Source organism: Dehalococcoidia bacterium, assembly GCA_025060295.1.
GTDB lineage: Bacteria > Chloroflexota > Dehalococcoidia > Lucifugimonadales > HRBIN23 > HRBIN23.
This window is the reverse complement of sequence record JANXCH010000009.1, coordinates 54664-96428: the sequence shown is the minus strand read 5'-3', so window position 1 is coordinate 96428 and position 41765 is coordinate 54664. Positions and strand designations below refer to the sequence as shown.

The following is a 41765-nucleotide window of genomic DNA, read 5'->3' as shown; positions in this document are numbered from 1 at the left end:
TTACCACCCAAGGGTTGCTGCGTGATGAGTGAGTATGGGCCGGTGGCTCGAGCATGAATCTTGTCGTCCACCAGGTGATGCAGTTTCATCATGTACAGGTAGCCTACCGTTACTTCCTGATCGAAAGGCTCCCCCGTGCGTCCGTCGTAAAGGCGCACTTTTCCGTGGGCAGGCAGCCCCGCTTGCTGCAGGCACTGACGGATCTCCTCCTCGCGCGCCCCGTCAAACACAGGACTGATGGCACGGAAGCCCAGCCGGGCCGCCGCCCAGCCCAGGTGGGTTTCGAGAATCTGTCCGACATTCATTCGCGAGGGCACTCCCAACGGATTGAGAATGATGTCCACAGGCGTACCGTCTTCCAGGAACGGCATGTCCTGCACTGGCAGGATTTTGGCGATTACGCCCTTGTTGCCGTGGCGACCGGCCATCTTGTCGCCTACGGAGATTCGCCGCTTGGTGGCAATCCACACCTTGACCATCTGCTGTACGCCCTGAGGCAGTTCTTCGCCGCGCTTGAGATAGTTGATTTTCGCTTCGCGTTCTTCGAGCAGTTGGCGGATACGCTCCATGGCTTGATGATAGGCTTCCTCCACCTGCCTCTTGCGCTCGGGACTGCGAAGCGGCTCCAGCAGAGATTCGAGAAACGATTGCTGAGGGTCTTCCGTTGCCAGGCGAACCGCCACTTCCAATTGCGTCTTTTCGTCCCTCTCACGTCCCAGGATTCTGTCGCCTGGACCGCGAATGTCCTTCTTTTCCAGGATGCGTTGCAGGTTTTCCACAAACTGGCGGTATTGCTGACAGATGGCTTTATGAGCCTGCTGTTCAATCTCCTTCTCCTGGGCATCGAGAGCCTTGCGTTCCTCTTCGCTCAGGCTGGCCCGTCGGCTGTATCGCTCGGCGTGGATGACGATCCCTTCGATACCCGGCGGAACTTCCAGGCTGACGTTGCGAACGTCTTCACCAGCGCGACCGAAAATCGCATGAAGCAACTTCTCTTCCGGGGTCAGCTCAGCGCGCGACTTGGGCGCAATCTTGCCGACGAGAATGTCCCCGGGACGCACATAGGTACCTACGCGGACTACGCCATGCTCATCCAGGTTGGCTAACTTCCGAGGCGATTCATTCGGAATGTCGCGGGTAAACTCTTCCTTGCCGAGCTTGGTTTCGCGAATCTCCGTTTCGTGCTCGGTAATGTGGATGGAGGTATAGATGTCTTCATGCACAAGCCGCTCGCTGATGATGATCGCGTCCTCGAAGTTGTAACCTTCCCAGGACATGAAAGCGACCAGGACATTTCGGCCCAAGGCTAATTCACCCTGACAACAGGCGGGGCCATCGGCCAGAACCTGCCCTGCCTGGACTCGCTGTCCTAAGGTCACGATGGGCTTTTGATTTAAGCAGGTTTTTTCATTCAGGCCGCGGAATTTTCTGAGGACGTACTCTTTAGCTCCAGGTTGATTGCGGGCCAACTGCAGCAAAGTCCCCGGTCCGCGGGTGCTCTGAATGAGTTCCCCACTGAGGGCATGATCGGCCGTTACAATGCGTTCCCCGTCCACATACACGACATAGCCGTCTTTTTCGGCCCGCACCACCATGCCGGAATATTTCGGCACCTCAGTTTCCAGACCCGTGGCGACCAGTGGAGGTTCGGTTTCCAACAGGGGCACGGCTTGGCGTTGCATGTTGGCGCCCATGAGGGCGCGGTTGGCGTCGTCGTGCTCCAGGAACGGGATGAGGGCCGCCGAGACGGAGAACACCTGCATGGGCGACACATCCATGTAGTCCACGCGGTCGATGGACTCCATAGTAACCTCGGCCCGCTTGCGGACCTCCACCCGTTCGGGCAGGAGTTGCCCTTTGCTGTCCACCGGCACATTGGGCTGGGCGATAATGGCCTCCCGCTCCTTATCGGCGGTGAGGTAGACGATGTCCTCGGGGCGGGTGGTCACGAAGGGGCGCACGGCGATGGTCTGGGCGGGCAGAGCAGCCAGCCGCTTGAACAGGGCAGGGGTAATCTTCTGGCCAGGGGAAGCCAGCACCCGCCCCTGCCCATCCCGCACCTCTTGGCGTAGGATGCGCCCCACAAGGTCAGGGTCTGTGTTGGGCAGCTCCCGGTGCACCTTGCGGTAAGGCGTCTCCAGGAAGCCGTAGGGGTTGATACGGGCGTAGGTGGCCAAAGAGACTAACAGGCCCACGTTGGGCCCTTCGGGAGTTTCAATCGGGCAGATGCGTCCATAGTGGGAGTGGTGCACATCCCGCACCTCAAAGCCCGCCCGCTCCCGGGAGAGCCCCCCGGGCCCCAGGGCAGACAGACGACGCTTGTGGGTGAGCTCGGCCAAGGGGTTGGTCTGATCCATGAACTGGGCCAGTTGGGAACCGCCGAAGAACTCCCGGATGACGGCTTGGACGGGGCGGTAGTTGACAAAGGCCTGGGGGCTAGCCCCCTCCTTCTCCTCTTGGGAACTCATGCGCTCCTTGACGGCTCTCTCCAGGCGCAGGAACCCCAAACGCAGCGCGTTCTGCACCGCCTCCCCCACCGTGCGCACCCGGCGATTGGCCAGGTCGTCAATGTCGTCCTCCGGATAGGCGCCGTTGTTCACCTGAATCAGACATCGCACCGCTGCCACAATGTCGTCCCGGGTGAGAGTGCGATGCTTCCCTTCGGGCAGCAGAGGCTTGGGCAGAATGCGATTAAGTTTATAGCGCCCCGCCATACCCAGGTCGTAACGCCGCGGATTGAAAAAGAGGGCCTCCAGCACAGCGTTGGCGTTGGCCAAACTCAGGGGCTCCCCAGGCCGCACCCGGCTGTAGAACACCAAACGGGCGGCCGCTAGGCGGCGTGCCTGCTCCTCTTGGTAGGGGCGCACGGGTTGGCCGTTGGCGTCCTTCTCCGGCCAGGTCTTCTCCCACATAGCCCGGAGGTCGCGCCGAAACTCCTCCCTCTTGCGCTCGTATTCGGCCCTCTTGCGCTCGTATTCCCTCTGTTTCTCGGGGGAGCGGGAGTCCGGGCGCGGAGGCTCCTGGGGTTCCACATCCCGCAGCACCGAGTCCGTGGACAGGGGGTCTTTCTCTAAAGTAGAGGCGATGTAGCGGTGGTCCGGGGCGGTGTCCACATCGGCGAACAGGGCCATAATCTCCTCATCGTCCACGAACCCGATTGCCCGCAGGAGGGTAGTAACCGGCACCTTCCGCTTGCGGTCAATACGGGCGATAAGCAGGTCTTTGGAGGTGGTCTCAAACTCCAGCCACGCCCCCCGGGTGGGGATGATCTTCCCCACACCCAGGCGGCGGCCCGTGGTGGGGTCTGGCTCCAGGTTGAAGTAGGCCCCGGGGGAGCGGACCAGTTGGGTCACCACCACCCGCTCGGCCCCGTTGATAATGAAGGTGCCCCGGGGGGTCATAATGGGGATTTCACCGAACTTAAGGGTCTGCTCCAGTTCCACATCCGTTTGGCGGTGCACCAGGCGGGCCCGAATGGTCAGGGGGGCCTGGTAGGTGTGCCCCTCCTCCCGGCATTGGGCCTCCGTGTAGGTCGGTTCCCCGATGGCGTAGTCGTCAAAATAGAGGGCGTAACGGGTGCCCGTGAAGTCCTCTATAGGGCTGAACTCCTCCAGCACCTCACGGATGCCCTCCCGCAGGAACCATTGGTACGACTCCCGCTGGATAGCCAGCAGATCCGGCACCTCCAGGGGCGGTTGCAGGCGGGCAAATGAGCGAACAGGAAGACCCCGACGGGCAAGAGCCATGCTCACACTCCTCGTCCGGCGCGCAACTCACCTAGGCAGGGCGGACTCTGACGGTGATGGTGAGGCCACGATAAGGGGTTACAGCAAGAGGCATGGTAGCAGAAAATAAGAATATAACCCTTCTGCAAGGATTGTCAAGTGTATCCTGTATCGTTTTGAGCCGATTATTTTCCGTATAACGGCTGACAACGCGTTTTCACCCGCGTCAAACAGAAGTTTTGTCGCTAGAATTAGCCTCTCTACACCCAATAGTGGTCATCAAATTCCTTGTGGTAACTATTGCAACACCCCTTTCTCTCGCAAGGCGTCCACCTCCTCCACCGTGAGCCCCAGCACCTCCCGCAGCACCAGCAGGGTGTCCTGCCCCAGGAGGGGGGCAGGACGCACAGGACGGCCCGGGGTAGCTGAAAGAAGCATCTCGGGGGCATCCACCCGATGCTTGCCTATCTCGGGATGTTCCAGCTCGGGATAGGCACCCCGGTGGGCCATTTGGGGGTCGTGGAGCAGGCCCCGCGCCGAGTGGCACACCCCTGCCGGCACCCCAGCCTCCTGCAAGCGCTGGACCAGCACCTGGCTGGGATATTGCCGTGTCCACTGGGCCAGATGGGCCTCCAGCATATCCTCCCGGGCCTTGCGCCCGAGCACAGTGTCCAACCACGGGTCGTCTGCCCACGCAGGGCACCCCATCACCTGGCGCAAGGCACGCCAGTGGGCATCCGTTTCCACGGCGATGGCTACCCACTCCCCGTCGGCGCAGGGAAAGCATCCGTGGGGCACACACCCCGTATCCCGGTTGCCTTGGCGCTGGGCCTGCCGTCCGCTCTCTAGGGCGTCCAGTATCAGGGGTGCCAACAGGTGCAGGGAAGCCAGGAACTGGGAGAGGGGGATATACACCCCCCGCCCCGTACGCTCCCGATAATCCAAAGCGGCAATAAGCGCGGTGGCCGCCTGCCGGGGGACGATGAAATCGGTATAGGTGGCCGAGGGGCCGGGAGGCACCGGGGTGCTGTCGGGCCAGCCCGCCAGGTTGGTGATGCCCACCAGGGCCGTGATGAGGGGGCCGAAACCGGGCAGGCTCTCCAACGGATTACCCCGCCCGAAGGTGGACATGGAGAGCATAACCAGATCCGGCCGCTCCCTGGAGAGCACATCGTACCCCAGCCCCCAGCGCTCCAACACGCCCGCGGTAAAGTTGTCCACCACCGCATCGGCCCATTCCAGGATGAGCCGGCGCGCCAAGCCCACCCCCTCGGCCGTGCGCATGTTCAGGGTCAGGCTCCGCTTACCAGCGTTCACCAGGGCGAAAGCCCCGGAGCGGTTGGGGCCGGGCGTGTTGCCGGCAAAGGGGGCGGAGTTGCGCCAAGGGTCGGGATAGACGCTGGTCTCTATGCGCAGGACAGTGGCTCCGAAGTCGGCGAAATAGCGGGTCGTGGCTGGCCCCGCCGCCACCCAGGTGAAGTCCACGATGCGCACCCCTGCCAGGGGCAGGTGGGGATTGGGGTTGCGCATCGGATCAGGGCGGATGCGATGACGCATGGACGCTGTGCTCCTTCGGGGTATGAGGGGCGATGGCGCCCTTCAGCCTAACGCTCCAACCCGCCGTAAAACAATCGCTTCGGCCGGGGTATACCCCAGCATATCCACCAGCACCTCCCGCTGATGCTCCCCCAGGGCGGGGGCGCGGCGGGGATTGCCCCCCTCCAGAGGCACAAACGGCCCCACCGTTGCCCGCACCGCCCCGTCGGGTGCCACCTCCTTGCGGAAGAAGTCGGGAGCGATGCGCAGGGCCACCTGGGCCGCCTCACCAGGGGTGGAGACGGGGGCCATCAGGAGACGCCGGCGCTGGGCCTGCTCCCAAATCTCGGCTTTGGTTTTGGGCGCCAGGAAGCGCCCCAGCACCTCCGCCACAACCGGTATCATGGCGGCCCGACTGAAGCCAAAGTCCACCTCCCCCATGTCCTTCAGGGGGCCAGGGTCGAAGCCCTCCTCCTCCATCCAGGCCAGCAGGCCCTGCATATGTTTGGCGCCCACACCACCCCCCACCATAAGCACGCACACCCACCCATCCCGACATGGCCACAGGGATGGACGCAAGGGGCCACCGCCGGGGCGCCCCCAGTGGCCGTGGCGTTCCAGCACCTCTCCCAGCAAGTCCACGAAAGGGATCAGGCGGTCCATGGTGCGGGCGACGGCGTGCTGGGCCGAGAGGTCTACCTGCTGGCCCTGCCCGGTACGTGTGCGGTGGAAGAGGGCCAGCATCGTCCCCAGGGCCCCGCTGATGCCCGCCAGCACCCACGCCTGGGGAAAGGAGATGCGCACCGGGGGGCGGTCGGCGTCCCCCGTTACATAGGCCAACCCCCCCATCGCCTGGATAGTCAAATCGGTGGCCTTCCAGTGGGCATACGGGCCCGTTTGACCGAACGGGGTGATGGAGGTGTGCACCAGAGTGGGATTGGCTCGGCGCAGGGTCTCGTGATCCAAACCCCAGCGGGCCAGCGTTCCAGGAGGAAAGGTCTCCAGCAGGGCATCACTCACGGCCAGAAGGCGCAGGAACACCTCCCGCCCGTCGGGATGGGTCAGGTCTAGGGTGATGCTCTTCTTGCCCCCCGCATAGGCCTCCCAGAACAGGCTACAAGTTATGTCATCTTTCCAAAAGGGGGGCAGACGGCGGGCGGGATTGCCCCCCGGCGGCTCCACGGCGATGACCTGGGCACCCATATCGGCCAACATCCGCCCCGCCAGCATCCCCCACTGGTCTGTCAAGTCCAGAATGCGATAGCCGGTGAGGAGCATAGGCGTTAAGCAGGACGCAACAGACAGATAAGGGAGGCCATATCCGCCTCCATCTCCACAGTGGACACCCTGTCCAGAAGGCGGTCCGCATGCTCCCGAGGGAGCACCGTGCACGCCAGGTCCAGGAACTTCCCCACCAGGTGGGGCCAGGGAAGGGGGTTTTCCGGCTCGCCCCGCGGGTAGCGTATGCTGGTCTCCCACCGCTGGCCGGCGTATCCCTCCAGGGTTACCCGCGCCCCCATCCCCTCCACAGTGGCGTCGGCCTCGGCACAGACGCGCTCCATCAGGGCCTGCACCTGGGGGTCGTGCAGGCGCTGGTAACTGCCCCAGGTCAAGCCCTTCTGCAGCAGGGCGACCGCGGCGGCGAAGTAGACGCTAAACTGACCCTCCACACTGGTGTGGGGGCGACGCTTTTGCTCGGGCGGGACTGCCACCAGGGCATGCCCTACCGGGGGCAGGACTACGCGGATGCGCCTCACCTCGGCGGGGTCAATCTCGTAACGCCGAGCCAAGTCCACAATGGCGTCAATGACAGCGTGATTGTAGCGGCACGAGGGATAGGGTTTCACGGCGGTGTGTAAAACCTGCCAGTCCCCGTCCCCCAGGCTGGCGCGGGTCATGTCCACCGTCCCGTCGCCGTAGGCGCGGAGGTAGCCATAGGTGCCTTCCAGGGGCTGGCGTGCCCCCCGAACCCCGCTCTGGGCCAGGGTGAGGGCATACAGGGCGTTGTGGGCGGCCAGCCCCACATGCACCCGCTTGTTCCACCCCCCAGTGGCGATGAACTGCAGGGAGCCGCTGGCCATACTCCCTGCCAAGCCTAGGGCGTCCAAGGTCGCCTCTGGGGACAGGCCCAACAGGTGCGCCCCCGCCGCCACGGCACCGAAAACCCCCGTGGTGGCTGTGGGATGGAAGCCCCGCCGATGCACCGCCTCCCCGTGGGCTATCCCGATGCGGCAGGTAACCTCATACCCCGCCAGGGCCGCTTCCAGGAACACCTTCCCCGAGGTGTGGTGCACCTCGGCCAAAGCGAGCAGGGTGGCAAAGATGGGCGCCCCGGGATGGATGATGGATTCCCGATGGGTGTCGTCAAAGTCCAAGCTATGGGCGAAGGTGGCATTGAGGAAGGCCGCCACAGGAGGCGGATACCGGCGGTTCTCCCCCACCACGGTGCAGGTTCCCCGCGCCCCTTTGGCCAAGGCCTGCCCAGCCCGCCGAACGGCAGGCGTGGAGTCGGCCAATCCCCTACCCCCTAGAGCCACACCCAAAAAATCCAGAAAGAGGTGCTTGACGCGCTCCTGGGCCTGGGGAGGCACCTTCTCCCAGCGCACCGCAAGGGCACGGTCTACCAACCGCTCCGTCAGGGATGGGGCAACGGCCATAGTGCCTCTCCTTCCCGCCGGCCAATGCACATGGGGAAGCCATCCCTGGTAGTATAGCATGACAGAAAGCGCCCTTTGGGGGCAGGCGGGGTGATGGCGATTATTCCGGAGTTAGAGCCGCGCCCGAGAGCTCCCCACGGGAGGGAGATGCCTATGCTCAACGCCTTGCCCACGCCCGAACGGGTTCTGGTGGTATTCGCCCACCCGGATGACGCCGAGTTCGGGTGCGCCGGCACGGTGGCTCGGTGGGCACGGGAGGGGGCCCACATCGTCTATGTGCTGGCCACCAGCGGCGACAGTGGCACCAGTGACCGCTCCCTCACCCCCGAGCGCCTGGCCGCCATCCGCGAGGCAGAGCAGATAGAAGCGGCACGGATGCTGGGAGTAAGGGAGGTGGTGTTCCTCCGCTACCCCGACGGGGGCCTGGAGGATACGAAGGAGTTTCGGGGCAAGGTGGTACGGGAAATCCGCCGCGTCAAGCCCGATGTGGTGCTTACCTCCGAGCCGTTCCCCCGCCTCCGCTTCTCCCACCGGGATCACCGCATTGCCGGCCTCGTGGCCATGGACGCCTGCTACCCCTACTGTCGCGACCACCTCTACTACCCCGAGCACCTGCTGGAGGGCCTGGATACCCATAAGGTAGGGGCCGTGCTGTTCTGGGGGCCGGACCAGCCCGATGTGTTTAGCGACATCACTGACACCTTAGAGACCAAACTGCGAGCCCTCGCCTGCCACAAGAGCCAGTTCAGCGACTTCAACGCCGTGGCAGAACGGGTGAAGGAGTGGGCGCGCCTGAACGGGCAACGCGTGGAGGTGCCCTATGCCGAGGCCTTCCGCAAAATTGAGTTCGCCCGCTAGGGGGACTGTTGTGAGACCACCCCTGGGGGAGGCGCCGTGAGTGATGCCCTCCTCCTCTCCCTGCGAGTGACGGCCCTCGCCTCCCTGATCATCTTCGTGGTGGGATTGGGACTAGCCCTGGTGTTGGCGCGCCTGCGGTTTCCTGGGCGCACACTAGTAGAACTTGTGGTAACCCTCCCTCTGGTGCTGCCCCCGACAGTAGTGGGCTACTACCTCCTCATCGCTTTAGGGAGGGGGAGCCCCCTCAAGGAGTGGCTGGGGGTAGACATCGTCTTCACTTGGTGGGCGGCGGCGGTAGCCTCGGCGGTCATGGGCCTCCCCCTCATGGTGCAGGCGTCCCGTGCCGCCATCGCCAGTGTGGACCCCGCCCTGGAGCAGGTCGCCCGCACCCTGGGCTCCCGGGAGTGGGAGGTGCTGTGGCGTATCACCCTGCCCTTGGCACGGCGGGGCATCTTGGCAGGCATCCTTTTAGGCTCGGCACGGGCCTTGGGAGACTTCGGGGCGACCCTAATGGTGGCCGGGAGCATCCCAGGGCGCACCCAAACCCTCCCCTTAGCCGTCTACGACGCCGTCCAGAACAGCGACTACGCTCTGGCCAATCAGATGGTGCTCCTCCTCACGGGGATATCCTTGCTGGGGCTGTGGGTGGTGCGGAGGATGGAGGCCCAGCGCCCCACCCCCGGCCGCCGGTAGGGTGCACGGCATGGACGCTCGGTTGCTGGTGGACATAGAAAAGCGCCTGGGGGACTTTGTCTTACAGGTCACCCTGCAGGTGGGGCAGGAGGTGCTGGTGCTGTTCGGCCCCTCAGGCGCCGGCAAGACCCAGACCCTCCACACCATTGCGGGGCTCACGCGCCCCGATGCGGGGGAGATTGTCCTGAATGGGCGCACCCTCTTCCGCCGCGGGCGGCCTGGCCCCGCTATCTGGGTGCCCCCACGCCTGCGGCGCATCGGCTATGTGTTCCAAGACTATGCCCTGTTCCCCCACATGACGGCGCTGGAGAATGTGGCTTATCCTCTGCGGGGGGGTGAGGGGCGCTTGCAGGCTCTGGCCCTCCTGAAGCACATGCATCTGGAGCACCTTGCGGACCGCTACCCCTGGGAGTTGTCCGGGGGACAGCAACAGCGGGTGGCCCTGGCGCGAGCGCTGGCAGTGCAGCCCCAGGTATTGCTCTTGGACGAGCCTTTCTCGGCCCTTGACCTCCCCGTGCGGGAGCGCCTGCGTGGGGAACTCGTCGCTTTGCAAAAAACCCTGGGGTTGGTGGTGGTGTTGGTGACCCACGACCTAGAGGACGCTTTCGCTGTGGGGCATCGCCTGGCCGTTATGCACCAGGGGCGGGTGGTGCAGGTCGGCCCGGTGCAGGAGGTCTTTCACACCCCTGTGGACGCCGCGGTGGCGCGCCTCTTGGGTATCGGCAACCTGTTTACGGCGCAGGTGGTCGCCTCCACGCCGGAGGGATTGTCCCTGGACTGGGATGGTTTGCTGTTAGAGGCCTTGCCCCAACCCCTTCCCCCGGGACAGACTGTAACGGGGTACATTCGTCCCCACCAGGTGAAGGTTCTCTACCCCGACCGTCCCCTAACGGAGGCGGTGCGCCACAACATGGTTACGGGGCGCATCGTAGAGCATCGCCCCGGCCCCCAAGTGCACACCCTGCGCGTGGCATTGGAGAATGGGGCAGTGGTGGAGGCCCGCTTCCCCCCGTACAGTTACCTCCCCCTGGACCTGACCCCGGGGCGGACGGTGTTGCTTTCCATCCGGCGGGAGGCCATCGTGGTCCTGCAACGCACCCGGGAGCACCAGAGCCTCTCATATCCTACTTGATGAAGGAGCTTGCTATGGAGCGGATAGGCATCACCCCGCGACAGGAGGACAGCGACCTGGTCACCTCTTTGGACCTGATTCGGGAGGCGGAGGCGTTGGGCTACCATTCGGTGTGGCTGGGGGAGTCCTGGGGACGGGAGGTGTTCACCTCCCTCGCCTATTTCGCTTTGGGGACCCAACGCATTCAGTTGGGGGCGGGAATCGTGAATGTGTACAGCCGTACGCCCGCCCTCATCGGCATGGCCGCCGCCACTTTGGACGAAGTGTCGGGGGGGCGGTTTATCTTGGGGCTGGGTGTCAGCGGGCAGATTGTCATTGAGCAGTGGCACGGTGTCCCCTTCCACCATCCTCTGGAGCGCACACGGGAATATGTCGAAATTCTCCGCTTGATCTGGAGCGGGCAACGGGTGAACTATCAAGGGCGCGTGTTCCGCCTGCAGAACTTCCGCCTGGCCTTTACCCCTCGGCGTGCCCACCTGCCCATCTTCATCGCCGCTATGGGGCCCCAGAACCTCCGCCTGACCGGCGAACTGGCGGATGGGTGCATCCCCTTCCTGCCGTCCCGCTCCCGCTTTCGGGAGGTCTACCTGAAGCCCCTGGAGGAGGGGGCCGCCGCCCGGGGGCGCTCCCTCTCTCACATTGAGATCGCCCCTTACATCATCACCGCAGTCTCCGCCGATGGGGCCAGCGCACGCGCCCTGGCTCGCGCCCATGTGGCCTACTACATTGGAGGGATGGGGGTCTACTACAACACCCTGGTGCGGCGCTACGGGTATGTGGAGGAGGCAGAGGCCATCCGCCAGGCGTGGCAGCACAGGGACCGAGAGCGCGCTGCCCGCCTGGTGAGCGACACCATGTTGGACGACCTGGCCCTTGCGGGCACGCCCGCCCAGTGCCGGGAGGGGCTAGAGGCCTACCGGGGGGCGGGTGTGACCCTCCCCATCCTGGCTTTTGCCCACGGCTCCAGCCGGGAGATGGTGCGTGAGGCGTTGCGCACCTTCGCCCCCAAAGGCTAAAGGGCAAAGGCCAACTGGCGGGGTGCCGATGCCCCGGGCTGTGGGCGCTCTGCCAGTCCGTAGCGCTGTTTGAGGCCCTCCACCCGGGCCAACACGGCCGACTGAAACCGCCAGGGGACATAGGCCCCTGTGTAGAGGCGCTGGTAGATAGGGCGCAGGTGGGGGAACTCCCCCCCTAGCCACTGGAGGAAATGCTCCCGCACGCCACTCTGGAGACGCAGAAGGGACGCCCCCACGAAAGACGCCCCGTGCTCCTTGGCCGCCCGCACCACCTGGGCCAACTGGAAGGGGCCATCGGTAAGACCCGGGACGATGGGGGCGATGAGCACACCCGCCCGCACCCCCGCTTGGGCCAGGCGCTCCACCGCCCACAGGCGCTTCTGCGGAGGGGGGGTGCCCGGCTCCATCCGCCGCCAGATGGCGGTGTCCAGGGTGGGCACGCTGATGCACACGCTACACCCCGCCCGACGGGACAGGTCGGCCAGCACATCGGTGTCCCGCACTACCATGGTGCCCTTGGTCACCAGGCTCATAGGGTTAGCCACCTGGCAGAGCACCTCCAGGCAGGAGCGGGTGAGACGATACTTCCCCTCTATGGGCTGGTAGGGGTCGGTGGCGGTGCCGATGACCACCTCCTCCTTGCGCCAGGTGGGGCTCCACACCTCCCAGCGGAGCACCTGGGGGATGTTGACCTTGACGAAGACGATGCCCGAGAAGTCCTCCCCTGCCGAGAGGTCCAGGAAGGCGTGGTACCGGCGGGCAAAGCAGTAGTGGCAAGAGTGGACGCACCCGCGGTAGGGGTTGAGCGACCAGCGGAAGCCCATGCCTTCCACCCGGTTGAGGGCGGTGCGGCAACGGATTTCCTGGTAGCGGGCGCGGGCGTTCACGGTGTGCCCCCCTCCGTGTCAGGGAAGGGGGAAACCTCAACGGGGCGGGGGATGCCCAAAAGGTGGTGAGGCACCAGCCAGGAGCCAGCAGGACCGAAGTGCACCCACGCCCCTCGGGGGGTCAGGCGTTGGACACGCCCCCACACCCCTCGGCTAGGGCCACCCGGCACACGGCCGATGTAGACCACCTCTTGCCCTTGCCGAAGGGTGCTGGGGCGGGCCACCTCTACGGGGGGGAGGGGCATGACGCCCGGTAGGCCCAGTTGTCTGCCTGTGCGTCGAGGCGTGTCCTGCATGGGTACCCCCCCTGTAGGCCCTCCGGGGGTGTCTCCCCTCAAGCACCCCCAGAGGGAGAACATCAGTTCTATTTCCTATCTGGCCAAAGGATAGAACAGGTGTTCCACTTTTGTCAAGAGGGGGTGGACGGTACGGTGAAGCCGTCGGGGAGGCTATGGTGTCTGGGGTCCCTTACGGGGGTATCCCCCACCTACTACTGCCTGTGGCAGGGACAAGCCCCGACGCATGGGAGCCGAGGCGAGGGGAGGGCAATAGAAGCCGCGGGAGCCCGCCGGGGTCCCGCGCCACCTCCAGGCAACAGGGGCGGGGCTAGGAGGGCTCCCGTCCCAGCCGTTGCAGCTCCTCGGCCACCTCGCGCAGCTCCGCCTCCACCTCTTGGAGTTCCTCCTGCAGGCTTTGGCGGTAGTCCTGGAGGTCGCGCTGATACTCCTCCAGCCAGCGGCGGTAGTCCTCCCGTCGGTAGGGACGGAAGGGGGGACCGAACCATCGCCGTGCACCAAAGTAGAGGCCGAACCCGAAAGGCCCCAGGGGGAACCCAAAGGCAAACCGTCGGAACCGGTAGCGCATCTGTCCTCTCCTACTTACGCCTCCCCACCACATAGTCGGCCAAGGCCAGCAGACACTCCTTGCTGTCGCTGGGGGGCAGGGGAGCGAGGGCCTCCTCCGCCTGGCGCAAGAACCCCCGCGCCACTTGCATCGCCTCCTGGAGCACCCCACTGGTGCGGAGCATCTCCAGGGCGCGGGTCAGGTTGGCCTCGGTGTCCTCCCCCCGCAACAGGGAGAGGATGGGATTGCCCTGGGGGAACCGCTCCAGCAACAGAAGCGCGGGAAGGGTCAATACCCCCTCCCGCAGGTCGTTGCCCACCGGCTTGCCCACCTCCTCCCCCACCCCGTCCACATCCAGGATGTCGTCCACGATCTGGAAGGCCATGCCCAGGGCATACCCATACCTGCGCATAGCCTCCACCCACGCCTCGGGCGCACCACACAGAATCGCCCCCGACTCGGCTGCCGTGCGGAACAGGGAGGCAGTCTTCCGATAGATGCGCCGATAATACTGATCCCGAGTCTGGGTAGGAATGCCTCGGGACAGGTGCTCCTCCAACTCCCCGCTGGCCAAGTCCATGATCGTTTCGGCGAAGCGCTGCACCACCCCCAGGTGCCCTGTTTGACAGACCAGCACCGCCGAGGCGGCGAACAGGTAATCCCCCACCAGCACCGCCACCTGGGGGCCGAACAGTTTGGAGAGGGTCGCCCGCCCCCGGCGGAGGGCGGCGTTGTCCACCGTGTCGTCGTGCACCAGGGTGGCGATGTGTAGCAGCTCCACGGCCGTCGCCATGAGGATGATCTTGTCCGGGTTCTGGGAGGTGAGCCGCCCCGCCAGGAGGGTAATGGTGGGGCGCACTCGCTTGCCCGGCACCTCTAAAGGATGGGCGAACAGGGGGGTCAGGCGGGGATCGTCCACCTCCTGGGCCAGCCGGCGCAGCCGCTCCTGCACCTCTTCCAGGTCTTTCACTACGGGCTCATAGAAACGGAGGGTCATGCGCCTCCTATCCTGCGGGTCCGCGGCGCTGGGCTAGGAGGCGTTGCACCTCCTCCTCGGCGACGCGATCGTCCAGTTTGGCAAACAAGGGTTCAGGTGTGCCCAAGGGGTGGCCGGGCACCGGCTCCTGCACCCGCCAGCCGGCGTCCTCCACCCGCCCGCTCCACCCCAGCATGTGGTGCAAGCGCTGGGACGAGAAGGGCAGGAAGGGGGCCATGCAGGTCTTAAGTGCCGACACCACCAGCAAGGCCGTCCACAGCACGGCGGACGCCCTCTGGGGGTCCTCCCGCACCAGACGCCAGGGGGCGGTCTGGTCTAAGTAGCGGTTGGCCTCCTGGGCCAGGGCCATAGCGTGCCCTAGCGCCTCCCGAAAGCGGCACAGCCCCAACGCCTCCCCCACCTTACCCAGGGTCGCCCGGGCCAAGTCCTGCAAGGCTGTATCCTCGTGGGTGCAGGAGGTGGGTTGGGGCACCCGCCCTGCACAATGGCGCACCGTCAGGCTCACCACACGGTGCACCAGGTTGCCGTAGGTAGCCACAAGTTCGTCGTTGGTGCGCCGCACGAACTCCCGCCAGGTGAAGTCGGCGTCCGCGGTTTCGGGCATAATGGCCGTCAAACAGTAGCGCAGGGCATCGGGGGCATAGCGCTCCAGCGCGTCGGGCACCCACACAGCCCAGTTCTGGGAGGTGGAGAACTTCTGGCGCTCCAGGTTCAGGAACTCGTTGGCCGGCACATCGTAGGGGAGGTTGTAGGCGCCCCCTTTCTCGGGTGTCCAATCGCCATAGGCCATCAACATGGCCGGCCAGATGACGGTGTGGAAGGGGATGTTGTCCTTGCCGATGAAGTAGTAGTGGCGACAGGCGGGGTTCTGCCAGAACTCCCGCCACACCTCTGCCTCCCCCCGCCGCAGTGCCCACTCCTTGGCTGCCGACAGGTAGCCGATCACCGCCTCAAACCACACATAGATGCGCTTGGTGCGGAAGTCGGGGTCGTCCACAGGTACAGGCACCCCCCATTCCAGGTCGCGGGTGATGGCGCGGTCCTGGAGCCCCCCCTCCAGGAAGCGCAGAGTGAAGTTATAGACATTGGGACGCCACACGCTCTCTTTGGTGCGCACCCAATCCAACAGGCGCCCCTGGAAGTCCGACAGGCGCAGGAAGTAGTGGCGTGTCTCCCGTATCTGGGGCGTCTGCCCGCACAGGCGACAGCGCATCCCGATGAGGTCTTGGGGATTAAGAGGTTTGCCACACCGCTCGCACTGGTCGCCCCGCGCCCGCTCATAGCGGCAGAAGGGGCAGGTGCCCTCCACATAACGGTCGGGCAGAAAGCGTCGGTCGGTAGGACAGTAGGGCTGATGTTGGGTGCTTGGGTAGATTACCCCCTTGTGCAGCAAGGTGCGGAACAGGTCGTGCACCACCTGCCGGTGGTTGTCGGTGCCTGTGGTGGTGTAGAGGTCAAAGGAGATGCCCAACCGCTCCCAATCCCGTAGAAACTGGGCGTGATACTTGTCCACCACCTGCTGGGGGGTGAGACCCTCCTGCTCGGCGCGCAGGGTGATGGGCGTCCCGTGCTGATCGGAGCCAGAGACCATCAGCACCCGGTTGCCCCGCAGGCGCTGGTAGCGGGCAAAGATATCAGCAGGAAGGTAACATCCCGCAATGTGCCCCAGGTGCAGGGGTCCGTTGGCATAGGGCCACGCCACCCCAATGAAAATCGTTTCAACCATCCATCCGTCCCTGGCAGGTTTCATGTCTATCCTAGCATATGGCCCGCCCGCCATTGCCCCTCTCACCACGAGGGGAGTAGGATTCCTTACAAGAAAGGAGCACCGCGCTTCTATGCTCGCTGTGGAGGTCCGCGGCCTGACGCGCACCTATGGCCCCTACCTGGCTTTGCACCAGGTGAACCTGGCTGTGGAGTGGGGGCAGACGTTGGTCGTGCTGGGCCCCAACGGCTCGGGCAAGACGACATTAGTGAAGGTGCTGGCCGGCCTGGCCCGCCCAACGGAGGGCTGGGCACAGGTGGCAGGCTTTCCCCTGCACACCCACCCCCTGGAGGTGCAAAGGCGCGTGGGAGTCCTGACCCACAACCCCTTCCTGTATGCGGATCTGACGGTGTGGGAGAACCTGCTGTTCTATGCACGCATGTTTGGTCTGCAGCGGCCTTCGGCGCGTATTGAGACCCTGGCCGACCGCCTCGGGCTGACGGAGCGCCTGCACCAACGGGTGCGCACCCTCTCCCACGGTCTGCAAAAGCGGGCGGGGTTAGCCCGTGCCCTGCTCCACCAGCCCCCTGTGCTCCTGCTGGACGAGCCCGAGGCGGGGTTGGACGCCCCATCGGTAGCCACTCTGGAGCAGGTGATACGGGAGCACTGTGAGCATGGGGGGGCAGTGGTCTTAACCACCCATCAGGTGGCGTGGGGTCTGGCGTTGGGGCACCAGGCAGTGGCCTTGCATCGGGGGCGGGTGGCCCTAGCCGAACCCCACTCCCGCGCCAACGCCGCTACATTCCAGGACGCCTACCGTCGCCTTATGGGAGTGCAAGGGGGCTAGCGTGGAGGCGCTCGGCCGCGCGCTGTGGGGCCTGGTGTGGAAAGACCTCCTGATCGAGGTGCGCAGTCGGGAACTGGTGCTCCCCCTGCTGGTTTTCGTCATTGCCCTGGTGGTAATGTTCACCTTCTCCTTTGAGCCCCGCCCGGCGCTGGTGCCTCTTGTGGCCCCCGGTGTGCTGTGGGCGGCCATCACATTCCTGGGCACCTTGGGCTTTGTGCGCTTATTCTCGGTGGAGCGGGAGCAGGGGGGACTGGAGGGCCTCCTCACCTGCCCCGTTCCCCGTTCCCTGCTGTACACCGGCAAAGTCCTGGCCAGTGTGCTCTTCTTGGTGGGGGTAGAGGCGCTGGTGCTCCCCGTGTTCTCCGCCCTGTTCAACCTGCCCTTTGTGCTCCCGCTTCTGTGGGCGGCCACCTTCCTTTGCACCATAGGGTTTAGTGCTGTGGGAGTGGTGTTTTCGGCCATGGTGGCCCACACGCGGGCGCGGGAGGTGTTGCTCCCGGTCCTTTTCTTCCCCATTGTTCTGCCGGTCATCATTGCAGGGATAGCCATTACCAGTGCTATCATAACAGGGGAGGGCGAGGGCGTCGGACGATGGCTGGGGTTGGTGGTGGCCTTTGACATCGTCTATCTGATCGTAGGCGGGGCACTGTTTGACTTCGTGCTGGGGGAGTAGCCCCCCAGAGGAGGAACCTATGGCCGGTGCAGCCACTCCTGCGTTGCGCCCGGGTGTGGGGTGGGGCACGAGGGCCCTGATAGGGGTGTCGGGGGTGGCCTTTATCGGGAGCCTTGCTTTGGTATTTTTGTGGGCCCCCACCGACGCCACGATGGGGGTCGTCCAGCGCATCTTCTACATCCATGTGCCCTTGGCGTGGACGGCCTTCTTGGCGTTCGGGGTTGTCTGTGTGGCCAGCATCGCCTACCTGTGGCGGGGCAATCCCCGTTGGGATCACCTGGCCTATGCCAGCGCCGAAATCGGCGTGGTGCTGGGGGCTTTGATGCTGGCGTCGGGCTCCCTATGGGCCAAACCCGTATGGGGCGTGTGGTGGACATGGTCGCCCCGTCTGACCACTTCCCTCATCCTGTGGCTCATCTACGTGGGCTACCTGCTCCTGCGGGCGTATGCCCCTACGGGCACGCAAGGGGCACGCTTCGCTGCCGTGCTGGGCATCTTGGGCTTCCTGAACGTCCCTCTCATCTACTTCTCCGTGGAGTTGTGGCGGGATGTGCACCCCGAGCTGGTGGTTGGCCCCGCCGCGGAGGAGGGCGCCGTGGAACGCCCGATGTTCCTGACCCTCATGGCCTCCATGCTCGCCTTCACCCTGTTGTATATCTCCACATTGGTCTACCGTTACCGCCTGCGCCTCCTGGAGGAGGCGGTCGAGAAGGTGCGCCATGCCGTTGCGTCCTAGAATGCCCATGAGCATTGTCGGGGGGCTTGTCCCTATTGGGTGGCTCAAGGTTTTTTCCCCACCACAGCAAGCCCCTGGGCAATCGGCCTTGCCCTATCTTTTCGTGGCTTTCGCCCTGGTGTGGATAGTCTTTTTCGGATACCTCCTCTATCTTGCCCGTCGGCAGGCCGACCTGAGCCGTGATGTGGAGCAGATACGCCGCTCCACCACCCCCAAAGACAAAGAGTGAAGGGCGTCCCCAAATCCCCAGTGCGCCGTGAGTGAGGCCCTGCGCTCCCTCCCCAGCGTGGATCGCCTCATGGGCCACCCCTTTGTGCAGGCCCTGGTGGCGCAGTACCAGCGGGAGGCGGTTGTGGGGCTGGTGCGTCTTGTGGTGGAGGAGGCCCGCAAAGGCATCGGCCAGGGTCAGCCCCCACCCCCGCTAGACACTCTGGCGGAGCGGGTAGCTTCCCTAGCAGAGCAGCGCTGGCGTGTCGGCCCCCGCCCTGTGATCAACGCCACGGGCGTCATCCTGCACACCAATCTCGGGCGGGCCCCCCTCTCCCCCGAGGCGATTCAGGCCATGCACGATGTCGCCCGGGGGTACAGCGATCTGGAGATGGATATCGAGGAAGGGGAGCGGGGCAGTCGCCAGGAGCATGTGCGCCACCTCTTATGCACTTTGACGGGTGCCGAGGATGCCCTGGTGGTGAACAACAACGCCAGCGCCGTGCTCCTGGGGCTGGCGGCTGTGGCACCGGGGAAGGAGGTCATCGTCTCCCGTAGTGAGGCGGTGGAGATCGGCGGGGGCTTCCGCATCCCCGCGGTGCTCCGCCAGTCCGGGGCCACGCTCGTTGAAGTGGGCACCACCAATCGCACCTACCTGTCCGACTATGAGAGCGCCCTGACGCCCGCCACGGCTGCCCTTTTGCGGGTGCATCGCTCCAACTTTCGCCTGCTGGGGTTTGTGCACGAACCCTCCCTGGAGGAGTTGGTGGCCCTGGGGCAGGCCCGGGGCATCCCCGTGTTACACGACCTGGGGAGCGGATGCCTGCTCCCTACCGAGGCCTTCGGCCTGGCCCACGAACCAATGCCCCAAGAGAGTATTCGCGCCGGGGCAGACCTGGTGTTCTTCTCGGGGGATAAACTGCTGGGGGGCCCTCAGGCAGGCTTAGTGGTGGGGAAAAAGCAGTGGGTGCGCCTCCTGGCACGCCACCCCCTGGCGCGGGCGGTGCGCATAGACAAGGTCAGCCTGGCCGGCCTATCGGCAACACTGCTGCACTACCTCAAAGGGGAGGCAGTGCAGCGCATCCCCATCTGGCAGATGGTGGCGCGCCCCTTGCAGAGCCTGGAAGAGCAGGCGCATGCCTGGCAAAAGGCCTTCGGCGCCGCTGCCCAGGTGTGCCGGGGGGAATCCACTTTGGGGGGCGGAAGCCTCCCTGGGGAGACCCTGCCCACATGGCTGGTGGCTCTATCGGCCGAGGCCATCCCAGGGGGGGCACAGGAACTGGCCCGACGCTTGCGCCACCAGCGCCCCCCCGTCATCGCCCGCATCCAGAACGAGCGGGTCGTGCTCGACCCCCGCACCGTGCTCCCCGATGAGGAGGAGGCTCTGGTGCGGGCGGTGCGCACCGTTTTAGGCCTCTATGAGCGGAGGTGAAGGGTTTATGGCCGACTTCCTGCTGGTGCACGAGGCTGGACACGGCCAGTGGGAGTGGGAAAAGGTGTGGGGTTACTTGGAGGACGCCCGCCGCCGACGGGAGGCGGTGCGCCATCCCCTTTTTACGGCGTGGCGCGTGGCCCTCCCCGACTTGCCCGGCCACGGGAGCCGTGTATGTGCCGACCCCTCCCAGAGCCTCACCGCCCAGGGGTATGCCCAAGCGTTAGCCGACGCCGCCGTTCGTGAAGGACTGCGTAAGCCCATCGTGGTCGCCCACGGTTTGACTGCCGGCCTTACCCTTTTAGCGGTGCCCCTCCTCAAAGAACCCCCCAGCCGTCTGGTGCTGGTAGCGGGGGTGGTGCCCCCGGCGGGCCAGGCCCCCCTGCAGGCCCTCCCCCCTGCCGTGCGTCTGGCCTTGCGGGGCCAACGCCTTCTGCCCGCTCCCAAGGGCTACCTGCGCCTCCATCGGGAGTTTGTGCGGCGCGTGTTAGCATCCGATATGGACTATCCAACGATGGGGGCGTTTCTCCTGAAGCGTCTGACGCCTTTCCCCCTTGCCCCCTTTGCCCACCCCCTCCCCGCCGAGGCGTTGAAGGTTCCCTGCCCCGTCTCCTACATCCTTCTGACGCGCGACCGCTTTTATCCCCCACCCCTGCAACGGGCCAGTGCCCAGCGGCTCCAGGCGGAGGTGGTGGAGATGGATGCCGGCCATGCGGCGCCGCTCACACAGGCAGAGGCCCTGGCAAACATCCTCCTGCGCTGGGCCTAGCCATAGAAGTGGACGCGCCGCACCAAAACGAACCGCTCCACCTCCCGAGGGGGCACCCCCACCGCCCGCAACACACTGCGCACGAACCCCAGGCTGGCCTCAAAACTGGGGTGTATCACTTCGCTGGCCCCCGCCTCGCGGAGGGTCTCCACCACCTCCTCGGCGGTGCCGCTGGCGCGGGCGATAATTTCCACCCCCTGGCGCATCCCCCGCACCGCCCGCACCACCCGCTCCACACTCCGCGGCTCGGGGAAGGTAATGGCCACGGCTGCGGCGTGGGCGAGGCCCGCCTGCTCCAGCACAGCCGGATCGGCCGCATCCCCCACAATGCAGGGCACCCCCTGCTTCTGCAGAGGACGCAACCGCTCCCTATCAAGATCAATCACTACATAGGGAAACCCCCTGCGCTCCAAGGCTTGAGCGGTCTCCTCGCCCACTTGCCCATAGCCACATATGATGGTGTGCCCCACAAGCCCCTTGGCGAAGGCATTCGTCTGCCCCAAGGCCCGCCGCGGCTCCCGGAATATGCCCCCTACCCACGGCAGACGCCGCAGGCTTCGGGTCAACCCATCCCCAGCCCACACCAGCGCGGGGTTGACCATAATGGACAGCACCGCCCCCGCCAGCACAAGGGAGTAGACGTCGCTGGTCAGGAACCCCACGGCCAGCCCCGTTTGGGCCAACAGGAAGGCCTCCTCCCCGATCTGCGCCAGCAGCAAAGCCATCAGCACCACCGTGCGCCCCCGGAAGCCAAAAACCACCCCTACCGCTAGGATGATAAGGGTCTTCACCACCACCACCAGCCCCACCACCAACCCCACACCCCCCAAATGGCTCCGCACAAAGGGGATGTCCAACAACATCCCCACCGACAGGAAGAAGAAGGTAACAAAGATATCGGAGACGGGCGAGACCTCCTTGAGCACGCGTCGGCTCACCTCGGTCTCGGACAATAAGAGGCCGGCCACAAAAGCCCCCAGGGCCATGGAAACCCCCAGCATGTTGGTGACATAGGCCATACCCAGGGCCAAAGCCACGGCCGCCAGGAGGAGCAACTCCCGCCCCCAGCGGGCCACCCGGCGAAACAAAGCAGGCACCACCTGCGCTCCCAAGCCATACACCACCAGCACGAAAGCCACCGCCTTCCCCATCGCCAGCACCACGGGGAGCCCTCCCCCTCCCTGCCCTGCCCCCACCGCCGACACCACCACCAACGCCAAGGGAATGGGCAGGTCTTGCACAATGCTGAAGGGCAGGGCCAAACGCCCGTGGAGGGTGTCCATTTCCCCCCTCTGGGAGAGGAGTTTGATGACCATCGTGGTGCTGGAGAGGGACAAAATGAGCCCCAAGTACACCGCCTGGGCCCAGGGCATCCCCATGAGCCCCGCCACCACAATTAGGGGAACAGTCAACGCCAACTGCAGAAGGGGCCCCAACAAGGCGAAATGGCTCATCCGTCGCAGGTGGGACAGGGACAGTTCCGACCCCGCTTGGAACATAAGGAAGGCCACACCCAACTGGGCCAGGAGGGCAATGTGGAAGGGGTCTTTTATGAGGCCAGTGCCATAGGGGCCGACAGCCACGCCCGCCAGGATGTAGCCCAACACGGGGGGCTGGCCCAGACGCTGCGCAATCCCCCCAAAAAGGAACGCCGCCGCCACCGCCACCACAATTTCTACGATCGAGGGGAGGCTCGTCATCGCACCTCCCACACCAGGGCAGCCCCAAGCCCGCCGAACAGGATTGGCATGTATGTTACACTAAAGATGCACGCCCTTCCAGCAGCATGGTGGAGCGGTTGCGCTGTCTTTCCTGCGGCCACATCTTCCCCCGTTTCCCCACGGATCGGGGCGAGCGTGCTTGCCCCGCCTGCGGGAGCACTCGCCTGGAGGCCAACCCCTGGCTGTTGGGCACCCCAGACCTCACTCTGACCGCCGACGACCATTGGGCCGTCGCCTTACAAGTGTGAGGGGAGGGGTGTGGCGCACGGTTGTAGACCGTGCAGGAGGGGAGAGCGGTGGCAGACCTTTTCGCCTCGGCCCACCAACGTATCCAAGAGCGGGAAGCCCCCTTGGCAGCGCGCATGCGCCCCCGCACATGGGATGAGTTCGTCGGCCAAGAGCACCTCCTCGGCCCGGGGCGTCTTCTCCGCCGCCTGATAGAACAGGATGCTGTCCCCTCCATGCTCCTCTGGGGGCCGCCCGGCTCGGGCAAAACCACCCTGGCCCACCTCATCGCCCGCCTGACCAAGTCCCACTTCGAGGCCCTCTCGGCGGTGTCGGCAGGGGTGGCGGACCTGCGCCGCATTGTGGAGCAGGCCCAAGAGCGGCGCAAACTCTACAGCCAGCGCACTATCCTATTCATCGACGAAATACACCGCTTCAACAAGGCCCAGCAGGACGCCATCCTCCCCTACGTGGAGAACGGCACCATTACCCTCATCGGGGCAACCACCGAGAACCCCTCCTTTGAGGTCATCGCCCCCCTCCTTTCCCGCTGTCGTGTGTTCACCCTCCAGCCCCTCACCGACCACCAGGTGCGCCTTATCGTCCAACGGGCTTTGGACGACACCGAAAGGGGTTTAGGGGCGCTGCAGGTGTCCATAGACGATGAGGCATGGGACCTCCTGTTGACCACAGCCAGTGGCGATGCCCGCGTGGCGCTGAACGCCGTCGAACTGGCCGCCACCACCGCCTCTGCGGGCCCCGATGGCCGGCGGCGCATCACCCTCGCCCTTATGGAAGAGGCCCTGCAACGGCGCGCCCTCCAGTATGACCGGGCGGGCGATCAGCACTATGACACTATCTCCGCCTTCATCAAGGCGGTGCGGGGCTCGGACCCCGACGGAGCCATCTACTGGTTGGCGCGCATGCTGGAGGCTGGGGAGGACCCCCTGTTCATCGCCCGCAGGCTCATCATCCTAGCGGCCGAGGACATCGGCCTGGCCGACCCCCACGCCCTCTGCATCGCCGTGGCCTGCCAGCAAGCGGTGCACTTCGTGGGCCTCCCCGAAGGGGCCATTCCCCTGGCCGAGACCACCATCTACCTCGCCACGGCCCCCAAGTCCAACTCCGCCTACAAAGCCCTCCAGAAGGCGCGGAAGGATGTTTTGCGCACGCGCCAGGACCCTGTGCCCCTGCATCTGCGCAACCCTGTTACCCCTATGATGAAAGGGTTGGGCTATGGCCAGGGGTACCGCTATGCCCACGAGTACCCGGGGCACTTCGTGGTGCAGGACTACCTCCCCCCATCAGTGCAGGGGCGGAGATACTATGAACCTACGGAGCAGGGGGCCGAGCGGGAAGCAGCGGAGCGCTTGCGCCGCTGGTGGGGGGACCATAAGGGCAAGGCGCAAGGCTAGCGGTGGGGGGCACTTTCACCTCTCCCACTTGGGCACCTGGGGCACCAGGCGCAGGGCATTAGCCACCACCACCAGACCGCCCACTGCCACCGCCCACGACGCTCCCACGACCGAGGCGATGGCCCCAGTCAGCACACCCCCGACGGGGCTTAACCCCCAGGTGGATACCAACAGGCCCGCCGTTCGCCCCCGCAGAGTGCTCGGGGCGTGGGTGAGCAACAGGGTCTGCAACGCCGCATCGTACACCACGCTCCACGCCCCCGCCAGCGCCAACATCACCACCGCAACGCCAAACCAGGGCGTGAGGGCAAAACCAGTCAGGAAGCCCCCGAAGCCCACCGTGCCTAGGGTTACCAAAACCCCCTTCCGCGGGTAGTTGCCCAAGACCGCCAGCACCCCGTTTCCGGCCACCGAGCCGACCCCAAAGGAAGCGGTTAGCACCCCCAACGCCTCCGGCCCCATCTGGAACACCTCCCGAGTCAGCACAGGGAGCATGTAGATATACGAATAGCCCAAAGCTTCGTTGAGCATGCTCAAGGACAGCAATGCGCGCACATTGCCGTCTCCCCACACTGTTCTGAGGCTTTGGCCCAAGACCCGCCATCCCAGGCTTCCCGCCTGTTGCCGCGCGACGGCCCGCACCCCCACCAGAAGGCTTACACCCACGGTGTAACTGCCCGCAATGGCCAGAAACACGCTGGCCGGTCCCCCCTGGGCCAGCAGGACACCACCCCCCGCAGGCACCACCACACGCAAGAGGCTTGCCCCCAGGTTCACCAAGGCCACGGCGTTCAACATCCCCGACGACCCCACCAGGTCGTAGATAAGGGCGGTGCGCGCCGAGGCGCTTATTGCGGATGCCATCCCCAAAAGCACCGCCGCCAGTGCCACATGGACGACCTGTAAGGCGTCCCGCCACGACAGCACGGCTAACCCCAGCGCCAAAAGGGCCATCCCCCCTTGCACTGTTAGCATCAGGGTGCGTCGTCCCCAGCGGTCGGCCAGCATGCCCCCTATTAGCCCCCCTCCTAGCATTCCCACACCCCGTAGGCCAGCCACCGCCCCCACCCACACGGCCGACCCAGTGAGGTCCAATACCAGCCAGCCGAGCACCATCACCTCCAACACCCAGGACGCCACGGCACAGAGCATATTGCCCCACACCCATCGGTAGCCTGGGATGCGGAAGGTCTGCAGGGGCGCACGAACCGTCGCCACAACTGTCATAGGTAAGCACCAACCCTCACCAGCCCGACGAAGCCCTGACGCCTCGGCCCGTGGAATACTCCAATCCCCCACACGCCGTGCGGGTCTACGCCCGCACGCGCACAAAACTTTCGGCCACCTCCTCCACCAGGCGCACCGCGCGGGCAATGTCCTCTGCTGTGATGCCGTAATGGGTTACCATACGCACCTGATCCCCGCCCATATAGGACGCCAACACCCCTTTCTGGGCCAAGCGCGACAGGAACTCTTGGACCGGCCCCCCCGTCCAACGGAAGATGACGATATTGGTCTGCACCCGCTCGGGGTCCAGGCGAATGCCCGGGATACCCGCCAACCCCTTGCCCAAGCTTCGGGCGTTCTCGTGGTCCTCTGCTAGGCGGTCCACCATCTTCTCCAGAGCGACGATACCCGCCGCCGCCAGAATCCCCACCTGGCGCATGCCTCCCCCCACTGCCTTGCGCCAACGGCGGGCCTCCTTGATAAACTCCTTGCTTCCACACAAAAGGGAGCCCACGGGACACGCCAACCCCTTGGACAGACAGAAACAGACCGAGTCCACATCCCGCGCCAGAGCGGCAGGGGGCACCTTCAGATACACCGCAGCGTTGAACAGGCGCGCCCCGTCCAGGTGCACGGGGATATCCCGGCGATGGGCCACATCGGCCACGGCTTGCGTATCCTCGGGGGAGAGCACCGCCCCGCCACAGCGGTTATGCGTGTTCTCCAGGCACACCAACCCCGTGCGGGGGAAATGGATGTTTTCGGCGCGGATAGCCCGCTCCACATCGCCGGGGTTCAGACGCCCCCGCTCGTCGTTGGGGACAGGATGGTAGGCCACACCCCCCAAAGCCGAGGCTCCGCCCACCTCGTTCAGAAACATGTGGGACTGGTCGCCCACAATGATCTCATCCCCTCGGCGGCACCAGGTCAGCACCGCCAGCAGGTTGCTCATGGTCCCGCTGGCTGTAAAAAGGGCCGCTTCCTTGCCCAGGCGCTCGGCGGCCATAGCCTCCAAGCGGTTAACGGTGGGGTCTTCCCCCCACACATCGTCCCCCACCTCCGCTGCGGCCATAGCCTGGCGCATCTCGGGCGTGGGCAAAGTTACCGTATCACTGCGCAGGTCAATAGGTTGCACCGCACGCACCTCCTTCACTCCTGTATGCTACTACAGACGGCGCACCGCCCCTACCTTCCTTGACGCCCTTCGGCGAAAGGTGTTAGCATCCCCCTTGGGGGCTGGAAAAGCCCCGGCGTAGGCGACCATGCGCTGGCAGGAGGAACTGGCATCAGCGAGGAAGATTGGCCCCAGTGCTGTGAGCATAGGGGTCTTTGACGGGGTGCACCTTGGACATCAGCATCTGCTGTCCACCCTGTGCGCCGAAGCCCGGAGCCGAGGCCTGCACAGCGTGGTGGTAACCTTTCGGAATCATCCCCGCCTTTTTCTGAACCCTCATCACCCCTTCCCCCTGCTCACCACCGCCGACGAGCGGGTAGCCCTTCTGGAGCACCAAGGCGTTGAAGCCGTCCTCCCCCTTACCTTCGATGCCCATTTAGCGCGGGTCTCGGCTGAAGAGTTCTTGCGCGCCCTAGTGGAGCAGGTGAGGATGCGTCTGTTGGTGGCAGGCCCGGACTTCGCCTTGGGCTACCATCGTCAGGGCACTCTGCCTGTGGTGCAGGCTTTGGGCCAGCGGCTGGACTTTAGCGTGGTGGTGGTGTCCCCCTATCTGCTGCACGGGCGCGTGGTGAGCAGTTCGGCTATCCGCCAGGCCATCCTGGAGGGACAGGTAGCGGAGGCGGGGCGCATGCTGGGCCGTCCTTTCGCCCTCGTGGGCATTGTGCGTCCCGGCGCCGGGCGCGGGCGTCGCCTGGGCTTCCCCACTGCCAACCTGGCGGTGGATTCTTCCATGGCCATCCCTGCCAATGGTATCTACGCCACATGGGCCGTGTGGGGGGGCAGGCGCTGGCCGTCAGCCACCTCCATCGGCGTCCGCCCCACCTTCGGCGGGGGTGAGCGCACGATTGAGACCTACATCCTAGACTTCCAGGGCGACCTCTATGGCCAACGCCTGCGCCTGGAGTTTGTCCATCGCCTGCGGGACGAGCAGGCCTTCCCCACTGTCCAGGCCTTAGTGGAGCAAATGACCCGCGACATCGCCACCGTGCGTGCCCTGCTGAGCACCCCCTCTCCGGTGTAGCACCATGCTGGACGCACAGACCTTGCACCGCATCACCAAACGGGCCGTCGCCGAGATCATTGATGAGAAGGAGTTTATCGCCCTCCTGCAGGAGGGGAAACCCCTGCGTTTGAAGATGGGGTTTGACCCCTCCCGCCCCGACATCCACCTGGGGCATGTGGTGGGCTTGCGCAAACTGCGCCAACTGCAAGACCTGGGGCACCAGGTCATCCTCATCGTGGGGGACTGGACAGCCCAGATCGGCGACCCCAGCGGTCAATCGGCCACCCGCCCCATGCTCACCCACGAAGAGGTGGTGCGCAACGCCGAATCCTACATGCGTCAGTTCTTTAAGGTGGTAGACAGGGCCCGCACCCAGGCGGTGTGGCAAAGCGAGTGGTTTGGCAAGTTCACCCTCGCCGATGTGATTCGCCTTACCAGCAAGTTCACCGTGGCACAACTTTTGCACCGGGATGACTTTTGGAAGCGCTGGGAGGCGGAGCGCCCCATCGCCCTCACCGAACTGCTTTACCCCCTCCTGCAGGCCTACGACTCGGTGGCCATCCGCGCCGATGTGGAGTTCGGGGGCACAGATCAGAAGTTCAACCTGCTGGTGGGGCGACAACTCCAGGGCATGGTGGGCCAGCGCCCTCAGCAGTGTTTCCTGGTGCCCCTCCTGGTGGGCACCGACGGCGTTCAGAAGATGAGCAAAAGCCTCAACAATTACATCGGGGTGGAGGAGCCTCCCCGGGAACAGTTTGGCAAGATTATGTCTTTGCCCGATGCCCTCATTATCCCCTATTTCGAGCTGCTCACGGATGTGCCCGACCAGGAGATCACCGAGATGCGCCACGCCCTGGAGCGCCAAGAGGTCAACCCCATGCTCCTCAAGAAGCGCCTTGGGCGAGAGATCGTAACCCAGTTCTGGGGCCCCGACGCCGCTCGGGAGGCCCAGACCTGGTTTGAAACGGTTTTTCAACGGCGGGAGGTGCCGGCGGACATCCCAACCATCCCCTTCCGCCAGGAGGGTGGGCAGTGGGTGTTCTTCACGCCGGGCGGTGTGCACCGCCTGCCCGCCGTTAACGGCGAGGTGGAGACAGCAGACCTGTTGTATGCCCTGGGGCTGGCCCCCAGCAAAAGCCAGGCCAAGCGCCTGCTGGCGCAAGGCTCGGTGGAAGTGGAGGGGGTGAAGACCACCGCCGAGCGCCTGCCCTTGCGGGATGGCACCGTCCTGCGGGTGGGCAAGCGGCGCTTCGCTCGCCTGGTGCTCCACCGTTCCTAATCCCCGGAGGGCCTATGACCGTCCGCACCGACGCCATTCCCCACGAGGCCGTGTACCAGGCGGCTTATGAGGTCAATCGCCGTGCCGCCATTGTGGTTCCGAAAGATGGGCTTGTGGCTTATCAGCGAGCGCTGCAGCGGGAAACCAAGCCCCTAGCCAAGTTCATCCTGGCCCAAATTCTGCAGAACTACCACCTGGCCATTGCCGAAGGGCGCGCCATGTGCGCCGACACGGGCCTCCCGCGCTATTATGTCAAAATCGGTAACGAGGCACGTGTGCAAGGGGGGTTTGTGGCCCTGGAACGGGCGTTGCGCCAGGCCGTTGCGGATGTAACCCGCGCCGTCCCCCTGCGGGCCAACCGTGTGCACCCCCTGACCCGCGCCAATCCCGGCACCAACGCCGGCGTGTTTGCCCCCGATGTGGAATACTCCTTTGAGCCTGACGCCCACTGGATAGACATCACGGCTGTGCACAAGGGCGGGCTTTTCAATACCGACTACCGCATGCTCTTCCCGGGGGATGGGATAGAGGGTATCAAGCGTTTCTTCCTAGATAACCTGGCCGAGTTTGCTCGGCGGGGCCTCTCCTGCCCGCCCGTAACAGTGGGCATCGGCATTGGGGGCAATCCCGACCAGGCCCTGCGCCTGGCGCAAGAGGCGGCGTGCCTGCGGGTGCAAGGCGACCGCCACCCCGACCCCGCCGTGGCCCGCTTGGAGGAGGAGCTGACGGAACTGGGCAACCGCACGGGCTTCGGAGTGATGGGCGTGGGGGGCGATGTAACGGTGCTGGATGTGCACGTGGAGATTGCCTACACCCACACGGGGGGCACACCGGTGGGCATTACCCAGTTCTGCCACGCCTACCGTCGGGCCACGGCGCGCCTGTATCCGGACGGACGCATAGAGTACCGCGACGATCCCCAGTGGTTCACCCCCTATTATCGGCGTGAGGGAATTGGGTGATATATATCGGCTAATAAGCTGGCATAGGAGAAAGAAACATACATGGCTTTGAAACACCCTTTCCGTTGGGCAAATCCCGCAGTTCTCGGATGGGCACGAACGCGCCTGAACCTGCAGCCCACGCAGGTGGAACGTTTGTCTGAAAAAATGGGGCGCGGATTTACAAAAATTTCTGCGGAACGGCTCTTGTCTTGGGAACAAGGGCAAGACGAGCCGACCTTGGCCGATTTAGAGACATTGGCTTATATCTACGAGTGTCCGTTAGGTTACTTCTTTTTACCCAATCCCCCAGAGGAACGACTGCCACTAGACTTCCGGGGACTAGACTCAAGTAAGTTACTTGGTTTGAGCCCTGAAACACATATTGCTTTACGCCGTTTCGTCTCTATTGCTGATTGGGTCGGTGACGTCATTAGACGGCTGGAAATCCCTTGGGAAGTTCGAATAAATGAAGTTCGTTTGACTGACTTTGTGGATGATGTAGCGCAAAAGGAACGCACACGATTAGGTTTTGACGCAAAACTCCGTTATCAGTGGGGCGATGCTCATACGGCTTTCCAGTGGTGGAGGCTCGCCGTGGAATCCCTTGGAGTGTTCGTATTTACCATGCGGTTGCCGCCCAAGGAGGTGCGCGGAGCCTCAATTTGGTCGCCTCCTAATCCGCCCGCTATTCTGGTGAATAGTGAGGATGTTGAGGCTGCTACGGGGCGTCTCTTTACCCTACTCCACGAATACGCCCATCTCCTTATCCGTCGCCAGGGCGTGGTCTGTGACACGAAAGGCCTTGGTGAGAGTGAACCGGTTGAAAAGTTTGCTAACCGCTTAGCCGCTCGCATCCTTTTGCAACAAGACGAATTCAAGGCACACTTACAGCAGTTAAACCTTTTCTCTTTTCGCTCCCGCTGGGGTGATGCGTTACTGGACGAGATACGCAAACCCTTTTTTGTCAGTAAAGATGTGGTGGCTATTTACCTGGAAGAGATGGGCTTGGCCCCAGAGGGCTTCTACCAACAGAAACGACAGCAATGGGAAAAGCGCGGTCCTGGACGCGGAGGCTATGCTGGCAAACCACCTCCCAAACGCAACGAGCGCAAACTTCGTGAATTGGGTTTCTCCTTTGCGCGTATCCTATCATCCGAATTCGCTGACGAAATACCAATCCTCGAACTCGCCGAGGTTCTAGATATGAAAGTGGAACACGTACAGGAGTTTAAGGAGTGGCTGAAGGAGCAAGCCCCCGTTCGCCGCATTTGACCCAGTTACCTCGACAGGCGTGGTGCCCTGACACAAACGCTTTGGTGAATTTATATATGAATGCGCGGTCCCTCTTCAAAAGGGTCCGCCGGCCAGCAAAAGAGGGAAAATTGAAAATCGCCGAAGGGGTGTTCCGAGAATTGGCCGCAAAAACCGATCCTTTATATCGTATAATTTCAAAGTGGAACAAGCAATTTGGAATAGTCACCAACATATATGGGGATCCTCAAGCTTCACAAGTGCTCGCATATATACAGCGAAAATATGGGGATTTCATTCAAATCGGAAGACGGAACTATCCTGGATTTTTTTAAAAGTAAGAGAGGACGACGGTCTGCGGATAGCCAAGTTGTGGCATTGGCGAAACAGTATGGGTGGATCGTTGTATCAGACGATCAATCCGTTCAGCTGGTATGTTACCTAGAAAGTATTGCTCATATAACCTGGACACAATGGGCGGTACGATTGCAAATGGGTGCACAGCCGAACCAGTTAGCCTTTTTATCTTAAACAACCTTTGCTAGGTCTGTGTAAACCCCCAAGACAACAGCAACAGATAAATGAAGGAGCATCTAGATGTTCTCCATTCCATCTGCCGCTGACCTGGGCCTGCGGGAGGTGCACCTCACCACCCCCCTCTCGGACGAGGCCGTCCGCTCCCTGCGTGTGGGCGACCTGGTCTACCTCACCGGCCCTGTCTATACCGCCCGCGACGGCGTCTACACCTACACCCTCAAAGAGGGGCACGCCCCTCCCATTGACCTACGCGCCTTCAGCAATGTTACCCTCCAGTCCTCCCCCGCCGGCGTGGAGGTCGCCCCGGGTGTGTTCCGTATCTCCTCCCTGCAGGCCACCGCCGGCTTCCGCTACGCCCAATACATGGACGCCTTCATTGCCCGCTTCGGCGTCAAGGCGGTCATGGGCAAGGCGGGCATGGCCCCCGAGGTCTACCAAACCATCTTCCGCAAGCACGGGGCCGTCTACCTCTCCACCCTGGGCTATGGGCTGGGAGCCATCTACGGGCGGGCTGTCCAGAGGGTCATCGCCGTCCACTGGGTCAAGGAACTGGGCATCTCCGAGGCCCTTTGGCTCCTGGAGGTGCGCAACCTGGGCCCCCTCCTGGTGGAGGGCGACACCCATGGGCGCAGTTTCTTTGAGACCGTCAACCAGAACATCAACGCCTCCTTGGAGCGCCTCTACCAGGGCCTCAAGCCCCCCATCTTCCGTCGCCTAGGAGAAGAGGACGACGCCCGTAAGGAACTCTTCTAACCGATGGTGCGCCTCGTTTACCTGCTGTGGGCGCTCCTGCTCCTGCTGGCGGGCTGTGCGCCTCAAACCTCACCCGCCCCACCTCCCGCCCGCTTGGAACTGCATGTGGTGGATGTGGGCCAGGGGGATGGCCTTCTGCTGCGCTCCCCGGAGGGGCGGGTGATGGTAGTGGACGGCGGCCCCCGCCGCGGCGGGTTCGCCGACTACTTGGCAAAGGTAGGCGTCCAACGGGTGGACGTGCTCATCGCCACCAACCCCGACGCCGACCACATCGGCGGCCTAATAGAAGTGCTCCGCCGTTTCCCCGTGGGGGAGGTGTATGTGAGCGGGGATATCAACACCACCCGCACCTACGAGGAGTTCCTAGACGCCCTGGACGCCTCCCGTGCCCCCGTGCGGGTGCCCACTCGGGGCGACCGCATTCCCTTCGGCTCGGTAACCGTGGAAGTGCTCAATCCATCGGAGCCCCGTTTCCCCGACCGCAACAACAACTCGGTGGTGGTCAAGGTTACCTATGGGGAGGTATCCTTTCTGCTGATGGGGGATGCAGAGCGGGCAGCTGAGGAGCGTTTGGTGTCCACCGGAGCGGACCTGAGGGCCGATGTGCTGAAGATGGGCCACCACGCCTCCCGCACCTCCACCTGGCCCTTCTTCGTGGAGCGGGTGCGCCCCCGCATCGCCGTCTACTCGGCCGGCCGGGACAACCCCTATGGCCATCCCCATAAGGAGCCTCTGCAAAACCTGCTCAGCCGCGGGGTGACCGTGTACGGCACCGATAAGTATGGCACTATTATCCTGAGCACCAACGGCAAAACCCTGCAGGTGCAAACGGAGCGCCAGCCGTGAAGGAAAAGGCCGCCGTTGACCGTATAGAAGGCAACTTGGCGGTGCTCCTGGTGGGGGAGGAGGAGCGGGAGATGGTGGTGCCCCTGGCCCACCTGCCCCAAGCCCTGGAGGCCGGCGACTGGCTCGTGGTGGAGATAGAAAACGGACGCCTGGTGAGTGCCCAGCGCGACCCCCAGGAGACCCAGGCCCGCCGCCAACGCATCCAAGCCAAACTCCAACGCCTCCTGGAGCGCAGTCGGCAGGAGAGGCCCGCATGATCTTCCACCCCTCGTCGGAGGTGCGTCGGCGTTGGATACAGGGGCGCATCGGCTGGTGGGCGTGGCTGGGCCTGCGCATCAGCGGGGTGGCCCTGGTGCTCTACCTCCTGGCCCACATCGCCGTCATCTCCACCGCCCTGCGGGGGCCCGACGCCTTTGACCGCCTCCTGAAAATCCTCCAAAGCCCCCCATTTGTCGTGGCCGACCTGTTTCTGATTTTGGCTGTTCTCTACCACGGCGTCATGGGCCTGCGGGTGATGCTGTTGGAGGCGGGCATCGCCCTGCGCCACCAGGAGCGCCTGTTCTGGGCGGGCCTGGCCCTCATCGCCCTGGCGATGGCCGGCGCCACATGGGCTGTGTGGCCCCTTATCTTGCGGAGGGGGTAGGGATGCATACGCCTGGTGAGGCCCCCGTGCGCCCCCAAGGGTTCTGGCCCTGGCTTCTGCAAAGGGTATCGGGTGTGGCCCTTATCTTCCTGGTGGGCCTGCACATCTGGGTTACCCACTTCGCCGACATCGGCAAGGTGGTGGCAGGTCAGCAAGAGGAACTTGTCCTCTTTCACCTGGTGCGTTTGCGCCTACAGAGCCTGGTTTTTCTGCTGGTAGACGGGGCCTTGCTGGGCCTGGCTCTGTTTCACGGTCTGAACGGCTTGCGGGGCGTCCTTTTGGAGTGGCGCCCCTTGGCCCCCCACAGGCGCTGGGTTACCCTGGGCCTGTGGGGTGTGGGCCTGGTGGCCTTTGTGTACGGTCTTATGGCCCTGTGGGCCTTCGTGAGGTAGAAGGATGCCCCGCACGGTAACCGTCCGCATCTGGCGTTCGGGGCCATCCGGCCAGACGGGACGCTGGCAAACTTATTCCCTTCCCCTTCGCCAGGAGCGGGCCACTGTCCTAGACCTGCTGTTCACCCTTCAGGCGGAGCAGGACCCCACCATCGCCTTCCGCTGTGCCTGCCGGGTGGGGATGTGTGGCACCTGTGGCATGCGCATCAACGGGCGGGAGGGGTTGGCCTGCCGCACCTATGTGCACACTGTGGGCGAGAGCATCACCCTAGAGCCTATGGCCCACCTCCCCGTGGTGCGTGACCTGGTGGTGGATATGGCCCCCTTCTTTGAGCGCTATCGGCGCATCCTCCCCTATCTGGTGCCCGCCCCCGACCAGATAGCGCCCGTCGTCATGCGCCAGGATGACCCCCGCCGGGAGGCCATAGACGCCCATCGGGAGTGCATCGCCTGTGGGTTATGCCTGTCGGCCTGTCGGATGGTGGGGATGGCCCCCGACTTTTTGGGGCCGGCGGCCCTCAACCGCGCCTATGTGCTGGTGGCCGACCCGCGCGATACCCAGCGCCCCCAGCGCCTCACCCGCATCGCTCACGAGGGGGGGCTGTGGCGGTGTCATACGATGCTGGACTGCACCGCCGTGTGCCCTAAGGGCTTGGCCCCCACCGATGCCATCCAACGCCTGCGCCGAAAAGTGGTAGCCTATCGCTTGAAATCCCTTCTTACCCTGGGGAGGGGGTAGTGGACTTCCCTACCCTACGCACCGACATCCTTATTCTCGGTGGGGGCGGGGCGGGCCTGTTCGCCGCCCTGCACGCCGAGCACACAGACCCCCGCTTAGCCATTACCGTCGTGGCCAAGGGGCTGGTGGGGCAGAGCGGGTGCACCCGCATGGTGCAGGGGGGCTTCAACGCCGTCCTGGACCCCGCCGACTCCTTGGAGGCCCACTTCCTGGACACCCTCAAAGGCGGAGCGTGGCTCAACGACCAGGAGTTGGCCTGGGTGTTGGTGAGCGAGGCCCCCCAGCGCATCGCCGAGTTGGAGCGCATCGGGTGCTTTTTTGACCGCCGCCCCGATGGACGCATCGCCCAAAAGCCCTTCGCCGGCCAGAGTTTTGACCGCACCGTCCACAAAGGCGACCTGACGGGCATTGAGGTGATGACCCGCCTCAAGGAGCGCCTGCTGGGCACCTCTGTAACCCTGCTGGACGAACACCGTGCGTTGGACTTACTCCCCGCCCGAGACGGAGGGTGTGGGGGTGCCCTCTTGTTGAACATCCGCACGGGTCAGCCCCTGGTGGCCCTCGCCCGCGTCACCATTGTGGCAACGGGTGGGGGGGCACGTCTCTACCGCATCTCCGCCCCCTCTTTGGAGAAGGCGGGAGATGGCATGGCCATGTGCTGGCGGGCGGGGGTGGTGCTCCAAGACATGGAGATGTACCAGTTCCACCCCACAGGCATCATCGCTGGCCCCTCGGTGCTGACGGGGGCGGTGCTGGAGGAGGGCCTGCGGGGGGCAGGCGCACGCCTCTACAACGCCCGAGGCGAGCGCTTCATGGCCCGCTATGACCCCCAGAGGATGGAGCGCTCCACCCGGGACATCGTGGCGCGGGCCAGTTACCTGGAAATCCAAGAGGGGCGGGGCACCCCCGAAGGGGCAGTGCTCCTGGACGCCTCCCACCTGGGGGCGGAGTTCGTGGAGCGCACCTTCCCCGGCATGGCCCAGCGCTGTCGGGAGGCGGGGTATGACCTGGCACGGGGGCCGGTGCCCGTCTCCCCCACAGCCCACTTCCACATGGGCGGGGCGCGCATTGACCCCTGGTGCCACACCAACATCCCCGGCCTGCTGGTGGCCGGGGAGGACGCCGGCGGGGTTCACGGGGCCAACCGCCTGGGTGGCAACGGCATTGCCGAGTCCACCGTGTTCGGCGGGCGGGCGGGCGACTGCGCCGCCCAAGAGGCGGGCACCCGCCCTGAGCCTTCCGTGTCCCCCTCGGCAGTGCAAGAGGCGTGGGAGCAGGCCCTTGCCCCCTTCTCCTGCAACGGCGAGGAGTCGGTGTTCGCCCTGCGCAAAGCGTTGCAAGACCTGATGTGGGAGAAGGCGGGCGTGGTACGCAATGCCCAGGGCCTGCAGGACGCCCTGGCGGGCTTAAACGCGTTAGAGGAGCGCCTACACCGCGCTTCTGTGCCCCCTGTGCGGGAGTTCAACATGGCCTGGCAGGTGTGGCTGGATCTGCGCAGTATGTTGACGGTCTCGCGCCTGTTGGTGCAGAGCGCCCTCCTACGCACCGAGTCGCGCGGGAGCCACTACCGCACCGACTTCCCCCAGACGAACGACCAAGAGTGGCTCCGCAACATTTTGGTGCAGCGCACCGAGGGGAACGCCTCCCGCTTCTGGACGGAGCCTGTGCGTTTCACCCGCCTGCGCCCTCCCGGCATCGGCTCAGAGCACATCTAGATACTTTAGCCCGCTCCCGGTGTTCAGTAGGATGATGGGCTCGTCGGGGTTGATGCGCCCCTCCGCCAGCAGGCGCTTGAGGCCCGCAAGGGTGGCCGCCCCTTCAGGGCAAGCGAACACTCCCTCCAGAGAAGCCATCTCCCGCACACACTCCACCATCTCCCGGTCGCTGACGGCCAGGGCACTCCCCCCGCTGGCGCGAACCACTTGGAGAATAAGGTAATCGGCAAAGGGCGCCGGCACCCGCAGCCCCGAGGCGATGGTCTGGGGATGGGGGAACGGTTCTGCCCGCTCCTTGCCCTCCTGGAAGGCCCGCACGATGGGAGCACACCCCTCGGCCTGCACGCAGAACATCTTGGGGCGTGGCCCCTCCACCCACCCTAACGCCTCCATCTCATCAAAGGCCTTCCACATCCCCACCAATCCCGTACCCCCGCCCGTAGGGTACACGATAGCTCCGGGGTAACGCCACCCTAAGCCCTCCACAATCTCGTAGCCCATGATCTTTTTCCCCTCTACCCGATACGGCTCCCGCAGGGTGGAGACATCCAGCAGCCCCAGTTCCTGGGCGCGCACGCGGCTGAGGCGTCCCGCATCGCCGATGTGCCCCGCTACCAGTTCCAGGTGCGCCCCCGCCACGGCGCACTCCTTCTTGTTGGCCTCGGGGGCGTCCTGTGGCATGAACACATAGGCGGGCAGGCCGGCGCGCGCCGCGTAGGCTGCCATGGCACCGGCGGCGTTGCCCGCCGAGGGGATGACCAGCCCCTTCACCCCCAACTCCTTAGCCCGGGAGACGGCTGCGGCCTGCCCCCGCGCCTTGAAGGTGCCCGTGGGGTTGAGGCTTTCGTCTTTAATGTAGAGGCGGGCGCAGCCCAACCGTTGCCCCAAGCGGGGGGCAGGCAGCAGGGGCGTGTCCCCTTCTCCGAGGGAGACGATATTCCTGGGGTCGCGCACGGGGAGCACCTCCCACCACCGCCACATGGAGCGGGGACGCCCCGCCACCATCTTGGGGTCCACAGCATTCCGCGCCCTCTCGAGGTCGTAGCGCGCATACAGCACCCTGCCGCAGGCCGGACACACCGTGTGCACCTGCTCGGCAGAGCACACGCGCCCGCAGGCGGTGCACTCCAGGTGGGACAGGTAACTGCGCATAGCCCTACTCGGTGGGGATAACGGGTAAGACGATGTGCGAGGGGCAAATGGCGTTGTGGTGCACCGTGTTGATGGCTATCTGCCAGGCCCCCGAACGGCCCAAAGGCTCCCCGGTGTTGGGGTTCACATCAAAGCGCGGGAAGTTGCTGGAGGAGATGTCCACACGGATGCGATGCCCCGCCTTGAACAAGTTGCTGGTGGGGAACAGCTCTACTGTCAGGTGGTAGATGCGCCCCGGCTCAAGGAGCTCCTCCCGCTCCCAGGAGGCGTGGAAGCGGGCGCGGAAGATGCTATCCGTGAGGTTCATGGCAAAGCCCTGGGGGTAATCCTCGTTAGGCGGGTACACATCTATCAGTTTCACCGTGAAGTCGGTGTCAGGGGCCGTGGAGGAGACATACAGGTGGGCAGTGATGGGGCCTGTTACCTCCACATCCCGCTCTAAAGGTGGGGTCTGGAACACTAGCACATCGGGGCGGGAGGCCAAAGGCAAGTAGGGGGGCTGGCATCCGAAAAATCGGGCGTCCTCCCGCTGGTCGTAGGCCCCCGGCTCCATCAGAGGGGAACCCGAAGAGATAGCACCCCCAATGGTGGGCACGGGACGGCGCGGGTCAAAGGTGTACCGACTGTAACCGCTGGTGGAACGAGGAGGCTCAGGAGCCAGCAACCCCCCGGCATGCAGGTAGTAGGGCGTCCAGCGGGTGCGGGCCAGAGGCCACTCGTTCTCGGCGCGCCACTGCCCCCCGTGATCTAGCCGGCCGCTGGGGGTCTTGCGCCCGCTCCCCCCGCCCATCACAAACAGGAGCACCGGGGGCTCCCCCATCCCCGTGGGCAGGCCCCGCAGGACGTAGTCAAACCACCGCAGGCGAAAATGGTTGTAGTCCTCGGCCAAGTTGCCGGGGAGGCGCGCTTCGGTGCCGAAGTCCACATCCCCGGCGTAGCCGTTCTGGTGCTGGCCGTGCGTCCACGCCCCCATCACCAGGCGCACCTTTGTCCGCCCCGCCTTGCGCAGGCCCACAAAGGTGTCGCACGCAGTGCGGGCATACGGATCATACCACGACCCCAGCACCAAGATGGGCACATCCGGCCAACGATGGTAATACCCCTCGGCGTACAGGCCCACCTGCTTCCAGTAGGCGTCAAACTGGCTATGGGTCCAGAGTTCCAGCAGGTAGGCCTCGTAGGAAGGTGTCCACCGCAAAGGGGAGTGGCCCGCCTTCCAGGGCATGCGGGTGAACCAGGCCCGTAGGTCTTCCGCCTCTAGGGCGCGCTGGATAAGGGGGTTGCGCTGGGCCTCGGGGGACTGGAGGGCCTGGGTATAGGCCCACACCGCCTGACGCAGCTCAAAGGCCCCTTGGTGGCGCACACCGTGCAGAAAGGCGTTGGAAAAGCCCCCTGCGTCCAGGAATAAGGCCGCCACACCCCTCTTGTCTCCCTCCGCGGAGGCCAGGGCCGCTTGGGTATGGGCGCCGTAGGAGATACCAAAGGTGCCTACTTTCCCGTTGCACCAGGGCTGACCCACCACCCATGCCACAGTGTCCACTCCATCGCGCCCGTCGTCCGTATATTTGGTGAACATTCCCCCCGAGGCGTAGCGCCCCCGCACATCCTGGAAGAGGACGGCATAGCCCCTTCGGGCAAACCAGACCCCTTGCTCCTGGCGCTGGGGGGATGATTTGTTGTAGGGGGTGCGCTCCATAAGCACAGGGAAAGGCCCAGGCCCAGGGGGAAGGTAGAGGTCACCCGCCAGAACCACCCCATCCCGCAGAGGGATGGGGATATTGCGGTGCACGTGCACATCCGAGGCCATAGGCCACCCTATCGACGGGAGGACGGGCGACGCCGTCCCCGCGACCCCCTCTGCGCCAAAATGGCCGCCAGAACACCAGCCAGGTACGGGTAGTGGGTTTCGTGTTTGCCCCGCACCTCCTCTACCAGCAGGGTGAACAGGCCCCCCATCACGGGGTAAAACGAAGGGGTGTCCTCATTCGGGGACACCCCCTTGCCCACCAGAAAGGCGCGGAACAGGGCCTCCAAAACCCCCATCGCCTCCTGGGGCTGGCGCAGGTGGAGGCTCCGCAGAAGCGTCTCCGCCTCTAGGGCAAGGGCTGCTGCCGCCCGTCTCCAGCGGGGAGAGGGGTTTCCCAGCTGGGTGGCCAGGCGCTCTAAAGTCCTCGAGGCGACACGCGTGCTAAACATGGCTGTTCCCCTTTTTCCCATATGCGCTCAGCATAGCACGACGGCCCACGGGCCGCTAGCCCTTCACAGCACTCCCCCCCTTCCAGTATTCTATGGAGGGGGTTGCCATGCGTGTGCTCTTCATCGGCGATGTGGTGGGCAAGCCCGGGCGTCGGGCCTTGCAGATTTTTTTGCCCATCCTCCGCAAGGACCTGACACCCGATCTTGTCATCGCCAACGGCGAGAACGCCGCTGGTGGCAATGGCCTTACCCTGGACACAGCCCAGGAAATCCTCCAGGCGGGGGTGGACATCATCACCTCCGGCAACCACATCTGGGACCAAAAGGACTTCATCCCCCACTTGGATAGCGACCTGCCCGTGCTGCGCCCCCTGAACTACCCCCCCAACCTGCCGGGCAAGGGCTACCTCCAACGGGGTGAGGTGGTGGTGGTCAACCTGCAGGGGCGGACGTTCATGGCCCCCATTGACTGCCCCTTCCGCACCGCCGATGCCCTCCTGCAGCGCTTACAAGGGGCCAAAATCATCATCGTGGATTTTCACGCCGAGGCCACCAGCGAAAAGCAAGCCCTGGGCTGGTACTTGGACGGGCGGGTGAGCGCCGTGCTGGGCACCCATACCCACGTCCCCACCGCGGATCCCCGCATCCTTCCCAAAGGCACCGCCTTCATCACCGATGTGGGTATGTGCGGCCCCTTGCACTCCATTATCGGCGTGGAGGTGGGGGAGATCATCCAACGCTTCCTGACCCAAACCCCGCGCCGTTTCAGCGTGGCGGGAGGAGTGGCGGTGCTCAACGCCGTGCTGGTGGACATTGACGAGCAGACGGGCCGTGCCCGCTCTATTGTCCGTGTGGACCGCCAGGAGCGCTAGATGCCCTCTCCCGTCCTCGCCGACCTGCACCTGCACACTACCGCCTCGGATGGGCGCTTGCGCCCCACGGCTCTGGTGCGCCTGTGCGCGCAGCGGGGTTTACGGGTTATCGCCATCACCGACCACGACACCACCGACGGTCTGGCCGAGGCACGTGCCGAGGTCCACCGCCACCCCCACATGACCCTGATTCCCGGCGTGGAGTTCTCCACCGATGTGCCCGGCGAAGAGATTCATCTGCTCGGCTATTTCCTGCGGGAAGAGGATGGAGTGTTACAGGAGGTGTTGCACCGCCTCCGCCAGGGGCGCATCGCCCGTGCCCACAAGATGCTGGAGCGCTTACGCGCCTTCGGGATGGACATCCGCTGGGAACGGGTGTTGGAAATTGCGGGAGGCGCCTCCTCGGTGGGCCGGCCCCATATCGCCCAGGCCATGCTGGAGAAGGGCTATGTCTCCAGCCTCAAAGAGGCCTTTGACCGCTGGATCGGACGGCACGGCCCCGCCTATGTGGAACGGGACAAGTTCCCCCCTGCCGAGGCCATCCGTTTCATTCGCCAGAGGGGGGGGATCCCCGCCCTGGCCCACCCCCGGGACATCACAGACCTCCCCCGCTGGCTGAAGGAACTGAAAGAGGCGGGCCTGGCGGGCATGGAGGTCTACTACGGTGATTACACCTCTGACCAGGTGTCTGCCCTTTTGGCTTTGGCACGGGAGCACGCCCTGCTCCCCGTTGGCGGCAGCGATTACCACGCCTTCCACACCCCAGGAGAGGTGGAGCCGGGGAGTGTCGGCCCCCCTTGGGAGGTGGTGGAAGGGCTCTTTGCCCTGTCCGGGAAGCAGCCGGTGTCATCGTCCCCGCACCCGTCGTAAGCGCTTATGGAGACTTGGCTGGCTCTCCTAGCGGCTTACCTGTGGGGCGGGTTCCCCACCGCCTACGTGGCCGCCCGCTGGAAAGCGGGGATAGACCT

Annotated in this window: 41 protein-coding genes (1 of these 41 running past the window's edge); 26 read left to right on the top strand and 15 right to left on the bottom strand. The window is 64.7% G+C overall.

Going from position 1 to position 41765, the window contains the following annotated elements; genetic code table 11:
- From rpoB to NZ951_04875, 4 genes are all read right to left on the bottom strand, one after another.
- The coding region (rpoB, locus tag NZ951_04890) for a DNA-directed RNA polymerase subunit beta (GenBank protein ID MCS7207259.1) at positions 1-3746 on the bottom strand (3746 nt) is incomplete at its 3' end.
- Positions 3747-4022: 276 nt separating this feature from the next.
- Positions 4023-5282 carry a CoA transferase gene (locus NZ951_04885; GenBank protein ID MCS7207258.1) on the bottom strand — a complete coding sequence of 420 codons (1260 nt, stop codon included), beginning with the start codon at positions 5280-5282 and terminating at the stop codon, positions 4023-4025.
- Positions 5283-5324: 42 nt separating this feature from the next.
- Positions 5325-6539, bottom strand: a complete 1215-nt coding sequence (locus tag NZ951_04880; protein ID MCS7207257.1) for a CoA transferase — start codon at positions 6537-6539, stop codon at positions 5325-5327.
- Between the two features lie 5 nt (positions 6540-6544).
- Positions 6545-7918: an MmgE/PrpD family protein gene (locus NZ951_04875; protein MCS7207256.1), complete on the bottom strand. Its 1374-nt coding sequence runs from the start codon at positions 7916-7918 to the stop codon at positions 6545-6547.
- 153 nt (positions 7919-8071) lie between these two features.
- On the opposite strand from NZ951_04875, the gene NZ951_04870 reads away from it, so the two are divergent.
- Genes NZ951_04870 through NZ951_04855 form a run of 4 tightly spaced genes read left to right on the top strand, consistent with a single transcriptional unit; the run spans position 8072 to position 11617 of the window.
- Complete coding sequence (locus NZ951_04870) at positions 8072-8776, top strand: PIG-L family deacetylase (protein MCS7207255.1); 705 nt, start codon at positions 8072-8074, stop codon at positions 8774-8776.
- 36 nt (positions 8777-8812) lie between these two features.
- Positions 8813-9469, top strand: coding sequence for a molybdate ABC transporter permease subunit (gene modB / locus NZ951_04865; protein ID MCS7207254.1), 657 nt, complete (start codon positions 8813-8815; stop codon positions 9467-9469).
- A 10-nt stretch (positions 9470-9479) separates the two neighbouring features.
- Positions 9480-10601, top strand: a complete 1122-nt coding sequence (locus tag NZ951_04860) for an ABC transporter ATP-binding protein (protein MCS7207253.1) — start codon at positions 9480-9482, stop codon at positions 10599-10601.
- 14 nt (positions 10602-10615) lie between these two features.
- The gene (locus tag NZ951_04855; GenBank protein MCS7207252.1) at positions 10616-11617 is read left to right on the top strand and encodes an LLM class flavin-dependent oxidoreductase; all 1002 of its coding nucleotides are present in this window, start codon (positions 10616-10618) and stop codon (positions 11615-11617) included.
- On the opposite strand, the gene NZ951_04850 is transcribed toward NZ951_04855, so the two are convergent.
- The 5 genes from NZ951_04850 to metG form a co-directional block, all read right to left on the bottom strand.
- Positions 11614-12504, bottom strand: coding sequence for a radical SAM protein (locus NZ951_04850; GenBank protein MCS7207251.1), 891 nt, complete (start codon positions 12502-12504; stop codon positions 11614-11616). The genes NZ951_04855 and NZ951_04850 overlap by 4 nt on opposite strands.
- The gene (locus NZ951_04845) at positions 12501-12800 is read right to left on the bottom strand and encodes a hypothetical protein (GenBank protein ID MCS7207250.1); all 300 of its coding nucleotides are present in this window, start codon (positions 12798-12800) and stop codon (positions 12501-12503) included. The genes NZ951_04850 and NZ951_04845 overlap by 4 nt, the downstream gene beginning before the upstream one ends.
- A gap of 310 nt (positions 12801-13110) precedes the next feature.
- Positions 13111-13368, bottom strand: a complete 258-nt coding sequence (locus NZ951_04840) for a hypothetical protein (GenBank protein ID MCS7207249.1) — start codon at positions 13366-13368, stop codon at positions 13111-13113.
- Between the two features lie 10 nt (positions 13369-13378).
- Entirely contained in the window at positions 13379-14344 is a 966-nt protein-coding gene (locus tag NZ951_04835; protein ID MCS7207248.1) for a polyprenyl synthetase family protein, read from the bottom strand.
- 7 nt (positions 14345-14351) lie between these two features.
- Positions 14352-16070 (bottom strand): methionine--tRNA ligase, encoded by a 1719-nt coding sequence (gene metG / locus NZ951_04830; GenBank protein ID MCS7207247.1) that lies wholly within the window; start codon positions 16068-16070, stop codon positions 14352-14354.
- 112 nt (positions 16071-16182) lie between these two features.
- On the opposite strand from metG, the gene ccmA reads away from it, so the two are divergent.
- The 6 genes from ccmA to NZ951_04800 are packed head-to-tail and all read left to right on the top strand — an operon-like array spanning position 16183 to position 20713.
- Positions 16183-16896 (top strand): heme ABC exporter ATP-binding protein CcmA, encoded by a 714-nt coding sequence (gene ccmA / locus NZ951_04825; GenBank protein ID MCS7207246.1) that lies wholly within the window; start codon positions 16183-16185, stop codon positions 16894-16896.
- Position 16897: 1 nt separating this feature from the next.
- Positions 16898-17569 carry a heme exporter protein CcmB gene (locus tag NZ951_04820; GenBank protein MCS7207245.1) on the top strand — a complete coding sequence of 224 codons (672 nt, stop codon included), beginning with the start codon at positions 16898-16900 and terminating at the stop codon, positions 17567-17569.
- Positions 17570-17588: 19 nt separating this feature from the next.
- Complete coding sequence (locus tag NZ951_04815; GenBank protein MCS7207244.1) at positions 17589-18305, top strand: cytochrome c biogenesis protein; 717 nt, start codon at positions 17589-17591, stop codon at positions 18303-18305.
- Positions 18289-18534, top strand: coding sequence for a CcmD family protein (locus NZ951_04810; protein MCS7207243.1), 246 nt, complete (start codon positions 18289-18291; stop codon positions 18532-18534). The genes NZ951_04815 and NZ951_04810 overlap by 17 nt, the downstream gene beginning before the upstream one ends.
- Before the next feature lie 27 nt (positions 18535-18561).
- A complete protein-coding gene (selA, locus tag NZ951_04805) occupies positions 18562-19944 on the top strand; it encodes an L-seryl-tRNA(Sec) selenium transferase (protein ID MCS7207242.1) in 1383 nt (460 codons plus the stop codon).
- A 7-nt stretch (positions 19945-19951) separates the two neighbouring features.
- Positions 19952-20713 carry an alpha/beta hydrolase gene (locus NZ951_04800; protein MCS7207241.1) on the top strand — a complete coding sequence of 254 codons (762 nt, stop codon included), beginning with the start codon at positions 19952-19954 and terminating at the stop codon, positions 20711-20713.
- Here the strand turns inward: NZ951_04800 and NZ951_04795 are convergent.
- Entirely contained in the window at positions 20710-22413 is a 1704-nt protein-coding gene (locus NZ951_04795; protein ID MCS7207240.1) for a cation:proton antiporter, read from the bottom strand. The two genes, NZ951_04800 and NZ951_04795, sit on opposite strands and share 4 nt — an antisense overlap.
- 86 nt (positions 22414-22499) lie before the next feature.
- Here NZ951_04795 and NZ951_04790 point away from each other — a divergent pair, with 86 nt between their 5' ends.
- Positions 22500-22682: a hydrogenase maturation nickel metallochaperone HypA gene (locus tag NZ951_04790; GenBank protein MCS7207239.1), complete on the top strand. Its 183-nt coding sequence runs from the start codon at positions 22500-22502 to the stop codon at positions 22680-22682.
- Positions 22683-22730: 48 nt separating this feature from the next.
- Positions 22731-24074, top strand: a complete 1344-nt coding sequence (locus NZ951_04785; protein ID MCS7207238.1) for a replication-associated recombination protein A — start codon at positions 22731-22733, stop codon at positions 24072-24074.
- A 15-nt stretch (positions 24075-24089) separates the two neighbouring features.
- Here the strand turns inward: NZ951_04785 and NZ951_04780 are convergent, their stop codons facing one another.
- Positions 24090-25301 (bottom strand): MFS transporter, encoded by a 1212-nt coding sequence (locus NZ951_04780; GenBank protein MCS7207237.1) that lies wholly within the window; start codon positions 25299-25301, stop codon positions 24090-24092.
- Between the two features lie 85 nt (positions 25302-25386).
- Positions 25387-26436, bottom strand: a complete 1050-nt coding sequence (gene ltaE / locus NZ951_04775; GenBank protein MCS7207236.1) for a low-specificity L-threonine aldolase — start codon at positions 26434-26436, stop codon at positions 25387-25389.
- A 127-nt stretch (positions 26437-26563) separates the two neighbouring features.
- Here ltaE and NZ951_04770 point away from each other — a divergent pair, with 127 nt between their 5' ends.
- The 11 genes from NZ951_04770 (at position 26564) to NZ951_04720 (ending at position 36577) form a co-directional block, all read left to right on the top strand.
- On the top strand, positions 26564-27496 hold the full coding sequence (locus NZ951_04770; protein ID MCS7207235.1) for a bifunctional riboflavin kinase/FAD synthetase: 933 nt from the start codon (positions 26564-26566) through the stop codon (positions 27494-27496).
- 4 nt (positions 27497-27500) lie between these two features.
- Positions 27501-28757, top strand: coding sequence for a tyrosine--tRNA ligase (gene tyrS / locus NZ951_04765; protein MCS7207234.1), 1257 nt, complete (start codon positions 27501-27503; stop codon positions 28755-28757).
- Between the two features lie 14 nt (positions 28758-28771).
- Positions 28772-29719 (top strand): fumarate hydratase, encoded by a 948-nt coding sequence (locus NZ951_04760; GenBank protein ID MCS7207233.1) that lies wholly within the window; start codon positions 28772-28774, stop codon positions 29717-29719.
- A 42-nt stretch (positions 29720-29761) separates the two neighbouring features.
- On the top strand, positions 29762-30973 hold the full coding sequence (locus NZ951_04755) for an XRE family transcriptional regulator (GenBank protein ID MCS7207232.1): 1212 nt from the start codon (positions 29762-29764) through the stop codon (positions 30971-30973).
- 576 nt (positions 30974-31549) lie between these two features.
- A complete protein-coding gene (locus NZ951_04750; GenBank protein ID MCS7207231.1) occupies positions 31550-32242 on the top strand; it encodes a fumarate hydratase C-terminal domain-containing protein in 693 nt (230 codons plus the stop codon).
- A gap of 3 nt (positions 32243-32245) precedes the next feature.
- A complete protein-coding gene (locus tag NZ951_04745) occupies positions 32246-33088 on the top strand; it encodes an MBL fold metallo-hydrolase (protein MCS7207230.1) in 843 nt (280 codons plus the stop codon).
- A complete protein-coding gene (locus tag NZ951_04740) occupies positions 33085-33345 on the top strand; it encodes a DUF3006 domain-containing protein (protein ID MCS7207229.1) in 261 nt (86 codons plus the stop codon). The genes NZ951_04745 and NZ951_04740 overlap by 4 nt, the downstream gene beginning before the upstream one ends.
- Positions 33342-33731: a succinate dehydrogenase, cytochrome b556 subunit gene (gene sdhC, locus NZ951_04735; protein MCS7207228.1), complete on the top strand. Its 390-nt coding sequence runs from the start codon at positions 33342-33344 to the stop codon at positions 33729-33731. Before NZ951_04740 ends, sdhC begins: the two co-directional genes overlap by 4 nt.
- A gap of 2 nt (positions 33732-33733) precedes the next feature.
- On the top strand, positions 33734-34123 hold the full coding sequence (locus NZ951_04730; GenBank protein MCS7207227.1) for a hypothetical protein: 390 nt from the start codon (positions 33734-33736) through the stop codon (positions 34121-34123).
- 4 nt (positions 34124-34127) lie between these two features.
- A complete protein-coding gene (locus NZ951_04725; protein ID MCS7207226.1) occupies positions 34128-34862 on the top strand; it encodes a succinate dehydrogenase/fumarate reductase iron-sulfur subunit in 735 nt (244 codons plus the stop codon).
- Positions 34862-36577 carry an FAD-dependent oxidoreductase gene (locus NZ951_04720; protein MCS7207225.1) on the top strand — a complete coding sequence of 572 codons (1716 nt, stop codon included), beginning with the start codon at positions 34862-34864 and terminating at the stop codon, positions 36575-36577. The genes NZ951_04725 and NZ951_04720 overlap by 1 nt, the downstream gene beginning before the upstream one ends.
- On the opposite strand, the gene NZ951_04715 is transcribed toward NZ951_04720, so the two are convergent.
- From NZ951_04715 to NZ951_04705, 3 genes are read right to left on the bottom strand one after another with little or no spacing between them, the layout of a single operon-like run.
- A complete protein-coding gene (locus NZ951_04715; GenBank protein MCS7207224.1) occupies positions 36563-37729 on the bottom strand; it encodes a threonine synthase in 1167 nt (388 codons plus the stop codon). The two genes, NZ951_04720 and NZ951_04715, sit on opposite strands and share 15 nt — an antisense overlap.
- 4 nt (positions 37730-37733) lie before the next feature.
- Positions 37734-39536: a CocE/NonD family hydrolase gene (locus NZ951_04710; GenBank protein MCS7207223.1), complete on the bottom strand. Its 1803-nt coding sequence runs from the start codon at positions 39534-39536 to the stop codon at positions 37734-37736.
- 8 nt (positions 39537-39544) lie between these two features.
- Entirely contained in the window at positions 39545-39925 is a 381-nt protein-coding gene (locus tag NZ951_04705) for a hypothetical protein (GenBank protein MCS7207222.1), read from the bottom strand.
- Positions 39926-40032: 107 nt separating this feature from the next.
- On the opposite strand from NZ951_04705, the gene NZ951_04700 reads away from it, so the two are divergent.
- The 3 genes in view from NZ951_04700 to NZ951_04690 are tightly spaced (at most 6 nt apart) and all read left to right on the top strand, a layout consistent with a single transcriptional unit that may run on beyond the window.
- Positions 40033-40797, top strand: coding sequence for a TIGR00282 family metallophosphoesterase (locus NZ951_04700; GenBank protein ID MCS7207221.1), 765 nt, complete (start codon positions 40033-40035; stop codon positions 40795-40797).
- Positions 40798-41667, top strand: coding sequence for a PHP domain-containing protein (locus NZ951_04695; protein MCS7207220.1), 870 nt, complete (start codon positions 40798-40800; stop codon positions 41665-41667).
- A 6-nt stretch (positions 41668-41673) separates the two neighbouring features.
- On the top strand, positions 41674-41765 hold the 5' portion of the coding sequence (locus NZ951_04690) for a glycerol-3-phosphate acyltransferase (GenBank protein ID MCS7207219.1). Its footprint extends 583 nt past the window's final position; only the first 92 of its 675 coding nucleotides appear in the window; its start codon is at positions 41674-41676; its stop codon lies beyond the right edge, outside the window.

Excerpts from the sequence above, each read along its gene's own strand:
- NZ951_04800 (MCS7207241.1), top strand. The coding sequence starts at position 19,952 with ATGGCCGACTTCCTGCTGGTGCACGAGGCTGGACACGGCCAGTGGGAG.
- NZ951_04760 (MCS7207233.1), top strand. The coding sequence starts at position 28,772 with ATGACCGTCCGCACCGACGCCATTCCCCACGAGGCCGTGTACCAGGCG.
- NZ951_04885 (MCS7207258.1), bottom strand. The coding sequence starts at position 5,282 with ATGCGTCATCGCATCCGCCCTGATCCGATGCGCAACCCCAATCCCCAC.
- NZ951_04700 (MCS7207221.1), top strand. The coding sequence starts at position 40,033 with ATGCGTGTGCTCTTCATCGGCGATGTGGTGGGCAAGCCCGGGCGTCGG.
- NZ951_04840 (MCS7207249.1), bottom strand. The coding sequence starts at position 13,368 with ATGCGCTACCGGTTCCGACGGTTTGCCTTTGGGTTCCCCCTGGGGCCT.
- NZ951_04835 (MCS7207248.1), bottom strand. The coding sequence starts at position 14,344 with ATGACCCTCCGTTTCTATGAGCCCGTAGTGAAAGACCTGGAAGAGGTG.
- sdhC (MCS7207228.1), top strand. The coding sequence starts at position 33,342 with ATGATCTTCCACCCCTCGTCGGAGGTGCGTCGGCGTTGGATACAGGGG.
- NZ951_04845 (MCS7207250.1), bottom strand. The coding sequence starts at position 12,800 with ATGCAGGACACGCCTCGACGCACAGGCAGACAACTGGGCCTACCGGGC.
- NZ951_04870 (MCS7207255.1), top strand. The coding sequence starts at position 8,072 with ATGCTCAACGCCTTGCCCACGCCCGAACGGGTTCTGGTGGTATTCGCC.
- NZ951_04710 (MCS7207223.1), bottom strand. The coding sequence starts at position 39,536 with ATGGCCTCGGATGTGCACGTGCACCGCAATATCCCCATCCCTCTGCGG.
- NZ951_04860 (MCS7207253.1), top strand. The coding sequence starts at position 9,480 with ATGGACGCTCGGTTGCTGGTGGACATAGAAAAGCGCCTGGGGGACTTT.
- NZ951_04880 (MCS7207257.1), bottom strand. The coding sequence starts at position 6,539 with ATGCTCCTCACCGGCTATCGCATTCTGGACTTGACAGACCAGTGGGGG.
- NZ951_04705 (MCS7207222.1), bottom strand. The coding sequence starts at position 39,925 with ATGTTTAGCACGCGTGTCGCCTCGAGGACTTTAGAGCGCCTGGCCACC.
- ccmA (MCS7207246.1), top strand. The coding sequence starts at position 16,183 with ATGCTCGCTGTGGAGGTCCGCGGCCTGACGCGCACCTATGGCCCCTAC.
- NZ951_04875 (MCS7207256.1), bottom strand. The coding sequence starts at position 7,918 with ATGGCCGTTGCCCCATCCCTGACGGAGCGGTTGGTAGACCGTGCCCTT.
- NZ951_04815 (MCS7207244.1), top strand. The coding sequence starts at position 17,589 with ATGGCCGGTGCAGCCACTCCTGCGTTGCGCCCGGGTGTGGGGTGGGGC.
- NZ951_04750 (MCS7207231.1), top strand. The coding sequence starts at position 31,550 with ATGTTCTCCATTCCATCTGCCGCTGACCTGGGCCTGCGGGAGGTGCAC.
- NZ951_04715 (MCS7207224.1), bottom strand. The coding sequence starts at position 37,729 with ATGCGCAGTTACCTGTCCCACCTGGAGTGCACCGCCTGCGGGCGCGTG.
- NZ951_04810 (MCS7207243.1), top strand. The coding sequence starts at position 18,289 with ATGCCGTTGCGTCCTAGAATGCCCATGAGCATTGTCGGGGGGCTTGTC.
- NZ951_04730 (MCS7207227.1), top strand. The coding sequence starts at position 33,734 with ATGCATACGCCTGGTGAGGCCCCCGTGCGCCCCCAAGGGTTCTGGCCC.
- NZ951_04745 (MCS7207230.1), top strand. The coding sequence starts at position 32,246 with ATGGTGCGCCTCGTTTACCTGCTGTGGGCGCTCCTGCTCCTGCTGGCG.
- NZ951_04755 (MCS7207232.1), top strand. The coding sequence starts at position 29,762 with ATGGCTTTGAAACACCCTTTCCGTTGGGCAAATCCCGCAGTTCTCGGA.
- NZ951_04795 (MCS7207240.1), bottom strand. The coding sequence starts at position 22,413 with ATGACGAGCCTCCCCTCGATCGTAGAAATTGTGGTGGCGGTGGCGGCG.
- metG (MCS7207247.1), bottom strand. The coding sequence starts at position 16,070 with ATGGTTGAAACGATTTTCATTGGGGTGGCGTGGCCCTATGCCAACGGA.
- NZ951_04695 (MCS7207220.1), top strand. The coding sequence starts at position 40,798 with ATGCCCTCTCCCGTCCTCGCCGACCTGCACCTGCACACTACCGCCTCG.
- NZ951_04725 (MCS7207226.1), top strand. The coding sequence starts at position 34,128 with ATGCCCCGCACGGTAACCGTCCGCATCTGGCGTTCGGGGCCATCCGGC.
- NZ951_04770 (MCS7207235.1), top strand. The coding sequence starts at position 26,564 with ATGCGCTGGCAGGAGGAACTGGCATCAGCGAGGAAGATTGGCCCCAGT.
- NZ951_04780 (MCS7207237.1), bottom strand. The coding sequence starts at position 25,301 with ATGACAGTTGTGGCGACGGTTCGTGCGCCCCTGCAGACCTTCCGCATC.
- NZ951_04790 (MCS7207239.1), top strand. The coding sequence starts at position 22,500 with ATGGTGGAGCGGTTGCGCTGTCTTTCCTGCGGCCACATCTTCCCCCGT.
- NZ951_04855 (MCS7207252.1), top strand. The coding sequence starts at position 10,616 with ATGGAGCGGATAGGCATCACCCCGCGACAGGAGGACAGCGACCTGGTC.
- tyrS (MCS7207234.1), top strand. The coding sequence starts at position 27,501 with ATGCTGGACGCACAGACCTTGCACCGCATCACCAAACGGGCCGTCGCC.